The 57,524-nt window shown below is 59.8% G+C and carries 56 protein-coding genes and 2 tRNA genes (2 of these 58 cut by a window edge); 29 read left to right on the top strand and 29 right to left on the bottom strand.

Going from position 1 to position 57,524, the window contains the following annotated elements; all coding sequences use genetic code 11:
• On the bottom strand, positions 1-680 hold the 5' portion of the coding sequence (locus tag VGG89_14360; GenBank protein HEY1977731.1) for an NAD(P)H-hydrate dehydratase. The gene continues 877 nt to the left of window position 1, outside the view; 680 of the gene's 1,557 nt are visible here — the first part of the coding sequence; its start codon is at positions 678-680; its stop codon lies off the left edge, out of view.
• The gene (gene acpS, locus VGG89_14355) at positions 677-1,039 is read right to left on the bottom strand and encodes a holo-ACP synthase (GenBank protein ID HEY1977730.1); all 363 of its coding nucleotides are present in this window, start codon (positions 1,037-1,039) and stop codon (positions 677-679) included. The genes VGG89_14360 and acpS overlap by 4 nt, the downstream gene beginning before the upstream one ends.
• 40 nt (positions 1,040-1,079) lie before the next feature.
• Between acpS and VGG89_14350 the strand changes: the two genes are divergently transcribed.
• Genes VGG89_14350 through VGG89_14335 form a run of 4 tightly spaced genes read left to right on the top strand, consistent with a single transcriptional unit; the run spans position 1,080 to position 4,917 of the window.
• Positions 1,080-1,625 (top strand): archaemetzincin family Zn-dependent metalloprotease, encoded by a 546-nt coding sequence (locus VGG89_14350; protein ID HEY1977729.1) that lies wholly within the window; start codon positions 1,080-1,082, stop codon positions 1,623-1,625.
• 48 nt (positions 1,626-1,673) lie between these two features.
• Entirely contained in the window at positions 1,674-3,368 is a 1,695-nt protein-coding gene (locus VGG89_14345) for a methyl-accepting chemotaxis protein (protein HEY1977728.1), read from the top strand.
• Complete coding sequence (locus tag VGG89_14340; protein HEY1977727.1) at positions 3,365-4,693, top strand: cache domain-containing protein; 1,329 nt, start codon at positions 3,365-3,367, stop codon at positions 4,691-4,693. The genes VGG89_14345 and VGG89_14340 overlap by 4 nt, the downstream gene beginning before the upstream one ends.
• 8 nt (positions 4,694-4,701) lie before the next feature.
• Positions 4,702-4,917, top strand: coding sequence for a putative Se/S carrier-like protein (locus VGG89_14335; protein ID HEY1977726.1), 216 nt, complete (start codon positions 4,702-4,704; stop codon positions 4,915-4,917).
• 4 nt (positions 4,918-4,921) lie between these two features.
• Here VGG89_14335 and VGG89_14330 read toward each other — a convergent pair whose 3' ends face one another.
• Positions 4,922-5,695: a biotin--[acetyl-CoA-carboxylase] ligase gene (locus VGG89_14330; GenBank protein HEY1977725.1), complete on the bottom strand. Its 774-nt coding sequence runs from the start codon at positions 5,693-5,695 to the stop codon at positions 4,922-4,924.
• 39 nt (positions 5,696-5,734) lie between these two features.
• Here VGG89_14330 and ndk point away from each other — a divergent pair, with 39 nt between their 5' ends.
• From ndk to VGG89_14315, 3 genes are read left to right on the top strand one after another with little or no spacing between them, the layout of a single operon-like run.
• A complete protein-coding gene (ndk, locus tag VGG89_14325) occupies positions 5,735-6,190 on the top strand; it encodes a nucleoside-diphosphate kinase (protein ID HEY1977724.1) in 456 nt (151 codons plus the stop codon).
• 3 nt (positions 6,191-6,193) lie between these two features.
• Positions 6,194-7,501, top strand: coding sequence for a phosphopyruvate hydratase (gene eno, locus VGG89_14320; GenBank protein ID HEY1977723.1), 1,308 nt, complete (start codon positions 6,194-6,196; stop codon positions 7,499-7,501).
• Entirely contained in the window at positions 7,501-9,273 is a 1,773-nt protein-coding gene (locus VGG89_14315) for a hypothetical protein (GenBank protein HEY1977722.1), read from the top strand. Before eno ends, VGG89_14315 begins: the two co-directional genes overlap by 1 nt.
• Before the next feature lie 2 nt (positions 9,274-9,275).
• Here the strand turns inward: VGG89_14315 and VGG89_14310 are convergent, their stop codons facing one another.
• From VGG89_14310 to VGG89_14300, 3 genes are read right to left on the bottom strand one after another with little or no spacing between them, the layout of a single operon-like run.
• Positions 9,276-9,932: an HD domain-containing protein gene (locus VGG89_14310; protein HEY1977721.1), complete on the bottom strand. Its 657-nt coding sequence runs from the start codon at positions 9,930-9,932 to the stop codon at positions 9,276-9,278.
• Positions 9,932-11,116 carry a serine hydrolase domain-containing protein gene (locus tag VGG89_14305; GenBank protein HEY1977720.1) on the bottom strand — a complete coding sequence of 395 codons (1,185 nt, stop codon included), beginning with the start codon at positions 11,114-11,116 and terminating at the stop codon, positions 9,932-9,934. The genes VGG89_14310 and VGG89_14305 overlap by 1 nt, the downstream gene beginning before the upstream one ends.
• Before the next feature lie 24 nt (positions 11,117-11,140).
• Entirely contained in the window at positions 11,141-12,847 is a 1,707-nt protein-coding gene (locus tag VGG89_14300; protein HEY1977719.1) for a hypothetical protein, read from the bottom strand.
• A gap of 164 nt (positions 12,848-13,011) precedes the next feature.
• On the opposite strand from VGG89_14300, the gene VGG89_14295 reads away from it, so the two are divergent.
• The 5 genes from VGG89_14295 (at position 13,012) to VGG89_14275 (ending at position 18,560) form a co-directional block, all read left to right on the top strand.
• Positions 13,012-15,945, top strand: coding sequence for a hypothetical protein (locus tag VGG89_14295; GenBank protein HEY1977718.1), 2,934 nt, complete (start codon positions 13,012-13,014; stop codon positions 15,943-15,945).
• Between the two features lie 60 nt (positions 15,946-16,005).
• A tRNA-Ile gene (locus VGG89_14290) sits at positions 16,006-16,077 on the top strand.
• 69 nt (positions 16,078-16,146) lie between these two features.
• Positions 16,147-16,437, top strand: a complete 291-nt coding sequence (locus tag VGG89_14285) for a hypothetical protein (GenBank protein ID HEY1977717.1) — start codon at positions 16,147-16,149, stop codon at positions 16,435-16,437.
• 28 nt (positions 16,438-16,465) lie between these two features.
• Positions 16,466-18,280, top strand: a complete 1,815-nt coding sequence (gene recQ / locus VGG89_14280; GenBank protein HEY1977716.1) for a DNA helicase RecQ — start codon at positions 16,466-16,468, stop codon at positions 18,278-18,280.
• Between the two features lie 205 nt (positions 18,281-18,485).
• Positions 18,486-18,560 (top strand) — tRNA-Glu (locus VGG89_14275).
• Positions 18,561-18,820: 260 nt separating this feature from the next.
• Here the strand turns inward: VGG89_14275 and VGG89_14270 are convergent.
• From VGG89_14270 to VGG89_14240, 7 genes are all read right to left on the bottom strand, one after another.
• Entirely contained in the window at positions 18,821-20,566 is a 1,746-nt protein-coding gene (locus tag VGG89_14270; GenBank protein ID HEY1977715.1) for a retron Ec67 family RNA-directed DNA polymerase/endonuclease, read from the bottom strand.
• Positions 20,567-20,794: 228 nt separating this feature from the next.
• A complete protein-coding gene (locus VGG89_14265) occupies positions 20,795-21,499 on the bottom strand; it encodes a hypothetical protein (GenBank protein HEY1977714.1) in 705 nt (234 codons plus the stop codon).
• A 41-nt stretch (positions 21,500-21,540) separates the two neighbouring features.
• Positions 21,541-22,647 (bottom strand): hypothetical protein, encoded by a 1,107-nt coding sequence (locus tag VGG89_14260; GenBank protein HEY1977713.1) that lies wholly within the window; start codon positions 22,645-22,647, stop codon positions 21,541-21,543.
• 81 nt (positions 22,648-22,728) lie between these two features.
• Positions 22,729-24,657 carry an ABC transporter C-terminal domain-containing protein gene (locus VGG89_14255; GenBank protein HEY1977712.1) on the bottom strand — a complete coding sequence of 643 codons (1,929 nt, stop codon included), beginning with the start codon at positions 24,655-24,657 and terminating at the stop codon, positions 22,729-22,731.
• Complete coding sequence (locus VGG89_14250) at positions 24,654-25,310, bottom strand: hypothetical protein (protein ID HEY1977711.1); 657 nt, start codon at positions 25,308-25,310, stop codon at positions 24,654-24,656. The genes VGG89_14255 and VGG89_14250 overlap by 4 nt, the downstream gene beginning before the upstream one ends.
• On the bottom strand, positions 25,303-25,971 hold the full coding sequence (locus VGG89_14245) for a hypothetical protein (protein HEY1977710.1): 669 nt from the start codon (positions 25,969-25,971) through the stop codon (positions 25,303-25,305). The genes VGG89_14250 and VGG89_14245 overlap by 8 nt, the downstream gene beginning before the upstream one ends.
• A gap of 64 nt (positions 25,972-26,035) precedes the next feature.
• Positions 26,036-26,176, bottom strand: coding sequence for a hypothetical protein (locus tag VGG89_14240; GenBank protein HEY1977709.1), 141 nt, complete (start codon positions 26,174-26,176; stop codon positions 26,036-26,038).
• Positions 26,177-26,786: 610 nt separating this feature from the next.
• On the opposite strand from VGG89_14240, the gene VGG89_14235 reads away from it, so the two are divergent.
• The 3 genes from VGG89_14235 (at position 26,787) to VGG89_14225 (ending at position 31,010) form a co-directional block, all read left to right on the top strand.
• Entirely contained in the window at positions 26,787-27,602 is an 816-nt protein-coding gene (locus VGG89_14235) for an NHL repeat-containing protein (protein HEY1977708.1), read from the top strand.
• A gap of 482 nt (positions 27,603-28,084) precedes the next feature.
• Positions 28,085-29,572: a hypothetical protein gene (locus VGG89_14230; GenBank protein HEY1977707.1), complete on the top strand. Its 1,488-nt coding sequence runs from the start codon at positions 28,085-28,087 to the stop codon at positions 29,570-29,572.
• 508 nt (positions 29,573-30,080) lie between these two features.
• The gene (locus VGG89_14225) at positions 30,081-31,010 is read left to right on the top strand and encodes a choice-of-anchor tandem repeat GloVer-containing protein (GenBank protein ID HEY1977706.1); all 930 of its coding nucleotides are present in this window, start codon (positions 30,081-30,083) and stop codon (positions 31,008-31,010) included.
• 18 nt (positions 31,011-31,028) lie between these two features.
• Here VGG89_14225 and VGG89_14220 read toward each other — a convergent pair whose 3' ends face one another.
• Together VGG89_14220 and VGG89_14215 are read right to left on the bottom strand one after the other, a co-directional pair.
• Positions 31,029-32,411 carry a DUF4238 domain-containing protein gene (locus VGG89_14220; protein ID HEY1977705.1) on the bottom strand — a complete coding sequence of 461 codons (1,383 nt, stop codon included), beginning with the start codon at positions 32,409-32,411 and terminating at the stop codon, positions 31,029-31,031.
• 71 nt (positions 32,412-32,482) lie between these two features.
• Positions 32,483-32,626 (bottom strand): hypothetical protein, encoded by a 144-nt coding sequence (locus VGG89_14215; protein ID HEY1977704.1) that lies wholly within the window; start codon positions 32,624-32,626, stop codon positions 32,483-32,485.
• Positions 32,627-33,983: 1,357 nt separating this feature from the next.
• Here VGG89_14215 and VGG89_14210 point away from each other — a divergent pair.
• Positions 33,984-34,268: a hypothetical protein gene (locus VGG89_14210; protein HEY1977703.1), complete on the top strand. Its 285-nt coding sequence runs from the start codon at positions 33,984-33,986 to the stop codon at positions 34,266-34,268.
• Between the two features lie 216 nt (positions 34,269-34,484).
• Here VGG89_14210 and VGG89_14205 read toward each other — a convergent pair whose 3' ends face one another.
• On the bottom strand, positions 34,485-35,270 hold the full coding sequence (locus VGG89_14205) for a hypothetical protein (GenBank protein ID HEY1977702.1): 786 nt from the start codon (positions 35,268-35,270) through the stop codon (positions 34,485-34,487).
• Positions 35,271-35,417: 147 nt separating this feature from the next.
• Positions 35,418-36,485: a hypothetical protein gene (locus VGG89_14200; GenBank protein ID HEY1977701.1), complete on the bottom strand. Its 1,068-nt coding sequence runs from the start codon at positions 36,483-36,485 to the stop codon at positions 35,418-35,420.
• Between the two features lie 630 nt (positions 36,486-37,115).
• On the opposite strand from VGG89_14200, the gene VGG89_14195 reads away from it, so the two are divergent.
• The 4 genes from VGG89_14195 (at position 37,116) to VGG89_14180 (ending at position 39,062) form a co-directional block, all read left to right on the top strand.
• Positions 37,116-37,454, top strand: a complete 339-nt coding sequence (locus tag VGG89_14195) for a hypothetical protein (protein ID HEY1977700.1) — start codon at positions 37,116-37,118, stop codon at positions 37,452-37,454.
• Positions 37,441-37,809, top strand: coding sequence for a hypothetical protein (locus VGG89_14190; GenBank protein HEY1977699.1), 369 nt, complete (start codon positions 37,441-37,443; stop codon positions 37,807-37,809). Before VGG89_14195 ends, VGG89_14190 begins: the two co-directional genes overlap by 14 nt.
• A gap of 952 nt (positions 37,810-38,761) precedes the next feature.
• A complete protein-coding gene (locus VGG89_14185) occupies positions 38,762-38,896 on the top strand; it encodes a hypothetical protein (GenBank protein ID HEY1977698.1) in 135 nt (44 codons plus the stop codon).
• Positions 38,897-38,930: 34 nt separating this feature from the next.
• Positions 38,931-39,062, top strand: coding sequence for a hypothetical protein (locus VGG89_14180; protein ID HEY1977697.1), 132 nt, complete (start codon positions 38,931-38,933; stop codon positions 39,060-39,062).
• On the opposite strand, the gene VGG89_14175 is transcribed toward VGG89_14180, so the two are convergent.
• Positions 39,059-41,434 (bottom strand): NB-ARC domain-containing protein, encoded by a 2,376-nt coding sequence (locus VGG89_14175; protein HEY1977696.1) that lies wholly within the window; start codon positions 41,432-41,434, stop codon positions 39,059-39,061. The two genes, VGG89_14180 and VGG89_14175, sit on opposite strands and share 4 nt — an antisense overlap.
• Between VGG89_14175 and VGG89_14170 the strand changes: the two genes are divergently transcribed.
• Complete coding sequence (locus tag VGG89_14170) at positions 41,423-41,635, top strand: hypothetical protein (protein HEY1977695.1); 213 nt, start codon at positions 41,423-41,425, stop codon at positions 41,633-41,635. The genes VGG89_14175 and VGG89_14170 overlap by 12 nt on opposite strands.
• Before the next feature lie 275 nt (positions 41,636-41,910).
• Here the strand turns inward: VGG89_14170 and VGG89_14165 are convergent, their stop codons facing one another.
• A complete protein-coding gene (locus tag VGG89_14165) occupies positions 41,911-43,830 on the bottom strand; it encodes an MFS transporter (protein ID HEY1977694.1) in 1,920 nt (639 codons plus the stop codon).
• 142 nt (positions 43,831-43,972) lie between these two features.
• Between VGG89_14165 and VGG89_14160 the strand changes: the two genes are divergently transcribed.
• A complete protein-coding gene (locus VGG89_14160) occupies positions 43,973-44,839 on the top strand; it encodes an alpha/beta hydrolase (GenBank protein ID HEY1977693.1) in 867 nt (288 codons plus the stop codon).
• A gap of 91 nt (positions 44,840-44,930) precedes the next feature.
• Here the strand turns inward: VGG89_14160 and VGG89_14155 are convergent, their stop codons facing one another.
• From VGG89_14155 to VGG89_14135, 5 genes are read right to left on the bottom strand one after another with little or no spacing between them, the layout of a single operon-like run.
• Positions 44,931-45,488 (bottom strand): DUF308 domain-containing protein, encoded by a 558-nt coding sequence (locus tag VGG89_14155; protein ID HEY1977692.1) that lies wholly within the window; start codon positions 45,486-45,488, stop codon positions 44,931-44,933.
• A gap of 12 nt (positions 45,489-45,500) precedes the next feature.
• Positions 45,501-46,061, bottom strand: coding sequence for a hypothetical protein (locus VGG89_14150; GenBank protein HEY1977691.1), 561 nt, complete (start codon positions 46,059-46,061; stop codon positions 45,501-45,503).
• 3 nt (positions 46,062-46,064) lie between these two features.
• The gene (locus VGG89_14145) at positions 46,065-46,622 is read right to left on the bottom strand and encodes a hypothetical protein (protein ID HEY1977690.1); all 558 of its coding nucleotides are present in this window, start codon (positions 46,620-46,622) and stop codon (positions 46,065-46,067) included.
• 10 nt (positions 46,623-46,632) lie between these two features.
• Positions 46,633-47,010: a hypothetical protein gene (locus VGG89_14140; GenBank protein HEY1977689.1), complete on the bottom strand. Its 378-nt coding sequence runs from the start codon at positions 47,008-47,010 to the stop codon at positions 46,633-46,635.
• A gap of 57 nt (positions 47,011-47,067) precedes the next feature.
• On the bottom strand, positions 47,068-47,781 hold the full coding sequence (locus tag VGG89_14135) for an alpha/beta hydrolase (protein ID HEY1977688.1): 714 nt from the start codon (positions 47,779-47,781) through the stop codon (positions 47,068-47,070).
• 211 nt (positions 47,782-47,992) lie between these two features.
• On the opposite strand from VGG89_14135, the gene VGG89_14130 reads away from it, so the two are divergent.
• Entirely contained in the window at positions 47,993-48,781 is a 789-nt protein-coding gene (locus tag VGG89_14130) for a M48 family metallopeptidase (GenBank protein HEY1977687.1), read from the top strand.
• Positions 48,782-48,787: 6 nt separating this feature from the next.
• On the opposite strand, the gene VGG89_14125 is transcribed toward VGG89_14130, so the two are convergent.
• Positions 48,788-50,047 carry a divalent metal cation transporter gene (locus VGG89_14125; GenBank protein ID HEY1977686.1) on the bottom strand — a complete coding sequence of 420 codons (1,260 nt, stop codon included), beginning with the start codon at positions 50,045-50,047 and terminating at the stop codon, positions 48,788-48,790.
• A gap of 1 nt (position 50,048) precedes the next feature.
• Positions 50,049-50,540 (bottom strand): hypothetical protein, encoded by a 492-nt coding sequence (locus VGG89_14120; protein ID HEY1977685.1) that lies wholly within the window; start codon positions 50,538-50,540, stop codon positions 50,049-50,051.
• Positions 50,541-50,773: 233 nt separating this feature from the next.
• On the opposite strand from VGG89_14120, the gene VGG89_14115 reads away from it, so the two are divergent.
• The 4 genes from VGG89_14115 to VGG89_14100 all read left to right on the top strand — a co-directional run bounded on the left by VGG89_14115 (position 50,774) and on the right by VGG89_14100 (position 53,250).
• Positions 50,774-51,328, top strand: coding sequence for an HdeD family acid-resistance protein (locus tag VGG89_14115; protein HEY1977684.1), 555 nt, complete (start codon positions 50,774-50,776; stop codon positions 51,326-51,328).
• A gap of 16 nt (positions 51,329-51,344) precedes the next feature.
• Positions 51,345-51,656, top strand: a complete 312-nt coding sequence (locus VGG89_14110; GenBank protein ID HEY1977683.1) for a hypothetical protein — start codon at positions 51,345-51,347, stop codon at positions 51,654-51,656.
• Between the two features lie 77 nt (positions 51,657-51,733).
• Positions 51,734-52,285, top strand: a complete 552-nt coding sequence (locus tag VGG89_14105; GenBank protein ID HEY1977682.1) for a hypothetical protein — start codon at positions 51,734-51,736, stop codon at positions 52,283-52,285.
• On the top strand, positions 52,285-53,250 hold the full coding sequence (locus VGG89_14100; GenBank protein ID HEY1977681.1) for an AI-2E family transporter: 966 nt from the start codon (positions 52,285-52,287) through the stop codon (positions 53,248-53,250). The genes VGG89_14105 and VGG89_14100 overlap by 1 nt, the downstream gene beginning before the upstream one ends.
• A gap of 7 nt (positions 53,251-53,257) precedes the next feature.
• Here the strand turns inward: VGG89_14100 and VGG89_14095 are convergent, their stop codons facing one another.
• The 3 genes from VGG89_14095 to VGG89_14085 form a co-directional block, all read right to left on the bottom strand.
• Positions 53,258-53,527, bottom strand: coding sequence for a helix-turn-helix transcriptional regulator (locus VGG89_14095; GenBank protein ID HEY1977680.1), 270 nt, complete (start codon positions 53,525-53,527; stop codon positions 53,258-53,260).
• 152 nt (positions 53,528-53,679) lie between these two features.
• Positions 53,680-54,384, bottom strand: coding sequence for a helix-turn-helix domain-containing protein (locus VGG89_14090; GenBank protein HEY1977679.1), 705 nt, complete (start codon positions 54,382-54,384; stop codon positions 53,680-53,682).
• The gene (locus VGG89_14085; GenBank protein ID HEY1977678.1) at positions 54,384-56,777 is read right to left on the bottom strand and encodes a helix-turn-helix domain-containing protein; all 2,394 of its coding nucleotides are present in this window, start codon (positions 56,775-56,777) and stop codon (positions 54,384-54,386) included. The genes VGG89_14090 and VGG89_14085 overlap by 1 nt, the downstream gene beginning before the upstream one ends.
• A gap of 101 nt (positions 56,778-56,878) precedes the next feature.
• Between VGG89_14085 and VGG89_14080 the strand changes: the two genes are divergently transcribed.
• Both VGG89_14080 and VGG89_14075 read left to right on the top strand, forming a co-directional pair.
• On the top strand, positions 56,879-57,439 hold the full coding sequence (locus VGG89_14080) for a hypothetical protein (GenBank protein ID HEY1977677.1): 561 nt from the start codon (positions 56,879-56,881) through the stop codon (positions 57,437-57,439).
• 1 nt (position 57,440) lies between these two features.
• Positions 57,441-57,524: the 5' portion of a hypothetical protein gene (locus VGG89_14075; protein ID HEY1977676.1), read on the top strand. It continues 324 nt past the right edge of the window; only the first 84 of its 408 coding nucleotides appear in the window; its start codon is at positions 57,441-57,443; the stop codon falls past the right edge of the window.

Raw genomic sequence — 57,524 nt, 5'->3', positions numbered from 1 at the left:
AACGCGTCGTCGTCGAGTGCGGCGTACGTGTGCGGCGCACCCGAAAGGATTGCGTCCCCAATGCCGATGCGTGCGTACCAGAGTTCGCCCGCGCGTTCGCGCGCCGGATCCAGCAGCAATCCGGGCTTTGCCGCGCCCAGCGTTACCGTGACGGTCGCGCGTACCGCGTCGCCGGCGACCGCGCCCGTCAACGCGTCGACTCCCGACGGGATGTCGATCGACACTACCGGATGCGCGCGCGCATCGAGCGCGCGCACCGCGCCGGAGTACGTATCGGGAAGCGGCAGCCGCGCGCCGGTTCCGAAGAGACCGTCGACGGCGATGGCGCCTTCGAGCGCGGCGCGCGCATCGCGTTCCGATGACGGCAGCGGTCGCGTCGTAACGCCCGCAGCGCGCGCGCGTTCCTCCGCCGCTGCGCGCGCCGCCGACGTCCGCCCCCCGGCGACCGCGTACACCGCGCAGTCGAACTCGCTGCCCAACTCGGCTAGTGCCGCAAACGCATCTCCGCCGTTATTTCCGGGCCCGGCGAAGGCGACGATGCGGCCGCCCCGCGGCGCGATCGCGCGCAGGCGCTCCGCGATCCGCGCGCCGGCGTTGCGCATCAGTGCATCTTCGCCGACGGCGGCGATCGCTGCGCCGTCGGCCGCACGCATGGCGTCGGGCTCGAGAACGTAGATCATCGTTCGAGAATGACGACAGCGGCAGCGGTGGTCGCGGTGTGCGTGATGGTCAGATGAATGTTCGTGATGCCGCGGTCGGCGACCAGACGCTGCGCTTTACCGTAAAGCTCGATGATCGGCTTGCCGCTGCGTTCGTGCGCGACGCCGACCCAGCGCCACGGTATCGCGTGGCCGAACGCTTTGCGCGTTGCCTCCTTGGCGGCGTAGAAGCCGGCAAGACGCTCGGCCCAGTGGCGCTTGCGCATCGCGTAGCGCATCTCGTCGTCCGTGTAAATCTTGCGCGCGAACCACGCGAGCGTCGACTCGTCGAAGCGGTAGCGATCGACCTCGGCGAGATCGATGCCGATACCAACGATCATGGCGGAGTATCCCGCTGCAGGGTCGAAGCATCCTCCACGAATGGATTCCAGAATTCGCATCGTGCCGGTCAACACCATCGACGCGCTATTCTTGGACCGTTTTGCGCTCTGCCTCGAGGAACGTTTCCTGGCAAGCGTGCGCGTCGAGCGATCGCTCGTCGTACCGCGCAGCGCGCTCAACGCGACCCGGCAGCAGCTCTTTCTGGCGACCTTGACGGCGAAGGTGCTGCGCGCCTTCCCCGAAGACGACGGTATCCTTTTGGCGATCACCGATTACGATCTCTACAAGACGTCGCACCGCTTCATCTTCGGCGCGGGCGACGACGCGCAAGGGGTCGCGGCCGTCTCGCTCCATCGGTTGCGCGCCGAGTTCTACGGGGAAGAACCCGACGCGAACCTGCTCTTTCAGCGGACGCTCAAAGAGGCGGTGCACGAGCTCGGGCACGCCTTCGCTCTGAAGCACTGCTACAACGCGCGCTGCGCGATGTACAACTCGAACTCCATCTTCGAAACCGACAATAAGATGCCGCACTTCTGCGAGGTCTGCGACCGCCGCATTGCCAGGGCGAGGAACCAAAAGCAGTAGCCTGGGCCGGGGCGGACTTTCTTAAGGCTTTCCATAATATTGTAGCCCGTGATCTACGCCTACTTTTCCGGCTTGCGAGCTCGGCTCTCATTGCCGAGTCGTATCGTGCTGGCAGTGCTGGGTGGTGCACTCTGCGCGGCGGTAGCGTGGTATGGTTCGATCTGGTACGGCAACGCTGCGGCGGTTGAGGTGGTGCTGATCGCGCTGATCGCCCTCACCGCAGCGCTTGCGGGCTTCCCCCTCGGTTCGATCGTCGCCGCTGCCGCGGGGGTCGCGGAATACGAGGCGCGCGTCACGCATCAGCTCCCGGGCGCGGTCTGGGACAGCATCATCCTGATTTTCGTGGGGATCGGCGTCGCGCTGATCTTTCACGGCGACCCGCCGCCTTACGAAGAGTGGGGTGACATCGCGCCGGGCCAAGTGGCGTTCCTCGGCGGCTCGCGCGTCGCGCTGCCGCGCGGCGATAGCGTCGCCAACCTGCACACCAGCCTTGCGTCGATGGCGGCCGGGATCCGCGAAGTGGCGCAGGGTGATTTCACCAAGAACATCGCCGTCGCGGACGCCTCGCTCCAAGATCTCGCCGTCGCGCTCAACAAGCTCATCTTCGGGATTCGCAGCTTTCTGGGTCAGCTGCACGACCGTGCCGCGAAACTCGGATCCGCCGGCGGCGGGCTGCAAACCACGGCGTCGACGGCGCTCGCCGTAATCGAAGGCGCCGCGGTCGCCCAAGGTCAGCTCGACGAGGGCGTTCAGGAACAATCCAAGATCGTCGACGAGGCCGTCGCAAAGGTAACGTCGTTGACCGAAGCGATCGCGTCGATTGCCGCCGCCGCCGAACAGCAAACGCGCAGCCTCGACGAAACGGCACTCGCCGTTTCGAATATGGCGAGCTCGATCGAGCAGGTCGCGGCGCAAGTGGACTCGCTGTCGACAATTTCGACCGAGACGTCGCGCACGGCCGAGCGCGGCGGCAGCGCGATCGGAACGATCGTCGACGGCATGCACACGATTCGCTCCACGATCAACGAACTCGCGAGCGACATCTCGCAGCTCGGCAGCAACTCCGATCAAATCGGCGATATCGTCAAAGTGATCGACCGCATCGCCGAACAGACGAACCTGCTCGCGCTCAACGCCGCGATCGAGGCGGCGCGCGCCGGCGAACACGGCCGCGGTTTCGCCGTCGTCGCGAGCGAGATCCGGAAACTTGCCGACAGCAGCGTGCAAGCCACTAAGGAAATCGCGGGGCACATCGCGTCGACCCAAGCGGTCATCGGCGAGGTCGTCACCGCGATGGAGCGGCTGACCGATCGCGTCGAGGAAGGCGCGAACAGCACCACCTCGGCGTCGGGCGCCTTGCAAGACATCGTGTCGGCGGTTCTGACCGCCAACCAGCAGATCGGCGAGATCAGCTCGGTGGCCCGAGCGATGAGCGCTAATTCATATCAAGTCATCCGATCGATCGAAGAGATCACCAAATCGGTCGGGGACAACATGTCCGCGACCCAGCGGATGACCCGCCAATCCGACGAGGTCAACAAGGCCTTCTCCGATATCGCCTCGATATCGCAGCAGAACGCGTCGTCGGTCGAGGTCCTCACCTACGTCAATAAGGAAGTGACCGATGCGGCCCAGAGGATGCTGACCTCGGTCGAGCAGATGAACGATCTGGCCAAACAGATCGATACTAGGTTTAGGGAGTTCAAAGTCAACGACAGCGGCACGGAGGAAGTCACGGCATGAAGATGAGTCTACGCGCACGGCTCCTGGGGACGATCATCGGCGCGATCGTGTTATTCTTCGTCATTAGCGTCGTTGCGGCACGACTCGTGCTCCAACGCGATCTCGTCGATTTGGGGAAGACGCAAGTCACCAACGGCGGCGGCGCGTTCGGCGGCTATTGGGACTCGCGGAAGGATCAGATCCGGCTGCTGGTGGCGCAGGACGCGCTTTCCGACGCGCTTCGCCACGCCGTCCAGTCCGGAAACATGGCCGCGCTGCAAGACCAGTTGTCGAACGTCGCGCGGACTTCGGGCCTGTCGTTCCTGACCGTCGTCGACGCCAACGGAAACGTGGTCGCGCGTGCCAACGGCCCCGAGCGCGGATCGCTCAAGAGCAACGCGCTCATTCAACGCGCGCTGACGGGCGAGACCGTCAGTACGGCCACGCTGCTCGACTCGTCGTTCCTGCAGGGCGAGGGGCTCGCGCCCCAAGCGCAGTCCGACATCAAGGACGCCTCGGGTAAGGTCGTCGAGCACGTCGACAAAGGCATCGCCATAGTTTCGGCGGCGCCGATCAGCGACCAGAACGAGCGGACCATCGGTGCCATCTACGGCGGCATCCTGATGAACCATTATTACGACCTCGTCGACCAAGCGACGCGCGCCCTGGGCGGCGCTGCGGCGCTGCTCGACGGCGACGCGATCGTGGCGAGCACCATTCAGCAGCCCGACGGAACGCGTGCCGTCGACGCCGTCGTGCCCGAAGCCGCGAACGTCGCCAAGACGGGGCAGGCGTACACCGGCGCCGACTCGCAAGGCGGCACGCTCTATTTGGTGCACATCGATCCGGTCGCCGACGACCAGAACAACGTCATCGGCGCGCGCTGGTATGGCATCCCCATGTCGCGCATCGACGACATCATCAACCACACGGTGCTGACCCTGGTGCTGTGGGGTTTCATCGCGATGATCATTGCGCTGGCGATCGCGATTCCGATCGTACAGGCGGTTTCCAAGAACCTCGCGCAGCGCAGCCATCAAGTGCGCGACGCGGCTAAGGAGCTCGGCGTTATCGTCGTGGGCGCCGAGGTGTCGGGCGATCAAGTCACCGCCACGAAAGCGGCGGTCGAGAAGAGCGGAAGCGTCATCGCGCAAATCAGCGGCGGCGATTTGAGCAAAGTCGGCGAGCTGAAATCGCTCAACGACGAGCTGCAGAGCGACATGATCGTCATCGACACGCTCTCGCAAGAGATGGCAAACCGCATGAAACAAGCGGTGGATCGCGTCGCGGAACTCAACGAAGTTGCCGGAGGCCTAAACCAACTCGTAACGGGTGAGTCGGCGTAGGTGCGGTGATGGCAGACGTGATTTTGTTCTTCGGCACGAACGCCGATACGATGATCGCCACCAAGACGCTCAAGGACGCGGGCGTGACGGCGAAGATGATTCCAAAGCCGGCCAACGTCGCGGCGTCCTCGAACCTGTGCTTGAGCATCGATGCCGGCGTCGAGTCTCAAGCGAAAACCGCACTCACTACCGCGGGCGTCGCGCTGGGCGGCATCGTCAAATAGCGTCTTAGCGCAGCGCTCGTACGTCGGCGAGCGAGACGGTTTCGCGCGTTCCGTCGTCGCGTGTGACGACGAGCCCCCCGCCCGTCGCAAGGCTCACCGCCGTCGCCTTAAACGCATCGGTCGTTCCGTCGGCAAGCAGCGTGTAACGCGCGCCGGGTAATCCGGCCGCGCGTTCCCATAGTCGGGCCACGCGCTGCGGGTTGCCGAGCAGGTCGAGCGATGCGCCGAACGCGAGAAGAATACCGCGTAAGAGCTGCGGGCGCTCGATCGCCGCGACGTCGTCGCAATAACTCGGAGGTGGAACGACCAACGGCGCGCGGTCGGGGCGGCGAACGTTGATCCCGACGCCGCACGCGACCCATGCGCTGTCGCCGGCAACGCGCGACGCGCAAAGCACGCCCGCGACTTTCCCCCCGGCGACGAGCAGATCGTTGGGCCAGACGACCGACGCGTCGATGCCGCACTCGCCGAGCGCCGACTTTACCGCGAGAACCGTCCAAAACGGAACGATCCACAGGTCCTGCGCGGCGAGCGGCTGCGGCAAGATCGTGGTGAAGAGCAGCGACGTGCCGGGCTGCGCCACCCAGCTGCGACCTTTACGGCCGGAGCCGTGCATCTGGTAGTCGGCGACGATCGTCAGACCGGCGGCGCCGGCCTCACCTAAGAGGGCGGCGGCGTCGGCGTTCGTGCTGCCGGTTTCCGCCACGTAACGGATCGGCGCGAACGCGCTGCCCGAAAGCTCCCGTGCCACGCCGGCGTACGGCCCCGAATCTTGCATGGAGGCAAAGGCGTTTGGCGGGTGGTATTGCGCGGTCCTATGGCTATCGAACGTACCTTGATTCTGTGTAAGCCCGACGCCGTTTCACGCGGTCTCGTCGGCGAAATCGTCACGCGCTTCGAGCGGCGCGGTTACATCGTCTCGGCAATGAAGTTGATGCAGCTCGACGGCGACCGCGCGCGCCGGCATTACGAAGAGCATAAAGACAAGCCGTTCTTCGGCGATCTCGTGGGATTCATCACGAGCGGACCGCTGGTGGCGCTGGCGGTGGAAGGCAAAGACGTGGTCGACGGCTGCCGCCAGCTCATTGGGGCGACCAATCCGCTGAGCGCGGCACCCGGATCCATTCGCGGCGATCTCGCGCAGACGATCGGGCGTAATTTGATTCACGGCAGCGACAGTACCGCGAGCGCCGAACGCGAGCTGGCGATTTTCTTCAACGACAACGACTTCGTTTCTCGCCGGCACGATCTCGAGCGCTGGATCAAGGACTAACGCATGTCGTTGGAATCGCTGCGCGCCGGCGGGCGCCCCTTAATCGAGGGCATTCACGGACGCGAGGTGCTCGACTCGCGCGGGAATCCGACGGTTGCCGTGAGCTGTGCGACTAGTTTCGGAGCGGTTGAAGAAGCGATCGTTCCGTCGGGTGCGTCGACCGGCGCCAACGAAGCGGTCGAACTGCGCGACGGAGACAAGGCGCGTTACGGCGGCAAGGGCGTGCAGAAAGCCGTCACCAACGTCAACGACGTCCTGGGCCCGGCACTCGAAGGATTGGACGCCACCGCGCAGCGCGAGATCGACGAGAAGCTCGTCGATCTCGACGGGACGCCGAACAAGGCGAACTTGGGAGCCAACGCGCTGTTGGGCACGTCGCTCGCCGTGGCGCGCGCGGCTGCCGCCAGCCTGTCGCTTCCGCTATTTCGGTATTTGGGCGGTCCGTCGGCCTCGACGCTGCCGGTTCCGATGATGAACGTGATCAACGGCGGAAAGCACGCCGAAGGTGCGCTGCAGTTTCAGGAGTGCATGATCGTTCCGGTCGGCGCGGCAAACGAAGCCGAAGCCGTGCGTTACGGCGCCGAAGTCTTTCACGCGCTCGGAAAACTGCTGCACGATCGCCACCTTCCGACCCTGGTCGGCGACGAAGGCGGTTATGCGCCGCCGCTGCACACGCCGCAAGAAGCGCTCGACTTGATCGTCGCGGCGATCGATCTCGCCGGCTACAAGGCCGGCGCCGACGTCGCGATCGCGCTCGATCCGGCCTCGAGCGAGTTCCACTCCGACGGCAAGTATTACGCGCTGTCCAAAGACAGAGGATTGAGCGCCAAGGACATGGTCGCGCTTTATACGGAGCTGTGCGACCGATATCCGATTCTGTCGATCGAGGACGGCATGGCCGAAGACGATTGGAAGGGATGGCTCGCGCTCACCGAGGCGCTGGGCGATCGCGTGCAGCTCGTCGGCGACGATTTCTTCGTGACCAACGTGAAGTTTCTCGAGCGCGGCATTGCGCAAGGCGTCGCCAACTCGATACTCATCAAGGTCAATCAGATCGGAACGCTCACCGAAACGCTCGACTGCATCGATATGGCGCACAAAGCGGGATACACGACGGTGATCTCGCACCGGTCCGGTGAAACCGAAGATACCACCATCGCCGACATTGCGGTCGCGACCGCCGCCGGCCAAATCAAAACCGGATCGCTGTCGCGCAGCGACCGGATTGCGAAGTACAATCGATTGATGGCCATCGAGGACGAACTGGGAGCCGCCGCACGTTATCCGGGGGCTAAAGCCTTCCGGCGGTAATGAAACGCCTCAATGCGGCCGGCGTCATCGTGCTTGTGCTGCTCAACGTGCTGGCGCTGTTGGCCTTGGCGCAGGTCGAGTGGAACGATCTGACCTTCGGAACGTACGGGTTAACGTGGGGCGCCGAAGGAGTCGTTCACGACGTCGATCCTAACGGGCCGGCCGCTAAGGCGGGTATCGTCGCGGGCAATCGGGTAGCGTGGACCGCGGTTACGCCCGAAGACCGGCTGTCGTTCCTCTTCCCAAACGCCGGCGACACCGTGACGGTAACGCTGGAAGGGACGCCGCCGCGTACGGTTCGACTTACCGCGGCCGCCGAGCATGAGCGCGGTATTTTACGATCGCTCCACCTCATCGTCCATCCGTTGCTGGTCTTCTTTGCCCTTTGCTTGGCGACCGCAGTTCTGCTCCTGCGTCCCGGGCGCGCGACGTGGACCTTTTACGCATTCGTCTGGCTATCGACGATCCTCGCGTTCCAAGACTATTTCTACGTCAAAGGATCGGTCGCGATACAGCTCGCCGTTCAAACGCTTTACGATCTGAGTTTTGCCGCCGCGCTCTTGACGCTGGCGATATTTGCTACGCGCGTGATCAATCCGGACCGCCGTCTGCAGCGCCGATGGGAAGCCTTGCTGGTCGCGCTTGCGATCGTGGACTTTGCCATCTGGAACTATTTCATGATCGGCTACACGCTAGCGCTGCCGACGTGGCCGTTCGGCGTTGCGGTCGCCGGGCAGCTCGCCGACATCGCGCTTGCAGCGGCCGTGCTCTACTTGCTTTCTACCATCGTTGGGCGCGCACGCGAAGAGATGCGAGTGCGCGCTCGCTGGATCGTCGCCGGTCTGGGCCTTCAGCCCATAGTCGTCATTCTGAACTCGCTGCAAAACCTCGTTCAAGAGTTGGTTTTTCACTGGACCGGCGCCCTTCTTTATACTCCACTGTTTAAAGTGCTCGAGCCGTGGGCGGCCTTCATCGGGGCGGTGGCGGTTTCGTACGCGTTCGTAAACGAACGCATCATCGACATCGGCTTTGCGATCGGGCGCGCGACGGGATACGCCATTACGTCGGCGCTGCTCGTCTTGTTCATGGCGATTAGCGAATGGGCGGTAGGAGAGCTCTTTGCCGACTCGCACTTAGCGGCTTACGCCACGCTGGCGGCGGCGCTTCTGGGGGCATTCTCGTTCAGCGCGATACATCACCGTATCGACGCAATACTCGATTGGCTGTTCTTCAGGCGCGAGTTCTTAGCCGAACGGCGCCTCAAACGCGACGCGCGTGCGTTGGCCTTCGTCACCAGCGAACGCTCGGTGATCGAGATGATTTTGGACGAGCCTCTGGAGGCACTGGAGCTGTCGTCGGCGGCACTGTTCAAGCTCGACGAGGATCGTAACGTTTACGCCTGCGCGGCGATGCGGGCGTGGCCGCAAGACGCGATGATTACGATATCGACCGACGATCCGCTCGTCGCCCAACTGCGATCCGAGCGGGAGCCGTTGGCGCTTCACGAAGTAGGCTGGTCGCATGAGGGAATGCCGGTCGGCGCCCAGGCCCCGGTGCTGGCCGTCCCGGCGCTCGCGCGCAGCGATCTCTACGCGTTCGCGTTGTACGGTGCGCGTCGCGACGGTGCGGTATTGAACTCTGACGAACGTGCGCTGTTGGGCTCGCTGGTGTCGAGCGCCGCGGCGACGTTCGACCACCTCGACGCGCAGCGCGCGCGCGAAGAGATCCAGGATCTGCGGCGTCGCCTTTCGGAACTTACCGGAACGGCGTAAGGTTAGGTTCCGTACCGTTCGGCGCCGAGCGCGTCGAGAAACCGCTGCAGCTCGTCGGCGCGCTGCGCGCCCATCTTACGAGCCGTTGCCGTTATCAGGCGCGGCGGAATGTCGTGAACGAACTTGCGCAGCGACTTGATCGCGCCGTCGAAGCTTTCAGCGTTTTCGCCGGTGAGTGCGATCATGCGCGCGGCGCCCATGTCGCCGAGGAAGTCGAGCGAATCGGCATCGTGCAGCAGAATCGCTTCCGGCTGCGTTCCGGGATCGCTGTAGTACATGTGTCCCCGTTCGGCCGCCTGCACCGCTGCGATCTTCTCCATCGGAAAGCCCGCGCTTTTTAGGACGTCGGGGCTTTGGAGCGCGGCGCAGTCACCGTGCTCGAGTTTGGCCGACTGCGCGCAGGGCATAAACGCTGCCATATCGTGCAGCATCGCCGCGGCGAAGAGCACGTCGGTATCGACGTGCATGCGCTCGCTCTTGGCAATCTGCATCGCGATTTGATAGTTGCGCTCCGAATGCTGCCATCCCCAAGCGGGATGATGGAATTTCGTGCGCGCCAGATCGTAGATCGTGACTTTCCACGGAGCGTCGAGCGGGATTCCCGAAGCCGTTTGCGTTGGCGTGGCCGTCGCTAGCGCGAGTACGAGTGCATGAATCATTACGGCATGGTCCCCGGCGCGATCTGCTTGGCTAGTCCGATCAGCACGTTGTTTGCGGGCAGTCCGACTTTGAAGTTTCCGTGCTCGTCGAAGGCGCCGGCGCCATCGGTGGCCTCGACCGCGATCGTGAGTTTCTGTGAGGGAAGGTATGCGACCGCGCCCGACGCGCCGGCAAATCCGAGCGTTTGCGCGAGCCACCCTCCGACGAGCATGATGCCCAAGCCGTAGCTGAACGCCGTCGTACCGGGACGGCAGGCGTCGCAGCCACTTTGCGCGTGACCGAAGCCGATGAGATGCGGCTTGATCTGCGCGGCGCTCGACGCGGGCGACAGCAGTTTGCCGTTTCCAACGGCCTCGAGACTTAAGCTTTCGTCGGTGATGTCGGTCACCTCGACGGCGCCTTCGACCGTCGTCCACGACGGATTCCAAAACGTCGACTCCTCGATGAACGGTACGCCGGCTTTTACACCCAGCGCGGAGCGGCGTTCGGAATCGAACGAGTGCAGAATCGGATGCGGAATGTACGCCGTGGTGAAGGCTTGCGTTTGACGCAATCCCATCGGCCCGAGAACGTAATGCTGCAACGCCTGTGCCAGCGGCATTCCCGTGATCTTCTCGAGTACGCCGCCCATGATTACCCAGTTCGTGTGGCAGTAGCCCCAGTTCGAACCCGGCGCAAACATCGGCTTACCGCTGATGCCGATGTGGACGAGCTCTTGCGGAGTCCACTGGCGAAATGGGTACAGCATCGTCCCGTTGAGCGTCGCCGGCTGATAGACGTAGTCGGCATAGCCTGACGTCATGTTTGCGAGGTTTCTGAGCGTGACTTTATTCGCGTTGGGAAGGTTCGGAAAGTACTTCGACAGCTTCGTGTCGAGCGTGGTCTTCTTTTGGTCGACCATTTCGAGCAAGAGCACGGCCATATACGTGAACGCCATAGCGCCGTTGCGAAAGTGCATGTCGGTGGTCGCCGGAACGCCCGTCATCGATTCGCCGTAGCCGTGCTGGAACACCGTTCGCCCGTTGGACCGGACTTGAACGATCATGCCCTCGAGCGAGTACGTGGACATCGCGGCACGCGCGGCGCGGTCGATCGCCGCGACTGATGGTTCGCTTGCGGCTGCCGGCGCGCTCATTGGCGACACGGCGACGGCTAAAAGGAGGGCGACGCACAGGTACTTCATGCGCCGACGTTCGCGATACCGGTGCTAGTGTACTACCACCGTTCCGATTTTGTCGCCGGATTTTTCGGTAAACCACATGTTGCCGTCCGGGCCCTTGGCGATCCCGATCGGCTCGCTGCTGGCCGTCGGGACGGGGATTTCGGTAAACGTTCCGTCACTCGTGACCCGCCCGATGTTGTTTCCGTTGGCTTCGGTGAACCACATCGCGCTATCTGCGCCCAGCGCAATGAACTCCGGATGGCTAGCGCTCGTTGGAATCGTGAACGTATTGAGCGCCGACCCGGCCGGCGACAGTTCGGTGATGGTGTTATCGAAAAGGTTCGTAACCCACATGTTGGTTCCGTCGAACGCGACGGCGGCGGGATGACTCCCGACGTCGAACGTCCCTAACGCTGCGCCTGTGGGAGACAGCTCGCTGACCGAGCCGGGGCTGGCACTATAGTTCGCGACCCACATATTGGTCCCGTCGAACGCGATCGCACCGGGTCCGCTTCCGACGGTATAGGTCCCAAGCGTTGCTCCGGTCGGCGACAACTTCGTGACGCTTAAACCGCTGCTGTTGGGGACCCACATATTGGTCCCGTCGAAGGCTATCCCGTTCGGATAACTTCCTACGCCGTACGTCCCCAACGTCGTTCCCGTCGAAGACAGCTTGGTGACCGTGCCGGAACTTATGCTGTCGACGACCCACATGTTGGTTCCATCAAAAGCAAGGCTACCGGGATTGGTTCCGGCCGAATAGTTCCCCACCACCGCTCCGGCAGTCGTCATTTTAGTGACCGAGTTTCCTACCGTAAACCACAGATTGGTGCCGTCTGAGGCGATAGCGCTCGGACTGCTGCCGCTACTGCTGCTGCTCGATGCCGAGTACTCAGAGATCGAATAGCAGGTCGTCGAACCAAACGTGACGTTGACCTTCGCAGACTGTGACGACGCCCCGATTCCCGCTTTCGGTGTAACACCCGCAGTCAGTTGGACGACCGCGTTCTTGGTCGGATATGCCGGCGGCGTCAGCGTAAACTGGTTGGGGGCCGACGGCCCCGGAGTCGCCGTAACCGGAAGATTGCCGGCATCGTTTGACGCGAGCGCCGGCGTGGGCGCGCCGGGCCCAAGAATGTAGTTGTCATCGGCGTCGACGCCGTACACCTCGACGTTCTGTGCCGGTTGCGAGCATCGCGCGAGCGCGAATCCCGACGCGTCGTTGCCGGTGAGCGTCGAACTTGCGGGCACCAGCGCGACGCCGGTGGGAATGCCGTCGAGGGTCACGCTGAGCTGATTTGTTTTGCCGCGAGTGATGGCGAAGGGTACGCTTTGGTGAGCCGATAGCTTTTTGCCGGTTGGGGGATTATTCGGAGCGTTTCCGCCCGCAAGCAGTCCGTCGTACGTCGCAACGATTATCGTATAATCTCCGGCTGCAAGTCTGAGCGGAAGCGTGCACACCGTCGAACCGGAATAGGCGAGGCAATCCGGGTTTGTCGCCGCCGTTAGATCTGCGTTGAAGTTCTCGGGGCTGCCGCCCGTCGACGCGGTTACGGCCATGGCAATCGACTTGGTAGAAAGCGAAACGTAATGTCCGTGCAACAGCACGCGGCGACCGCGTTTGCGTTTGGGAATCACGATGCGAACCGTTGCCTTGAGCTTGTGTTTCGCCCCGTCTCCTCCGATTTGCGGCGGCGGAATGGGGCCGCCGGCAGGCGCCGTCGAGCTGCACGCGGCGATGGCTAGCGCCAATGGGAGTATAAGAAGAGCGCGAAGAGAGCTTAGCAACGCTTTCACCTCGTTCCGGTCAGGAGCACCTTTTTCGGCACTCGTCTCACCCATCCCCCAAGAGGTGAATCGCAACGCCGTATGAATGGTCGGACTACAGTCCGATAAGATTTCAAAAGAGGCGCAGAATGATGAACCAAACGCAGCGCGTTCTCGGCTGGATCGCAAACGTCGCACTCTACATCGCGTTGCTCGACGTGGCAATCGAGACCGCCCTAACCGGCAGTACCATTCGCTGGATCGTTGCGGGCATCGTCGTTGCTTATGCTCTGCTCACGGCCGTCTTGTGGAAGCGCTTCGGCGTCGTACCGAAAATCCTGGCCTCGCTCGTCGTTCTCGAAATCGTCACGGCCTATTCGGGTTGGAAACTGGGCTCGCTCGCGGATGGCGGGATCGTTCTCGCGCGACAGCCGGCCGGTGTCGTGGGCGAAGCAATCCTCCCCATAATTTTCGGCGTCGCAGCTGCAGCCGTGCTCTTCACGAATAGGACTCCGCTCTGGTTGCGGCTGGGAGCCGCTTTGCTCGGCGTGTATTTGATCGCTCCCTTCGCGTTAGCCATTTCCGGGGGCGCGGGCGTCGATGCGGCGCTTGCCGGAACGACCGCGCCTATCGCTCATCCGTATTGGTTGCGCGGTGCCTACCTCATGGTCGAGGTGGTACTGCCCGTATTGCTACTCTCGGCACTTATAACCGCGGCGACTGTTGCCGTTCGTCGCCGGCCTGGATTTTTGAGCATCTTGCTCATTGCCGTTGCCACGCTGCTGGCAATTCAAATCGGTGCGTATGAAGCGGGTGCGCGGAGTCTTCCCACGATCGTCGCCTTCGAGCGTCCGGCGGTAACGGCGTGCAGCGGTGGGTCCAGCGCAATCGACGCCGTTGCGCCGGGTGCATCGTCGCTTGGCCAAATGGGCGCCGCTTCTGGTTTAGGTGGTGGGATAGGAGGCGGGTTAAGCGGCAACGCGCAGGGGTCAGCAGCGACGCCCGCACCTGCGCCTTGCGTCACCACCGTTGCCGCGGCACCGAGCCCAAGCGGCGCGGCAGTGGACGTGAAGGCCGGCATGAACGAGTTCTTCGACGACTTGCAGGCAAACGACGCGAGTGCGGCGCGCGATACGTATGACCCTCAAGCCGTCGTCGACCGGGTCGGACGCGATCCTGAAAAACTTTTTGAATGGGTTCGCGACAACACAACGCTGGTTCCGTATCAGGGGTCGCTGCGCGGACCGGTTGGCGTGCTGATGGACCGCGTCGGCAGCAGTCTCGATAGAGCGCTCTTGTTAGCCGACCTCGATCGACGCGCAGGCCAACAAGTCCGATTGGCGCGCGCACGGCTGAGCGAAGCGCAGGCCCGCAGCGTGCTCTCGACCATGCAGCAAGCTCAGCCCGCACCGGCTTCAACTCCACCGGAATCCCAATTCCTCGACGATTTGCGAGGTCAGTTAAAATCCGGCGATATTCCGGGTGCGCAAGTCGACGCAGTCGTCGACGATTGGCACCGTCAACGTAAGCAGCAGCAAGATGCGCTCGACGCGCAGGTCGCCATGCTGGCATCACTGGTTCCCGCCGGTCCGGCGAATCCAGCCGTTGAAAACGGGCAACTTGCAGCGATCGAAGATCGCTGGTTCGTGCAGGTAAATGAAAACGGGGCGTGGTCGAGCTTCGATCCTTCCGATAAAGCCGCTCAAGCCGGATCGAGCGGCCTGACGGCGCTTTCGGTAACGCCACCGCAGCAGCTGGATTCAGCGTTGTTCCACGAGCTGGGCATTCGTGTCGTCACCGAAAGCCAACAGGGCAATGGTTTTAGCGAAAACACCGTTCTCGATTACTCCATGCGGCCAAGCGACGCGATCGGTCAGCCGATCGCACTGACCTTCGCTCCAACCGATACGAGCCAAGCACAAGCGGTGGCGATGAAGCAATGGCAGCCGGCTCTTCGCATCGGCGACCGGATCGTATCGCAGGGTACGTTTACCGACGCCGGTCTCACTGCTGTGTGGTTGGAATTCGAGCTGCGCTCTCCCGGCCTGCAATCGCGTGTGATTCGCCGGCAAATCATGGATATTCGCGGTCCGGCGGCTCGAAATGCCGCAACTCCTGGCGCTACGATTTCAGATTCCACGAGGTTTGAGCGCGCGCTGGCTCTTCTCACGCAAGTACGCATACTGCCCCTGGTAAGCGATATCTCGCCGGAGTTCGTGCTGCATCAGACGAGCGAGGCGCTCGTACCGAATCGCGGCGCGTTTCGCAACGCGCTCGGTTCGGTGCCGTGGTCGTTGTATGCCTTTGCGCTCGACCGTCAGCGGTTGAGTCCCGTGCGCTCCGATCGCTATCTGGATCGCCCGAACGTGGTTCTTTCTTTGCGCGGTCCAGTAATGAGCCAAAATCGTTTGGTGGAGCGAGAGAATCTCGACATTGTAAACAATGAGATCGCGGTTGCGCCCGCCGCACCCAATCCCAACCGCGTGCGACTCGAACAAGGAGTAGCCGACACTCTGGCGGAGCAGGCCGCGTTGCCGTCCCCCGCAGCGGGCGAGAACACCGCCGATCTCTTAGCGGCGTACGGAGCGCAAGGGAAAACACCAGTCGTTATTTCAAAGAAGGGCGATCCGAACTTGCAGTCGCTGCACGTCGACGCAGACGTGCTCGCTCGCATCCAAGATGATTTAGCAATGGGATATGCCGTCGTCGCACCAAGCGACCCAATCGACATCGACGGCAGACAGCACTTTGGTTGGTGGCGCGTGGATCCGGTTTCGGGCGATTCAGTCGGCGTGATGGAGAGTGGTTACCATCAAGGCGACACCGAATATGAAACGAACATGGAAAACACGCTCGCGCCGCGCGGCAATCCCAAAGGTTGTAGCGAGTTCTTCTTCGTCGGTCAAGAGGGCGATTTTCTTCGCGGTTTGATGACGGAGCTAAACGACGCGACTCAAATGGAATTGGAAGCCGCGTACTATCGAGGACATCTCATCACCGGAGGACCTGGTTGCCCCGAATGCAAGCGCTTAGTACAAATGAAGCTGCGCCTTCAAGAATTGCTGGAAACCTGCTATAAGTAACGACAGCGCGCGACGTTCGCGGGAAGGATGGCCACCCAGGGTGAAACCGGGTGGGCGCTGGGGCCTGTAGCTCAGCGGTAGAGCGGCCGGCTCATAACTGGTTGCGCGTAGGTTCGAATCCTACCAGGCCCATGAACTGCCGCTCTTTTTAGGTAATTCGCGTGATAACAATGTCGCGCCGCAGACATTACGTTTGGGGTGATGATCGTAGCGCTCGAAGGCAGTTACCGCCGCGCTTCGCGACGAGAGCTTCAGCGGCAACTCGAGCCGGCGGAGACCGCATGGCAGTCGGTGATCGATGTCACGTATCTCTCCGACGCCGATTCGAGCTTGATTGCAGAGCTTGTGACCTTGAGCCAGTGGCGCCGTCGACAGGGTCTACCCTCGCTAACCTTGGTGGCCAGTCGTCCAACCGACGCCGTTTGGAAACTCTTCGATATTTGCGGGATCACGATGACCTGCAGGTTCGGCAATCTCGAAGCGCCCCCGTAGCGCGCGCCAGGGAACTATACTAGCGGCAATGACGGCGAGCCTCGACGACGCGCTGAAGCGTCACTTTGGCTATCTTTCGTTCCGCCCGCTCCAGCGAGAGATCGTGCAGGCCGCGATGGCCGGGAGCGACGTCTTGGCGTTGCTTCCTACCGGCGGTGGAAAATCGCTGTGCTATCAGCTGCCAGCATTGATGGAGGACGGACTCACATTGGTGGTCTCGCCGCTCATTGCGCTGATGAAAGATCAGGTCGACGCCCTCGAGGCAAACGGGATCGCGGCAACCTTTCTCAACAGCTCGATCGACACCGCGACGGCGGCTCGTCGTATCGACGGGCTCGATCGCGGCGAGTACCGGCTTCTGTACGTCGCGCCCGAGCGCGTCGTGCTCTCCGGGTTTCTCTCCGGGTTGCAGCGTTGGAACTTGCGACGGATCGCCGTCGACGAAGCTCATTGCGTCAGCGAATGGGGACACGATTTTCGTCCGGAATATCGACAGATCGCCTCGCTGCGAGCGGCCCACCCTTCTGCTCCGCTGCTGGCCCTAACGGCGACTGCGACGTCGCGCGTCCGCGTCGACATCGAGCGCTTCCTCGGGTTGAAGGCGCCGCAGCGTTTTGTAGGCAGCTTCAATCGGCCGAATCTGCGTTACGCAGTTTTCGAAAAGCGGGATGGCCCCGCGCAGCTCGCAGCCTGGGTTCGCGAGCGGTCGCGTGAAAGCGGAATCGTCTACGTGCAGAGTCGCGACTCGGCCGAGCGTCTCGCAAAGATGCTGTCGGCGGCAGGCACGTCCGCGCTGCCGTATCACGCCGGCTTGACGTCAGGGGAGCGGTCGCGCAACCAAGAGCTGTTCATTCGCGATGAGGTACGCGTGATCTGCGCCACGATTGCGTTTGGAATGGGCATCGACAAGCCGAACGTACGATACGTCGTGCACTACGACGTTCCCAAAAACCTCGAGGGCTATTATCAGGAGACCGGTCGCGCCGGCCGCGACGGTCTGCCCAGCGATTGCGCGCTGTACTTCAATGGAGGGGACGCCGCGAAGCAGCGATTCTTCATTCGACAAATTACCGATCCATCCGAGCGAAGCCGAGCCGACACGCTCCTGCGCCAAATCTTGGATTACGCAGCGACGCCGCACTGCCGGCGCGCGCTCCTGCTGCGCTATTTCGGCGAGCCGGCGGTGTCGCCGGAGTGCGGCAACTGCGACAACTGTTTGCATCCGCCCGAACGCGTCGACGGCACCATCCCGGCGGCGAAGCTGCTGTCGTGCATCTATCGCGTACGCGCACACAGCGGTTTCTCCACCGGCGCTCACCATATCGTCGACGTCCTGCGCGGAAAGCGGACCGAGAAGGTGCTGTCGTGGGGACATGAACGGCTTTCGACCTTTGGCGTCGGCGCCGAGTATACCAAGGACGAATGGCTTGCGCTGCTCTCGGAGCTCGAGCGGAGCGGCTGCGTCGAAGAGGCCGAGCATCGGACGTTGGTGTTGACGCAGGAGGGCTTACAAGCTTTGCGCGAACGGCGCGCATTCGACTTCGTAAAAGCGCGCAAGGCGCGCTCGCGTCGCGGGCGTAAGGTTGTGGTGCCGAGCACGGTTTCCACGGACGGCAGCGATCTCTTCGAAGCACTACGAAGGTTGCGCAAGCACATCGCTGACGAGCAAGGTGTTCCGCCATACGTCGTCTTTTCGGATACGACGCTGCGCGAGATGGTGCAGATGCGCCCAACCACGCTCGAAGAGTTCCGCGCGGTCGGCGGGGTCGGCGACGTCAAGCTCGATCGCTACGGAGCGACGTTCCTGGAGGCTATCCGCGCGACAGCGACCGAGTTACTGTAGACGTCCGATTTGATTGCCGTCGAGGTCGTGAACCAGATGGTCCCCGCGTGAGACGACGAAGGGGGACCGGCAACCGACCGTCATGGTATTGCCCTCCGAGGGAAGCCGCAACCCTCCAGGCCGCCCCTCCCTTTTCCAAGCAGCCGAGCCATTAAAAGCGTTGACAAGGACCCGCCGCGCCGGTTAGCCTACCTCCTGTCACTGAGGCGCCATCGTCTATCGGTTAGGACATCGCCCTTTCAAGGCGGAAAGACGGGTTCGATTCCCGTTGGCGCTACCAAGAAACGCTCATTCTAACGGGCGTTTTTCGTTTCGTTGTACCAGAGTGGGCACGGATTGGGCACGGAACAGGCTCGCAAGGGGTTATTAGCGTACTCGCCGGCGATACGCCGCGGCAAGCGGAAAAGAGGGCAATAACGAGGCCCGGAGCTCCGATGAATGCGATCGTCGAAAAGACCCAACGGTGATGGCCCACTTTGAGCACCTGGTGGCTCTGGCGCAAAACCCGATTTTTTAAATTTTGGCTCAATACCATGCGCGTTAGAGTGCGCTTGGCTCAAAACCCTTCGTGACGAGCAGTCTGCGGTGTTCGCGGATTACCGATAAAATGTTGTTCAGCAGTGGGCGAAAGCCCGAGAAGTCAATCGTCTCGTAATGGGGTGCAACTACTTCGCGAGCGAATATCATCTTCCCGTAGAATCCGTCCGTGTCGTACTGATTGGTCGAGTCAAAGGACTTGCCGCGAATGATGACGTTCTTCGTTTCGGGCTTGAAGAGGTCCTCAATCTTCGAGTTTTCGCCGGGAATCGGGACAGCGTACACATTCTTGATGACGTGGACAGATGGAAAGTCGCACGACAGATCGGGCGCAGCAGTGAAGTTCTTGATGGCCTTGCGAAGTTCTGTCGCTCCTCTGTCGTGATCGAAAAGCACGATAACCGGGCGTTGAAGCCCAGGCCCGAAGTTCTTTGTTTCGCTACGATAGGCGTACAGAAACTTCTTGAGAACGTCGCTCCCACCCTCATTGAGATTCAAAAGGCGACCCGTGCTGGAATCCCTATATTCGAAAATCTTGATGGCACGGCGCATTTTGCCATCCACAGTTTCCAGTAAATCGGGGTACTCGGCAGCTAATCGTTTGATGGCATACGTGAGATAGATGCTATCCGTACCGCCCTCGCACAGAATAACGGGCCGATCCGGCGCATAGAACATGCTGTAGAACAGGAATGTTCGATAGGTTCTTTCGTCAGACGACGAGTGCTTGCCGAAGGGCTGCGGTCCACCCGCCTTGCTGTCGTTGGTGATGAAATCGGAGAAGCCGAGCATCCCGTGCAATTGCTTGACAGTTCCTTCACGCTTTTCCATGACACTCGTGCCGTCTTTGTGGACGATTCCGAATACGTCGAACGTTCCGTTTCTAACGAGTTTGTGCACCATCGCTCTGAGCCCGTGACGGTATCGGTGCTGCGCGCGTATGGCGCGGTTGACAACGAGCCCGGTGACCTCTTGGCGCGACGCGCAGTACATCATATTGGTTTTTTGCTCATTGATGCGGAATGCGGCCCGCTCGATGATGCCGCGAAGTTCATCGCCTGGCACCCAGGCATGCGTTGCGGCACCGTTGTCATCTGGCTTTGGGACGGCGAGTTGCGATGGGAACTGACGCTTGTTCGTGGAGAACGTGAGGTCGTCGGCGTAGCGAGAATATCTGACGCCCAGCGTTCTGGTGAGTGCTACGATTCGCATGTCGAGCACGTGCGCGATGAGGTTGGCCAGAACGGGCGAACATGGACTTCCTTGCGGAAGCCGGCCATCATGGCATGCTATCTGCGCGATGAGCGTTGCGATGTACGGGTTCAGTTCGAAATCCCGGTTCTTTATCAGGAATCCGCGCACGCGACCGAAGTTGAAGGTCGGAAAGAAATCCTGGAGGTCCAGGTTCAACACCCAGCGCCGGCCGCGATGCATGCGCGCATTGGATACGATCGATCTCTGGCGCGTGAATCCATGCGAAAGATAATCGATGCGCTTCTTGGAGACGGCTAGCTCTTCTGCGCAGTCTTGGAGCAGGTCGGCAAGATTGCGCTGCAGGCGTTTAAGTTTTTCCGTGGGAGCGCTTATGGAGCGTTGACCGCCGCTCCGCTTGGGTATCAGGAATGTCTGATATTTCGACTCCGGCGGAATCTTGTAGAGGATGTAGGAAAGCGTCTGCGCGTTATGCCCGAGCAGCGTGGCGAGCCCCCGAAGCGTCTTCGTTGCCTTCAGTTCGCTAAGATTGGACATTCAAAAAATAAAGAGACTCACTGGTACTCTTACGCTGCAAGCGCTGAAGCGATAGCACGTTGGTGCAATGGGGCAACTGAGAGGCAGCATAGGTCCTACCCTTTGCCTCACGTGTCACGAAGCATGACACAATAATCTACCAGTGAGTCTTCATAGCGGACTGTAACATGGAGTACCCTACAAGGCAAGATCTGCGAGGTTCGTAGTCAATCCCGGGGTTTCGGCGGTTTACCCGGACTGGCTTTTGCGTCGCCTGGATTTGGTGGCTGGTGCTCGTGGTTTGCTCATTTTCGAGGGTAGGGTTCTGTTGCCTGGCACGCGCATGACGAGCGCCCATCGACCACTCTCGTTCGGGATGGTTCGCTCGTGGACTTCGAAGCAGTATTCGAAGCCTGGAACACCAGCATCGCGCTCGGTGAGATCGAGAATGGAAAGAACACCGATCTTCACGTCGGCCTGCTGATATGCCGTGGTCTGCCCAAGGAACCCCGGAACCGCGATGGACCACTCGTCGAACGTTCGTTTGACTTCGATGACGAAATTGAAGTTGTGTTCGCGAATGACGATATCGGTTCTGCCAGCGGAAACGGCGCGTCGTTGAATGTCGCTGCGGAAAATCATGGACAGCGCGAGGTAGAGATCGTTTTCCAGTTTGCCCTCGACCGGTGCTGTGCCATCTCCGAACGCGGCAAGGTACGGTTGGATCTCGGAATCGGTGTGCATTCGCGAATACAGAAAGCGAATGAGCGCTACCAGTAGATAATCGAATCGAACCGCAACCTCTTCCTTGTAGGCCGGTGCGGAAGGCAACTCGCCTCGGAGCCTTTCGAAAACGGCGTCTTCCACAAGCGACATAGCCAGAGGCATTGCAATGGAGAAGCCAGTTGCCGTCTTGATCTTTAGGAGGCCGGCAGTGCTGATGCCGGCTGTCATATCTTCAGGGAGCGAGTCTTGCCGGTCAGGCTCGTCCCGATTTATTTTCCCTCGGTTCGGAGCCTTCTGCCGATGTTCTCTCGGAGGGTGCGTGCGTCATCCGCCTCTATGATGTCAGGATGAGCGTCAAGCCACTGCGTGAGAAGCGCGAGGAAGCCTCGTTCTTGAACGAACGCGGCATCAATGGCGGGATGCACGACTCGCTCGACGCCGGGCATGCCGGGTTGCACGGAGCGTACCGACGTATAAGTTCTGAGCATGAGCGCGAGCGACATTGCGATATCGTCCCAAGAGGGCTCGGTGAGCCGTTCGCTGACGGAAACGATAGCGTCAACGAGTGGAATCCATTGGAGTACGGCCTCGGGTGGTGGAAGCAGCCATTCGCTTCCGGGAGTAGGCTTGTCCCAGAGGTAGCGTATCGTCGCTTCTTCGCGGAGCTTGATTGCGATGTCGCGCGATGCTCGTTGATGATTCGATATCGCCATCAACGCCTCGGTGAGCTGAAGGTAGACGATGGCATCTCGACGTTCCGCATCCGCCGAGACCGAGCGTCGCAGCCATTTGGCTGCTTCGGTCAAGCCAAGAGCGATATCGGCAAGGTTCTCGTGTTCCATCGCGAGCGCAAGGCCAATGACGCCGCGTTCGTACGATGCCTGTGGGTGAGCGGCGTGTCTTTCGAGCATGGCGATTAGCGTTGCACTTCTGAAGTGCTCCCAGCCGACGGATGCCAGCCTGAGAATCATCGCTAGCGCATATTCGTCCGTAAAATCCTCTGTCGCTCTAATGGCCGCCTCCGCAGAAGATTGCCACTGGTCGTCAGCAATGGAGAATCGCAGGATCGCGGAAGCGGATGCCGCTCGCAGTAGTTCGTGCGTGTGTTCGTCGCGAACGCGCTTTTCGAGTGTTACTACGATTCTAGCGAGGTCCGGCGGAGGCGCAGCGGCGATGGCTTCGAGGGCGTGTTGGAAGGCGTCGCGGTCGCTATTGTCTCGCAACCCGGCCATTATCGAGTCATAGGCTTCACTCGGCTGGTCGAGATCCTGCCAACTATCGAGCAGCATCTCGGCTACGTCTCCGAAGACGGGCGAATTCGGCCAGAAGTGATCTGCATAAATGGCCGTCTCCCCGCCGAAAAGCGCGAGATCCATAGGGCTTCCTAAGGATATCGCCTCTTTCGCGATCTCTACGATGGGGCTCATGTCGTAGGTACGGCTCGACGGTTGCTCATGCTACCAGATATACTTGCCTTCGGCAGCGGCGATGACCCGTTCAGGCCGCGGGGCGACGCTCTTGGCTAGCTCGACCCCCCGCATCGCCACGAAAACCTGGATGTTCATTAGGTCTTCTACAACAGCAGCAATCTCTCGAATGGCTTCAGCGACGTTCTCGGCCTTCAGGTCAGCTGCGCCCGGCGAATCAATGAGCAGGAAGCCTGGGTGCCGTCCGGTCTTGTTCTTGCCGGTGGTGTGCATGAGGGAGAGGATGGTCGCAATCCGCAGACGCAGTTGCTCGCCGTCGGTCAGTTTGCTGAAGTGGCTGGTCTCGCCGCCTTTGCTGACCTTGCAGTGTGCTGCTCGGTCGAGGTGCACGCTATCGAACGCCTTGGCCCCTAGTGCTTGGACGATGCGCGTAATTTCCTGGGAGGCGACTTCGAGCACCGTGTCCGCGGCTTGTTTGGTGCGCGCTTCGGCTTCTGCCTCGGCGGCTGAAACGACCGCTAGTTCCTGATCGTTTTGGTTTTGTTCTCCCAGAACCGAGGTGACGATTTCGAGCATCCCCAGCTGGCGTTCTTTCTGCTTTTCCAGTATCTGAACGTCTGCAGATGTTCCGAGACGGCCGAGTCGAGCGACGTCTCTCGCGATCTCTTCTCGCTCCGAAGTAAGGTTGATGATGATTGCTCTTTTATCGCTGCTGGCTTTTCGAGCGGACTCGAGGTCGCGTTTGGCCGTGGCAAGGGCGTCTTCCGCCTCGGCAATTTCCGCGGCGCTTACGTCTTCTCCGGATTCGAGCACCATTGTCGTGCAAACGGAACAATGGTGCTCGGCCGCCTCTCGCTTGCGCCGTTCCTCGGTGATTTTCGTTGAGCACCGAGGGCAGACAACAGGATTGAGTTGCTTGAAGAATGCGCTAGATGTGGATTCTTCCTTCGCGTCGAGGAGAAGGCGCTCTTTGCGAACGACCGAGTCCTCACGATCCGCGACAAGTGCTTCGCGTTCGGCCAGGTCCATGCGAGTCATCGTCAACTGCTCGAGGATGCTGTCCAACTGACGTTGCTTCGCCGTCAATTCCGCCACGGTCGCCTGGCGAGCACCCTCGTCCGAAATCTGAGCGTCGATCATCGCGATCTCGCTCTCGAGGCTCGCTACCGTTCGGCCACCTACCGAGGCAAGTCGACGTTTTTGTTGCGCCGCTTCATTCTCTAGAATTCTCTTTGCGGCACGCGCCTGAAAGTGAGTGGTTGCCCATGGTATGCCGAGAAATACCTGAAGTAGTCGCTGCGTCAAGTTGGTCTCCGGTACGTCTTCACCGATGATGGAGTTGCTCTTCGGGTCCGAGAGAAACGCACCAGTGTACGAAGTCCACCCGTCCTGATAGAGCTTGATGTCGCCTTCAGGATTGATTTTCATCGTCGCTGGTATGGGATCGAACCCCAAAGTCTTCAGCATGACGTCCTGCATGATGCGTTTGAATGACGGGCTGTTTCCAAACTCCAGAGGCGTGGGCTCACCTTCGATTGTTACGGACCCAGCCGGCGTACCGTTCGCAATGTCGAATTTGACAGCGATGCTTCGTGTATCTGCGACGAGATCAACCTCGACATGGTCGAGCCAGGCTCGCACGTCGGTGGCAAGGGATTTCGGTTCGCCTCGAATCGCCCATAGCATGATTTGAAGAATGCTGGACTTACCAACCAAGTTGTCCTCGGAAGCGATGAGCCAGAGGCCGTCATCGAGATCGCTACGCTCGAAGTCGAATGGAATCTTCTCGTCGTGAAGAGTCTTCGTGCCGCGGAACGCAATCCGCGTGACCTTGAGACGTCGCGCCACCGATGGCACAGCATCGGAAACGATCCGATTCCTTTCCAGGATTTCGTCAACGGCGTCAGCGCCTTGTCCCGACCGTTCGGCGACTGCCTCGATGAACGATCCGCTGCTCATAATTCTGCTTTCGCCTTAGCGAGTTCGCCGCGCACTTCGTTCGTGATCGGAGCAATGATCTCGCCCCATCTGGCATTGTGATAGCTGGCGACCTTATGCTGCTCTTTCTTTAGGACGGCTCCGCTGCGCTGGTTGGCTACGCGTCCGACGAGAGCCGCGCGTTCCGCATACCACTTGAGTATTGGGTCCTGCGCGAGTTCGGCGGCTTTCTCTTCGCCAGCCTTGAGCAGATAGTAGTCGCGTTGCTTTATGGTCGGTGGATTCCCACTGATTTTCCGAGTGAGGTCGGCGAGGCCGAGCATCTTCAGGCTAGCCACGGTGTCAACGATGCTTTCGAAAGCACCAAAGTAGAAGCGCAGCATTCCGAGTCGCCGAAGTTCAGGCTCGTTGCCGGCCATCACGGTTTCCGCCGCGTCGAGCAACGACTCATCCTTGCGGCTTCGGTACTGGTTAATGAGTTCGTGTGCAAGATAGTCGGGGTTGCGGACCCAGAAGTCGAGCGCTTGTAACTTCTTCTGCGAGTTGATCACCTTCACTGCGTCCGGAACACCCAGCGGCGGTTTGTGCAGAAGGTCGCCGCATTCGTTCAATATGTGAAGAATGCGAACAGCGTCGCGCTTTCGGCTTATGTGCGCATCTGAGGCGCTACTCATCGCCGTCTTCCTCCTGAGGCATGATGCCACCACCCGCGGTTTCCAGGGAGGTTTCGGCGATGATTCTCTGCGGTGACAAGCCTTTCATTCTCCCAGCGTTGGCTAGCACTGCCATAGGCTGCGTCTCCGCGTGGCTTAGAATCGCTTCGAATGTTCCCAGCGTTGCCGGCCCCTTCGGCGTGAGTCGAAGGAGCATGACGAGTGCAAGAGCGATGATCAGGCCGAAAGCGCTGTTCGTTGGATTTTCGACGAGACGAGCGAGATCATTGAAGAGATGGGCGAGAGGGGTCGGCGACGTAACATGCTGATCGCGCATCTGCAGCATGATGGCACCCAGCGTTCGAGATTGAATGCGAGCCTCGAGGAAGTCCTGATCGGATGCGAGCGCGACGAATGCGGAGAGCAAAGACGCCGTCTTCGGAATCATGACGGCAACGGCAGCGACGCTCGTTCCAAGCGCCTCGATTATCGCGTGGGTTTCTTGACTCGGCTGCATTCGCGACTCGTAGCCAGCAGCGAAATAGCGTCGCTGGTCATCATCAGCAAATCCGCCGGCGCGGAGCGAGTCCCCCAGGCTTAACGCCTGACGATATCCATACTCCGTATGCGGATTGATGTTCCATTCCAACCTAGCTGACTTGCTGCGAACGAAGGTTGCCATGCCGCTCGTTTCTGTCGTACGTCGATGGATTCCGGTCGGCGGTGGTCCGCAGGGAACAGCGTCTTCATCGTCCGTCGCCACCGGCGTATTCGGTGCGGCGAGTGGACGCGAGCAAAACGTGCGGCGCGCCCTCGCCGCGCGTCTCGTGCGCGCCGTAATACCATTCGTCCCCATAGGCGTCCGAACCGTCGAAATCGCGGCGCACACGCACAGCGCTTCGAGGAGCTGCCACACCTTCACGTCGAGCGCTCCCTCCTCGAAACGAGCGTCGCCCTCTCGAAGATTTACGAGGGCTCCCGGCGGGAGTGCGACATTCAGATTGCGTTCAAGCCGTCCGATAACGGCCGCCAGGAGAACCCAGTTCGCGATCTGCTGCTGGCGATCTAATTATGAAGTGGCCAGTATCCGAAAGGGGTCGGTGACAGAACGACGCTTGGGTCGCTCGCGTTCCTTGGACGAACCTGAATCCGCGAAGCGGAACGATTTCAGTGGCGAACGGACGGGTGCGGCCGTTTTCAGATACCCGTTGCGCGTTGCGCTAAAATCCCTGAAACGGCTGCCGAACATTGGGATTAGCGCTGCCGGACACCTTAGCACGAAGGTGAGGTTGCGGGTGAAGCCCGATTGATTGAAGGCTTCCCAGAAATAGCGCTAGCTTCGTGCGGAGGTCTTTCGTGAGCTTGTTAGTTGTTCGACGAGTGGTCGCACTTGGGCTCCTGGCACTTCTATCGGCATGCGCCTCCGGGCAACTTCCGCCCCTCTCCCAAGCTCAGATTCCTAACATGCTGCAGCCGGCGTCGCGGTCGAGCGCGTCCATGATCCAGATTGGTTCTGGATTCAAGGATCCCGAGAGCATTGCAGTCGACTCTGCTGGGAACGTCTACGTTGCTGACAGCCGCAAGCAGACGGTCGAGAAGATAGCTCCTCCGTTCACGGGTGCAACTCATGGAACCATCTCGACGGTGGCTCGAGGTCTTAAGCGACCGTCCGGCGTTGCCGTCGACGCGATGGGTAACGTTTACGTCTCGGATACTGGCAGCAATCAAGTTTGGCGAATCAAGAAGAACGGCGCCTCAAGTGTGTTTGGCCATGGATTTTCTTCTCCCATGGGCCTCGCCGTCGACAATAAGGGCGACGTCTATGTCGCAGACTACGGCAACAATAGAATAGCTGAGATCATTGCTGGCTCGAAGCCCCGTACAATTATTATCGTGACAACAGCCGAGGCTGACGCCGCGGTTTCCGTGGATGCGATTGGGCATGTGTACGGCACAAGTGCTATACCCGAGCGCACCAGCAACGGGTTCGTCCAACCCAACGTGTTCGAGGTAGTCCCTGCAATGTCACCCTGCCCTTCTGGGCTGATCTGTTTGCCGGCCGTGGCTCGGTTCTCGGGATTTTCTTACCCCCGCGGAGTGGCGTCAGATCCGCGTTGCACGACGAACTGTAACTTCTACGTCGCAGATACGGGCAATAGTGCGGTGGTGGAGGTGTCCCCTGGCGGTCAAGTGCTGAGACAAATCGGATCTGGCTTCAAACGTCCTTATGGCGTCATCGTTAACAAACGCGGCGATCTCTACGTGTCTGATATCTCCAATGGGATTATTTGGATGATTCCGGTTAGTTTCTAGTACACGAGAGAGCGTCCGTTCACTCAAAGGGCGCGCGACCGCATTAGGCGCTTCCCTCTTAGTATGAACTTCGGTAGTCGACTTCGTAGGAAAAAAGTCACTTGACCCTGCCGTTTGCGTCCGCTATCATTCAGCTTGTGCCGGCCGCTCGCTTCATTCGGCCGGGGGAGGCAACATTGCGCTACAACGGCGCTCGCTTTTTTATGTTTAGTAAACGATCGCCGCTGCGTGCATTGTCGATATGCTTAGCAGCTGCTTCAATTATAGGAGCCGGCGCATGTAGCAGCAGTCCGTCTTCGCTTCCTACAGCACAGATGTTGCCGGCGACGCAGACGCAGCAACAACAGCCACAACTTGCGCAGAGACAGATGCCGCTTAAGACCAGTCACGCCAGGCGAAAGCATATAAAACTCGAGCGCATAGATCACCGCAAGATCGTTCCAACTCGTTCGCACCAGCGTCGAAAAGGGTTTGCTCCGAACGTGACGTCGGTCATTTCGTCTGCATTCAGCGTTCCTACCGGCAGCGGTCTCCAGGGCCTCGCTTTTGACGGAAACTCCAACCTCTGGTTTGCGGAGCAGAGTGGCGCACCGGACGGATCGGGAATCATGAGCGAGTTCTTTCCCGGAACCGACACGTTCCAGCAATTTTCCCTTCACTCCAAGATTTTCAATGGATCCACGTACTATCCGAGTCCAATCGGAGTGGCCCTCGGCCCAGACGCCGCGCTCTGGTCGCCGGCCGGTGGCAATTTGCTGTTGCAAATGTCAAATGCGGGCGGCACTTATAATCTGTATCAGTTAACCGGCCTTTCGGGGTCAGGCGGAATAGCTACCGCGAACGGCTTCGTGTGGCTCACCGGTTCCTATAGCGGGTCTCCCGCAATAGTTGAAGTCAACGTCAGTACGCTGAGCGCCACCGCTATTACGGTACCGGATTTGTGCACAGACATTACCCTTGGCCCTGACGGCGATTTGTGGTGCGTCGCGCCGGGCGCGAATCAGGTGGTACGTATGACGACGTCAGGATCGTACGCTACTTACGCGCTGCCGACGACGGATGGTTCGGCCGTTAGCATCACCTCGAGCGGCGGATACGTCTGGGTCACATCTGGCACGCACCTTTTGCAACTGTCCATGTCTGGCACAGTCGCCAACCTTTCAATGGACTCCGGATATTGTTGTGGTACCGCCATCGCCGGCGGAAGCGCTGGGCTTTGGATAACGAACGCGCAGCTCGCATTTGCGACCAATGGTGGAACCTCCGAGGAACTTACCTACGGGCGCAGCCCGAATACGCCGTCATGGGGTATGACCACCGCATCTGACGGTACCGCCTGGTTTTTGGACGTCGCCGCCAAGGCCTTAGTGCATGCGTCGATCCCGACGCCGCCAACACCGTCGCCGACGCCAAGCCCCACGCCTGTACCGACTCCGACGCCCACACCGAGGCCAACGCCGACGCCGACTCCCGTACCGACTCCGACGCCAACTCCGACGCCTGGTACGTTCGACGTTTGGCCGACTCCGGGACCGGGTTCGGAGATCACCTATCCCAAAGCGGGGTACACTCTTACCAGCTTCAATTGCACAAATGCCGATCAGCCCGACATCCCCGGCATGACGTCGGCTGACGTCGATCCTGACATCTCTTTCGGCGATCAGACCAAGTTGTCGGTCAACGATTACGGATGCGAGAGGTGGAATGGGTCGCACGTCGTTCAGGAGCACAATCCCAGCATTCACTTGTATGAGGCAGGGTACACGGGACCGTTCACCGTGTCGATCGGTAACGCGTGCGGCAATTCCCTCGAGCTCTACGGCTGGCTCGACGGCAATATGAACGGACCGAGCGCCTACGTGATTCTCGGCGGAACGACCAAGGGGCCATTTCCTGCTAACTGCACTGTGACGTTCCACGGCTACGGCATTACCGCGATACAAGTAACCGTGAAGCAGGGTACTATGTAGAGCCGGGAAGCATCCGTTCCCGCGTGTAATGCGGGAGCGGATGCTCTCGCGCTCCTTGAATCGAACTGACCCAACGTCGAATCGCGTTGGTGCTTCAGCCGAGCTCTGTGTGCCGAAAATCGTAAACCGACGAGTCCCGCTCTTTGCTCTCTTGGTCGCCCTCGTCGCCTGTGGCGGGCCAGCCACCGTGCCTCCTATCGGTACGCGCAACGATAGCGCGAGTGCTAATCAATATGCGGGAAGCCCTTCACCGAGGTTTGCGACACTATTTCGATTCCGAGGCCACGATGGCGAAGAGCCGACTTCTCTCGTCGCCGACGCCGATGGTAACATCTTTGGGATTACGCAGCGTGGGGGCGACGGCGCCTGCGCGGCGACGGACCTTCGCGGGTGCGGCACGGTATTTAAGCTCACACGTTCCGGAACAGCATATGGCGAAGAGGTTATTCATCGATTTCGCCAAGCTAGTGACGGCGTCGAGCCGGCGGGGCTTTCGCTGCATAGAGGCGTGCTGTACGGGACCACGTCCTTTACGTGGCCAAACGGCTGCGGAACGGTCTTCGCGATCGTTCCGGCCGGCGCACAGTACGTAACGAAAACGCTGTACGCGTTTCACGGAGGCGACGGATGTGCGCCGCGGTCCGCCCCGATCGTCGAGCCGGATGGTGCAATCTACGGTGCAACCGTCGAAGGAGGACCCGGCGGCTTTGGAACGGTCTTCAAGCTCACGCCGACGTCGACAGGGTACACGGCGGCCGTCCTCTACGCGTTTGCTGGAGGACGCGATGGCTATTGGCCTTCGGGGACCCTAGCCGTTGATTCGTTGGGCAATGTCTTTGGTACGACGATGGCGGGCGGCAACCACGGATGTAAAGGCACGGGCTGCGGGATCGCATACGAGTTGCATCGCACGAACTCTGGTTATGAAGAGCGCGTCCTCCATCGCTTTACGGCCGCCGAAGGTTCGGACTGGGACGGTTTGACGCTGGGCAGAAGCGGCGCCTTGTACGGCGTCACGGTAGTATCATCTTGCGGCTTACTGTTCGAGATCACCGCCGGTCATCGGCAATCCTATCGCGTTCTTCATAATTTTACGTCTTCGGAGGGCTGCTCCCCCGACGGCGTCATCGTGAACGCAAACGGGGACGTTTTCGGAACGACCGAATTTGGAGGACCGATAAGCAGTCGGCGCTGTCCCGGCGGGTGCGGAACGGTATTTGAGTTTGCGGCAGGTTCGCTAACCGGCAAGCCTTTGATACTTCATAGCTTTCGAGGCAGGGATGGCGAGCAACCCGTGCGCGGGGTCATCGCGAGCAATGGAATACTCTATGGAACCACCGCCGAAGGTGGCAGCCATTGCCCGAAAGCCTATGGTGGAGGGGGTTGTGGAACGGTCTTCGAGATACGCGACGTGCGAGTGCGCTGGCGCGACCTATGACTTGTCGCTATCAAGCGCTTATGCGGATACTAAAGGAAAACCTCGATTAACGTACAGCCACACCTCGCGCGCGTGATCTTCGATGTTCGGATAAATCTGGCTAAGCGAAACCTGAGTAATTTCGGCGAAGGTTCGAAGTAGTGTATCAAGATCGTAGACCGCGTTTTGCCCGGTCCGTCGCTGTTGTGTTACCGATCGCACAGCCTCGTGGCGTAAACGCTTGAGCATCTCCTCTCCAACGTCTTTCGATTGCCCCCATCTATCGAGCTGAAAGAAGATGTAGCTGAGCCCCCTACCAAGCTGGTATGCTTCGCGATAACTGGATACCTGAAGCGACCAATCGCGAACAGTCCATATGAGCGCCTCACACGGCCCGACCGTATGCAGGACCGGCTCCTTTGTCGCCTGGGTCCATAACACGCCATCCATGCCGGCACAAAACGCTTCCTTGCGTGTCCTGTAGCCTGAGGGATCAGGATCCTCATGGCGCCATTCGGCGGGGACGTCAGGGCCAACACCAGTTCGAACGCTTCCGGCGAAGGCGCCCCTCAACGCTTCCTTGAGATATTCAGGGTTCACATCGCATCCAAGATATTTGAAGATTTGCTCGCGGTATCGTTTGTCGCGAGCAATGGCTCTATGCGCACCTGCCAGTGTCCGCAGGTTCACAACCGAAGTGAAGATGGCAGGAGGCATCCCACATAACCTCTCAACCGCGGCTGGGTCATGTGAGGCGACCCAGCAACGACTCGGTGACACGGGAAAGACATGGACTGCGCCCGGTGCGTCAATCGCCGGCGTGCTCGAGAGCGGGTAGTCCGAGGTAAAAAACTCCGCATCGTACGCCGAGATGTCGTACACATATGACGGTATCCCGTTAAAGAATTTGCGCCAAGAGTCGTCAAACTTAGCGATCATCAACATTCGCATGACTGCGCGATCGCGGGCCGATCCGGCGGACATCCGTCCAACGACTTCAGCGTTCGGAACCCCGAGGCGACGCAGTTCACCAATAACGTCCGCCTGCATGCGCTCGTCTTTCTTCAGGAAGTCATCGCGCATCCGTTGGCTGCGAGGAGCCAACGTATGAATAAAGCGGTAAAAGGGTTCAGCGGTCGCATCCGGCATCTCGCGCCAGTCACGATCAGCCAGCCAGCGGAGCGCCTCGGAAGCGTCATTGTCGATATCCTGGAAGACCTTCGTCTCACCGTGTAAGACGAGGCTCCCGTCTTCCCCGTAAATGGTGTAAAGGTGGTCCTCCGACAGTACGCGTTTCGTCGAACACGGCGATGTGTGTTCGATTTTGCCCTGGCGCCACAAAGCAATGAGCCGATTGGTCGGGAGTGTCGTCCATCGGCGCAAATACGATTGGGGAACCCAATGATCGTTGGACTTGGTCAAGTGATACCTCTAGCGATGCTGGCAGCGTCTAAAATGACAAGAGCGAGTCCCGACGACTGCCAACTCGGCGACTACCCGATCGCCAGAGCAGCCTTGGCTACGGCGTATGCTGCCTGGATGCCGTTACCATAAGTCGGATGTTGGTAGAAAGTTTCCACGAGTACTGCCGCGATGGCGACGCTAGCAACGACGCCGAGAACATGTTGAGCTTTCATCGTTTAGATCTCCTGAGGTAGTCGGTCAGGGAAGAGGCTCCGGTGCGATCGAGCAATGTGTCGAGCTTCATATCACCCCTAACTTCGTCGGCGAAGTCGTCGCCATAGGTTTTCCGCAAGGTATCAACTCGCGTTGTTCCATTTTTAGCTCTCGTACGGCCGCTGTCGTCTCGCGCGCGGCCATCGAGTCCATCACCCTTTTGCATTGCTCACTCCAAGCTGGCCGAAGTCGAAGTTGGGAATTTGACTACGCACATCAGCGTAGTTGCGTACAGCATAACCGGTCGAAACCTAGCCGTCAAGCCGGCCGCAGGATCGTCCCCGGGGAACTACGGTCTAACTCTTGCGGCTTTTTGAAAGGCCGCGATCGCCGCTCGTAGCCTCATAGGATCCAGCTGAATGTCCCTCAGCTCAGCGGGCAGTTGGCCCGCAAGAAAACTTAAGAAGGCCGTATCTGCCTGGAGGGCACGCGCAATTTCTTCCATCATGTGGTCGCTGGAGGGGCTACGCCGGTCGTGTTCGATGTCGCTAAGATACTGAGGCGAAATGGTACCCGCGCCGTCCTCTCTCTGTATGCGCGCGGCAAGCTCCCGCTGATTGAGTCCTTGCTCCCGGCGCAACGCGATGACAGCCTGACCAAAGGTCGGCTTCTTATTCCTAGCACTGCCCACTACGCACTTTAGCGTAGCATAGTCAATGACCGGGTTCAAGTGAGCCGTTCCCAAGAAAGTTTCACGAGACGCGTCAAGGGGCAATGAGCGTCGACTCGACGGGTGGAACTCGACCGGCTCAACTGGTCTACGTCGGACTTCACCCGCCATTATTTCTGTGCGGTTAGCATATTCCAGTTGCGGACCACTCTTCCGGGCGCCTTTAGGAGTTGCAGCTACGCCGTTTCCGACGCCGCGGTTCCCGGTCAGGCTTCTTCGGAATCACTCCACACCGCTTGTAGACCCGCGCCACGACGCTACCATGGGCACGAAATGGGCACAAACTACATGTGTCCAAATGGGTCTGGTTGCCCCTATGTGTCGCTGCGATTCGAGAGTGCGTAAGGAGGATCGGCTGCAACAAGTCTAAAGATCACTACCTAGCATGGAGCGGGACGGGTTCGATTCCCGTTGGCGCTACCACATCTGGCCCATTAATTTGGGCTTTTTTCGTCTCTTGTGCGCGATTGGGGCCTATCCCATACCCTCACAGCGTGCGACCATTTCACCAGCAGAGTGGCATCCTCGGTTCGCTTTTCACCTTAGCCGAAGCTGCCTACGCAAGAATGGAGGCGGGAGTCCCGCATCTGAGTGCACGTTTTCGCGAAGTTGAAGCCACAGAACCGCCCGGTGATCTAGGGAACGTCATGGCGACGCTTGAGGACATTGAATCCGCACGCGGCGCTGCTGATATCTATGCCAGCGCGGTCGCGCTCGCCTACGACGACATCGTCAAGTCGCTTCGTCGCGCTTACAAAGACAAAGACGTGGGTGGAAAGAACGAGACCGGTCCCTTCATCAACGGCTATTCAGTGCCGCGCATTTTAGCTGCTGTGAGCAACACTTTCGGCACTACGAAGAATGGTCGAACCCGCCCAATGATGAAATGCGTGCCCGCCAAAACGCCGACGCGCGGGCGTCCGTGGCGCTGATGGGGTGGCCGTTTCCCGAGGAGAGCGGCGCCGCGTCGTTCGGCCATATCATCGCGTGGTGGGCGATTCACAAATTGGGCGGCCGCACGTTCCCGTTGGCGCTACCAACTTCCGCCCATTTAGTTTGGCTTTTTTCCATGCGTGGGCTTAGAGCTGCTAACGAACACCGCGACCCGTTCCGATAAGGGAACTGTGCGGCCGTTGCTGAGAATTCCCTTATACGGCGCATGTTTGGGCGCCGAACTGCAGCGTCATAATCCTCGACTTTGGCGGTCCCTCTTTAGGCGTTTCAGTGACCGTTAAGGGGATCGATGCCGAGGGATTTGGGATCGCGTGCAGAGTTAGGGTAAATGCGTTTCGGCCCGCCTTCTTGTCGCGTGCAATGGCCAGCTTGGAATCCTCGGACGTCAGGGAGGGCTTTGGAGCGTTTACTCCTACAAGAATTCGTCGATTCGAATCCATGCCCACGACGGCAACTTGACCTGACGTCATACACCTCGAGGCAAACAGCGTACCCGTGCCTTCAATCGCAAGACTGTCTCCGAGTGTTATAGCGGCATGCAAATCGGAAGCCAGCGTAAGGTTCGTGTTGTACGCACCATCACGAAATGTAATAACCGGCACATTTTGATTCGAGGACAGGAGCTTTCCACTCGGTTTTCCGTTCTTGAGAGCCCCGCTGAATGTCATAAACCTTGCGTCGTATTTGCCGAATGGCGCCTTGACATCGACCGTAGCGGTGGGGCCGACAAGATTGGCATACGTGACACGCCTGGTCGTCCCACCCCACGGAACCACATCTATTGCAATCGACTTCATGATCGTCACGTTGGATGGAATGGATATCTCGAATCGGATTCGCGATCGCTCGGACGGGCGCACCGCCAACGCGGTACCTCCCTGAGGTATCGAGGCCGAAAACTGCTCGTGTGGAATAGGGCCACCGCAAGCAGACAGGAAGAGCATCATACCGATCGCGCGAAAACGAATCCCGAATTTCATTGTAGACGTCCAATCTTGTTGCCGTTTTGCTCGTGAACCATAGCGCGGCATCCGATTCGGTTGCCGGTGTTCTCGGTAAACCATAGCGCCTTATCCGCCCCCGTTGTGATGTCGTAAGGCGAACTGCCTGCGACGACGACGAAAAGCCTATGGACCGAACGCAAGCGCACTGGGCCGTTGTCCAAGAACGATAGTTCCAATCAGGGAAGTTCCCCCGGGCGAGTAAACGGTCACCCTAGGTGTAGAGGCACTGCCATATCCCCAGTTCCCCACGTAGAGGCGGCCCGTGCTATCAACAGCGATGCAGAACGGATTCGCTACGCCGTTTATGATACTGCTGACGAGCTTATGGGTGCTTAGCGAATAGACCGCAATGCTGCCCTGCGCAGAACTGCTCACATTGCTGTTGACGACGTACAGTAAGCCCGAGTTCTCATCAATCGCCATGGAGCCCGGGTAGTGCAGACCTTTAATAACCCCACTGGGTGTGATGCTGTTTGGTGGATAGATTCGGATGACGTTCTTGCCGTATTCGCCGCCCGACACGCCCAGAAACAGATGGCCCGCACTGTCGAACGCCAAGCTGCTGGGTGCCTGAACGCCCGACGTAAACTTCGTAATGGTTTGTCTCGGCGTCTTAGCGCCGGGCGGGTAGATTGCGACATCCCAAATCGGGGACCAGTTGGCGACATACAGTTTGCCATCTGGGCTGACTGCGAGCCGCCAAGCCACCGAAATACCCTGGGTGATTCTGCGCTTAAAGGCGGACCCGCCCGGGCCGTAGATCGTAATGCCGCCGCCATGGGTGCTACCTGAGCACGCATTACACGTGGATATATAGACGTTTCCAATTTTGTCGAGCGTAATGGCGCCGGGTCCTACGATACCTTTGACAAGGCTGCGAAGCACGGACCCACTTTTCGGCGCGTATACGGTTACGGCATTAGTGTTTGCTAGGTATACGTAACCTCTAGAATCGATTGCCATGCCGCCGCTCGCGGCGGAAACACCATCCTTGATCGTTCTGAACGGCTTCGTAATACCCGGTTTGAAAACACCTATTCCGCTGCCATAATCGACGTACAGGTTGGCAAAAGTGGCCGCGGGTTGGTGACGGACAGCGGATGACCACGCCGTCGTCGGCAGCGACTGATCTGCGCTACACGCGGATACGAAAAACGCGATCATAACGATCGCGAAAGTGCGAATATTCACAGCTGCTCCAGGGGCCGAGAAAGGACCGATCCCTTATACTACGCCTGCCTGTTCGGCCCCTCTTACGAACGCGCGGAAGCAGACTTTTGACCTACCTATAACACGAGTTACCTCGTGGCAGGTCGTACGTCTTTCGCTTTCCGCCTCCGCCGCAAAGGTGGCGACTACGAAAAACAAGTTTACGGCGGCGGCGACCGCGTCGCTAGGATAAAGGTCACGCTTTAGCGGCCGCTACAGGGCCTGAACGGGCGCCGTATAATCCGCTGCCCAAAGTTGTTGATCTGCACGATCCAACGATTCTTGCGGACGACTCCATTTAGGCGGCTTTGACAGCGCGGTTGAAACGGAGCAATGGTGCTGCGACAGGCTGCTTGCCGTGCTGCGCGAGACGTTACAGGAAGACGAGATCGCACGGCTGTCCGCAAAAGGTGCGACGTGGTCCGAAGATCGCGCGGTCGAGGAAGCATCGCTCGTAGCTACGCGACCTCTTCAGGCGTCCAGGGCTCGCCCCCTTGCCTGGTATTAACACTAGTGTTATTATTAGCATAGATGCCACGTACGGGCGGGAGTCTTTCGATTTACGACGGGAGAACGCGAAGTTTTGAGTGGTATTGGGACGGCAGCGGCGAGATGCCGGCGCTTGACGCGTATGAGGCGCTCGACGAGGACGATCAGGACGCGGTCATGGCGTCGATCGAGTATTGGGGAGATCTGGAGCAGGGCAAGCGTACTTCGGAGACCAGGGTAAACCGAGAAAATGATGACCCGCCGATCTACGCAATCAAGGCGGGTGCTCACCGATTTAGCGCTTTTCATGCAGGCGACGACACTTGGATCATTTGCGACTACTACAAGAAGCAGAAACGAAAGCTCGACAAGATTGGTAAGGCATCCATAAAGAGGACGGTCAGAGCGAAAACGGACTATGAGCACAGAGTGAAGGAAGGTATGTACTATGAACGCGCGTGAGGCTCGAGAAGCACGATGTGCAAAGGGAATCCCTAGTCTGTCTGAGCGCCTGCGTAAGGATCCGAAGAGGGCTGCTCGCATTGACCGGTACTTAGAAGAGATTCGCCTGGAGCAGCAGTTTATCGATGCGATGGACGAACAAAAGATAACAGCAGCGGAGTTGGCAAAGCGCGTGAAAAGTAAGCCGGCATCGATTTCCCGCGACCTGCACGGTGGCCTCAGTGAAGCCAAACTTGGTCGCGTTCGCAAGCTGGCTGATGCCGTGGGTTACGACGTCGTCACGCTTTTGATGCCGCGTGACCCTGCCCGGCGCAAGAAGGTCGTCGCTAAGGCAGCGAAGGAACTCGTTGGTTAGCCTTCCCACGTCTACCCAGATGTCTACCAAGTACTTGCATCAGATTGCATCAATCTGCATGTGATAAAACGATAAAGCGGTCGAAGTCCGCCGATTTCCCGTATAGGTTGCATCAATCTGCAATCTCAATAACGGGTTCGATTCCCGTTGGCGCTACCATATTCGGCCCATTAATTTGGGCTTTTCTCGTGTCCGCGCTGATGTCTAGACGCGCGGCTCGCATCTCGCCGCGCCCAATGACGTTCCGTTCGGGATGACGTTTACTCGCCGAGGATTAAACTTCGATCTTCGACCAAAATCCAGACGACGCGATCCCACGCGATGAATAAGTGCTAAGGGGACCTCGCGAGCGTCGAGTCGGCCTTGGGGATTTGGTGACGATAAACGATTTTCCGCAAGCGAGCTTTCTTACCGCCGTCGACGAGCTGCAGCTCGTCGACGAGCGTACGAATGAGAAAGAGTCCGAAGCCTCGGCCACGACCGTTCGTGCGTAACGCTGGATTGTCGGAAAACGTCGGGCCTGCACCGCTATCGCTGACCTCTGTGATGAGGCTAGGATGCTCGTACCAACAGGCGACGCGAATCGTTTCGCCGCTACCGTGTTCGACGGCATTGGCCAGCAGTTCACCGACTGCTAGCTCGTAGTCAATCAGCTGTTCCGCGTCAAGCCACTGTTGCGCACGGCAGCGCAGTACATGCCGAATCCAGCTCGCATTGCGAGCAGACCGTCGGTAGATCGACTCAGACGCCGTCCGCACTTTTCTTGCGCGCTTCTCTTCGCAATTCTTTCGATTATCACTCTAACGGCGCCAGCAGCGACGAACAGACCGGCCGCTCTCAAGAATGGCGAATAGGCGACCAGTTTCTTCCTTGAAAGCCATAATTATCGCGCCAAGGTTCCTTTCCTAGGGGTGCCAATATAGAACCCTCTTGCTTCTTGGAGGAACCAACAGTGCCGTATGTGATGCCGCAACCCAGCGAAAAACAGTCGCCCGTAGCGCGAGAGGACACTCTTTCTAAAGAGCTCCAGCAGCTCTTGGAAGCGCTGGTGCTCTTCGACGTCGAGACTCTTTCCAAAATCGCCTAGAGTTACATACCTGCAAGACGATAGGGAGAACACCATGCCTTACGTGATGCCGCAGCCGCCAAAACGGACCAGTACGAGCTTCGAAGAGACGCTTTCCAAAGAGCTCCAACAATTCTTGGAAGCGCTCGTGATCTTAGGCGCGGATAATCTGATAAAAATCGCCTAGGCGCAAAAAAGACGGCAAGGAGCGTCGAGACTCTCGATCAGCTCCTTTATCGCCGTCGTATCCAGCGTCGTCCCGTGTCGGACTAGCGACGCCAACGTTGCTTCGTCTACGCTCTGCGTAAGGCGTCGGCTACGCGTCTGGAGTACGGCTGCTTCGTCGGGCTGAAGCGGCGTGCCACTGTTATGCCGCTGTCGTTGCGCGTAGCCATAGATCTGCGCGGCCGTTTCATGCGCGCCAACGTCGACGGCGAGTTTGAAAGCCGCTTCATAGAAGTACGCGACGTATAGCCGGTTGCCCGTGCCGATACCTTGATGCGCCGCAACGAGTACCTCTAACGCCTTGTGCCGTTTTCCCCATTCGAGATAGACTTCTGCAATATTGATATGCGCGAGGACGGCATCGGCGTCATTGCCCAACCGCCTCAGCAGCGCCAGGCTGCGCTCCCCGTAATCCAATGCTTGAGGGAACTCGCCGGCCCGCATGGACGTGACGGTAAGGTTGCCGAGTACCTCAACGCAACCGTAGAAATCGCCGATGGCGGTGAACATTTCCAGGCTGCGGCTCAGGAGCCGTTTTGCTTGGGCGTAATTGAGTTTTTGTTGCCCCGCGACGGTCCCTAATGCGCAAAGCGCCACCGCGACGCCTCGCCGATCATCGGCCGCACGAAACTGCTCGAGTGCGCGATGGAGGTGCAGCTCCGCCTCGGTGCCCGCGCCCGTAGCCACCTTGCTGTTTGCCAGCAACAATAACGCGTTGCCAAGCGCGATCGGATCGCCAGCACGTTCCTGTGCCTCAACCAAGGACTTTGCGAGAGCCGGCGCTGCTGGATCGTTGCGCCCAAGCGCGATCTGCGCAGCGCGCTGTAACAGTTCCCTGCGCAGCCGCGACGGGACGTCCGATCCACGCAGCGCGAGTCGAATCCAGTCCCACGCGTCGCTCGTGCGGCCCGTAGCCAACCAGAACGGCCACAACCGCGAAACCAACCAACGGCCGCGCTCGACCTCAAGTTCATCCTCGAGCGCCAGGCGTAAGGCCGCGCGAATGTTTCTCCACTCGCGCGCAATGCCTTCGAGACTCACCTGCGGTTTTATATTCGGCTCGGTCAAAGCGAGCGCGACGTTGAGGAAATACGAACAGTGCCGTTTTCGAATCGCGGGAAGCTCGCTGCATTCAAAGAGCCGCGATAACAAAAAGTCGCGAACGACCTCGAGTAGATAGTAGCGCGAGCTGTACGGATCGCTAAAGTAAGAGACTAACGACTTATCGGTGAGCGACCCTAAGAGTCCCAACGATTTGCCCCGGAGCGCGTTATCGAATGCTACCTTTTCCGCCGCTTCGAACGAAAAGCTGCCGTCAAATGCGGCGAGGCTCATCAATGCGCGTTGCTCGTCGGGCGGCAGCAAGCGAAAACTCCACTCAATCGTGGAACTGAGAGGCGTTGCGGCAACTTCAATCCATGGTATGGATTGAAGCTCTTCAAGCGTCTTTGATGTCGCACGCGCAGCAGCCAGCTCGATGGCCAGAGGAATCCCACCTAAGCGATCGCAGATCGTTGTGACCAGCTGCGATGTCGTTTCACTCATTTCTAGGGCAGAACCAAACGAGCGAGCTCGCTCCAGGAACAGACGAACCGCTTCGTCCAAGGCTGCAATACGCAAAATGCGTTCACCCTGGACGCGTAGGGGCTGCCGGCTCGTCACGATGACGCGAACGTCGTTGGTCACTTGGAGTAACCGGTGGACGAACTGTGCGACCCCAGAAAGTAAATGTTCGGCGTTATCGATGACGATTAGCACATGCTTCTTGGCCATGTCTGCGAGCAGCACGTCTTCGATCACGTCGCTGGAGACGGCCGGCAGGTGGAGAGCGTCGGCCACCGCTTGAGGAATGACGGCGGCGTTGTCAACGTCTTTGAGCCCGACGAACCATACGCCATCGGCGAACTCGGTCGAAAATTCATTGGCGAGCTGAAGTGCCAATCGGGTTTTGCCTATGCCGCCAAACCCGACGATGCTGACGAGACGATGAGCGCGGACCATCCTACGTAGCCGGCGCAGATCGTCCTGGCGCCCGACGAAAGATGACGTCACGATGGGCAGATTGTTGGGAACCGCCGGCACGACATCAGATTCCGGTAAGCCTTTCGCGACGATCTGAAAGATGCGTTCCGAGTCGCCCGAGTCACGTAAGCGATGCATTCCAAGATCCCGCACCTGCACTCCATCGAGGTAATGCGACAGTTTGGAAAGCGTCACGGACAGGAGCAGGATTTGGCTGCTCTCCGCAGTCTTTGCCAACCTCGAAACACGGCTTACCGTCGGTCCCACATAGTTGCCGTCTCGTAATACCGCTGGACCGCTATGCAGCGCCATCCGCACGCGCACTTGCGACCCAGACGTGAGATCGTTCCCACACGCGGAACGCTGGCCGTCAATGGCGGACCGGAGCGCGTCTTGCGGCCTTTTGAAGACGAAGAAAAACGTATTACCCTGCGTCCGAAACAGTCGCCCGTGGAAGCGCTCGGCAATCGGCTGCAGCATCGTGCACGCCAGTTCGCGGGGATTCGTATGTAATGACAGGTCGCGGTTAGCGACGTCAATATCGGCACAGAGAAACGTAAGATAGCCGGTAGGTACCAGCTGGTCCGAAGACATCGGTCACGGGCTTCGCTAGACTACGTAGAGCGCCTTCGCCCGATACCTTGCTCGCCAGCTCGGCTGCAGTTCTAGCGAGCGCGAGAAGCTGTACGCGTTGCGGCAAAGCAGGCGAACCTTCCCTAACTAGTGATAAAACGAGAAAAACGCCGAATTCGGCCGAGTTTCCGTTTAGGTTGCATCAATCTGCCTGTCTACCTAGTTTGTTTGAAAATTGTGCGAGCGGCAGTGCGAAGCTGATCGGAAAAGTCCTCGCGGAAGATGCGCTCCGCTAGTGAGAGCAGCACGCTCTGCATTTGCGCCCGTTGTTCGGGCGGCCAGTCGGCCAGATAGGCTTCTAGTCCGCGATTGCGCGCCGATACGAGCTTTTCGTACACGGTGCTGCCGATCGGCGTCACGCGCACGGGATCGGAGGCGGCAACGTATCCCAGGTCGCGCAACTCTCCGATGACGATCGTAAACGGCTGGGCCGGCGCATTGAGTTTCTCGGCGAGTTGCGAGGGGGACTGCTCGCCGTTCTGTCCGATTCGCAGCAGCAGCCACGTCTGCGCGGCCGTCAAGCCCGCATCAGCCATTTCCGACAGCCTGCTGTAACTGCGCGCCCGGTTTTCGCGCGTCGCCAAAACGGAGAGCGCGCGCTCGATCTCCTCGGCGCTGGTGCGCTCCATCGGCATCGCAAACGTTTCTTCAAAGTCGGTCGCTTTGACGACCGTGCGCAGGGGCTGCTCAGGCATCATCAACGCGATGAGAAACGCCACGATGCCGCAACAGCCGGCGGTGTAGAAGACGGGATGGAGTGCGGCGGCGTAGGCGGCAGCATGCGACGACATGTGTTGTACGGCGATTTGATTGGCGAAGATCGCGCCGAATACGGCGACGCCAAACGAGCTGCCGATGGAGCGGAAAAACGTGACACCCGACGTCGCCGCCCCGAGATCGCGGTAATCGACGGTGTTCTGCACCGCGATGACGAGCACTTGCATCACCATCCCCAAGCCGAAACCGAGCACGAACATGTACGCTTCGAGCGTCCACGTGCCGGTATGCTGCCCTACGCGCGAAAGCAAAAACAACCCGAGTGAGAAAATCGCCGTGCCGGCGATCGGAAAGAGCTTATATTTTCCGGTACGCGAGATGATTTGCCCGCTCGTCATTGAGGTGAACAGCAGGCCGGCCATCATGGCGACCATTCGGAGGCCGGAATCGGACGGGCTTACCCCTTGCACGGTCTGCATGAAGAGTGGCAGGTACGTGATCGAACCGAACATCGCAAAGCCGACGATGAAGCCGATTGCGGAGCTCGTGCTAAACGCGCGCAAACGGAAGAGGCGTGGTGGAAGCAGCGGTTCGGGAGCGCGTGTTTGCGAGTACGCAAATGCCGCAAAGAGCGCGATACCGGCAGCCGCCAAACTCGCGGTTTGATAGGAAAGCCACGGATAGCGCGTTCCACCTAGCGACGTCAGCAGAATTAGGCACGTCGTGCCGGCGGCGATAAACGCCGTTCCTAGTATGTCGATCCGCACGCGGGCAGCCCGCGCGATGGTGGGTAGCGCTGCAGCGGTCACGAACAACGTCACTGCACCGACGGGAATGTTGACGTAAAAGACCCAGCGCCATGAAAGATGATCGACAAAGTAGCCGCCGAGCAGCGGTCCCGCAACGCTAGTGATACCGAACACCGCACCAAACACGCCTTGGTATCGTCCGCGTTCGCGCGGCGAAACGACGTCGGCGATAATCGCTTGCGCGGTGACCATGAGTCCTCCGCCGCCGAGTCCCTGCAGGGCGCGAAACAGGATCAACTCCAAGATGTTGTGCGACAGACCGCAGAGCGCTGACCCGATGAGAAAGATGACGATGCAACTCTGAAAGATGGCCTTACGCCCGAGCAAGTCGCCAAGTTTGCCCCAGAGCGGCGTCGAGACCGTCGACGCGAGCAAATAGCCCGTAACGACCCACGAGAGCTGATCTAACCCTCCGAGATCTCGCGCAATCGTGGGCAGCGCCGTCGAAACAATCGTCTGATCGAGTGCGGCAAGAAGCATGCCAAGCAGCAGCGCTCCAAAGATTACCCCCACGCGCGGCTTGCGAGCGCTTGTTATAACGGCAGCCATGCCGCCGTTATATACCCCGCAAGCGCCGCAAATTGCGTTCCCCAAGCAAACGCCCGCAGCTTCACGCTCCACCAAAAAGCGAAGCAACCAAACGAAATACTAGCGTGCAGGACAGAATAACGAACGCCCGTAGTAGATGCCCATGAGTGCGTTAACCAGGTGCTTCCGCTTTTTACCGCTCACCGCTCTGATTCTGATTGGTGCGTGCAGCCGAACCTCGGCCCCGCTGCTGCCCGCTTCCAACGTCGCCGGTGCGATCGCGAACTCGGCGAAGTTCGTCAACTTCACGAAGCTCGTAAGTATCGGTCATCATCGCGCGCTCTTCATGCATTGTGCCGGACCCGTACGCGGCACTCGCATCGTCTTCGTAAACGGTGCCGGTGATACGCTCGAAGTGTGGTCGCAAGTCCAGCAGGCGCTTTCGAAGGTCGCTCTGACCTGTAGTTACGATCCGGCCGGTATCGGCGACAGCGGCCCGATGCTGGGCAAGACAACGAACTTGGCCAAAGAGGCTTCCGACCTTCACGCGCTGCTTGCGGCCGCCAAAATACCGTCGCCCGAATATATCGTCGGGCATTCCATCGGCGGATCGATGGCCGTGTACTACGCGAGTAAGTACGGCAACGAGGTCTCCGGCGAAGTTGTTCTCGATGCCACCTGGCTTCCGGTGTTCGCGATTCCCATCCTCGACCAAGAGCTTCACGCTGCGAAGTATGACCCTAGCGCCGTGAAGCAGGAGATGCAGAGCGTCACGAACCTGGGATCTCTTTCGCTACGGGTGCTCTCACACGATCCAAAGGTGGGACCGTCACAGAATCGCGCGATCGATCGCCAGCTCCACAAAGCCTATCCGAGCTTCGAACATCTCTGGAGCGAGGGGCAAATTGAGATTGCCCAACTTTCCACGGCTGGAACGCATCGCGTCGTGCCTAACGCCTGGCATTACATCATGCTCGCCGCGCCCCGACTAACGATAACGACGATTGAACAGCTCGCCGGCCTCAAATAGCCGCTGGTGTGCGTCAATCGGGGCCGTTCCGTTTTGCGTCTCGAGCGCTCACTCGTTCCGTCGATGACGCAAGAAACGCCGCTCTCGTCGGTCACCCAGCGACTGCTTTCACGGTGGACATCAACGAACGCAACCGCATGCTGAATGCTACCTGCGCGACGCCATAGAACGCCGAGTAGAACCCGATGGCATAGATTTCCGCCAACGCGCCTTGCGACGGGCTGCGGACGACCCACACGCCGAAAGCAACGGAGACGATGCCGCTAATGATGTACAGCCACTCGCCGGCACCGAGAAGGTCGCGGAATTGAATCCCGCCGGCGATCTCTAACACGCCGGTCACGATCGCCCAGCCAGCAAAGAGATACACGAAAACTTCGGTGCTGCCCTGCGGCATAAACCAGATCACGAAGGCGACGGCGATGCCGACCAGACCTTCGAGCAGTGCCGCCCACCAGCGGTCGCCGGCTACGCCACTCATCGCCGCCGCAAAAGCGAAGCACCCCGCCAAGAAGATGTAGAACCCTAGGACGAAAACCACAGCTTGCAACGTCGCAGCCGGTGCGGCGAACGCCAATACGGCCACTGCGATTGCCGCCAAACCTCTCAGGAGAAAGAGCCACCAGCTATTGGTGAGCGCCTGAATCATGAGCGTGCTCCTCTACGATTTGCGTTCGGCCGCCGCTACGGGGTCGTAGCGGTACGGTTTGAGCGCTTGAAACATGTTGTCGATGCCGTCGCTATCGACTTCGCTGCGTGCGCGCCGATAGAGTTTGCCGCCAAGTGAATGCATCGTCTGCGTCAACGGATGCGGATCCGATTCGGCAACGTCGGCGATGAGCGCGTAGTGTTCGGACGGCAAAACGAGTCCCGCCTCGTTGAGCGCCTGCTTTTGCGTGCGCTGGCCGCCAATATCGATGATACTTCCGGCGACGGCGCCCCCTGCGCCGCCTATCGCCGCCCCGCCGGCGGCTCCGACGGCAGCGCCTGCCGGTCCAGCTAAGGCGCCGAGCAGCGCTCCCACCACGATCGCCAAACCCGTTGCGAACGGAACCGATGAATCGTCGACGTCCACGACGATCTCGTCGTCGGACTTACGGTACACGACTCCGGCGCCATGCACGGTGAGCAGCGAGTCGTGGCGCAGGCGCCAGAGTTCGTGCAGAGCGCGACGCGCGGTTTTGCTCTGGTTGAAGACGACCGCGATGTAGTTGCGCACCACCGTTTACGCGTACGCCGGCGCGTAGTCGTAGGGATACAAGTAATCGCTGTAGTCGTAGTCCCATTGGTCGTTGCGGATCGCGCTCTTGGAACGACGATATACGACACCGCCGTAGCGCTGCGCGAGCGTGTCCAAGGGAGTGGTCCAGTCTTCCGAAACCTCGGCGATGACGGCCGCTTTTCCGCGCGGCAGAGCAAAGCTCGTTTCGTAAGCAGCTTGGTCGTGTTCATCGGCCTTTACCGCGTCTGCGGTCAATCCGGCAACACCGCCCGCGGCGGCGCCGATGCCTGCCGCGGTTCCCGCTGCAATGCTCGCACCCGCCGCGGCGCCAATAGGACCTGCCAGTGCGCCGAGCAACGCGCCAATGCCGATACCGACGGCCGTGCGCAAGCCGGGATCGGTGTCCTTTGTCGCGACGTCCATGTAGCCGTTCGCGTCGCGGTGAACGACCGCCGCGCCGTGAACCGTCACGTCGCCGCTGTTATCGAGCGCCCACAGCGCGTGAAGTGCATCGTATGCTTTCTCGTCGTTATCGACGACGATCGCAATGTAGTTGTCCATAATTCTCCCTTTAAGAACGGACGAGTTTCTTGTTGGCGCGAGCGGCAGCAAGGGCCCGGCTCAATAGACGAGCCGCGATCGTTGCCTTGGCGAGGAGCTTTATGTTGCTCTCGCGCACGTCGGATTTGCCGGCGTTGGCGAGGTCCTTCGCTTCGTGTGCGGCACCATCGAGGACTGTTGCGGCATCGCGCAGATGCTGGCGCGCGTCGGCCTCTTGGCTTTCCGTCAGATCTTTCACTGACTGCGATAAGGCTTGCGCTTGCTTTGCAACCTCTTCGAGGTGCATGCGAATCGCGGTATGATCTTTCGAAGTAGTCACTTGTATTTTGCTGTGGAGCGCTTGCGCGTCTCCTCGCGCTTTGGAAAGCGCTTGCGTTGCAGTACTCATGTCGTTAGCCTATCCTTTCCTGGCGGCATGGTGGGAGTGACTTTAAGTTCCCGGCTCTCACGCTCTCGTTGAAGATGCGTTCGGTGCATACTGCTCCACATAAGAGAGCGCCATCGTCGCGACGTCGAGCCAGCCGCTATCGATCGTTAGAGAGTGGCCGCGTCCGCGCATCTCGGTATAATCCGTAATCTGCCCGTCGCGATTCTCCGCGTCGTACGCCTCGCGCGCTACGTCAGGTGGAACCGTGAGATCGTTGCCGCCGGAAATGATCGTCAGTGGTCCGCGTAAAGGGTTCTTCACGAGTCGGTCTTCGGTTTTGTAATCAATGTATTCCGGTGACACCTCGAACGCGGCTGCATTCGTGGGCGAAACCACGTAGGCGACGTAGAGCTCCTTAGCTTCATCCTCGCTTACCATGTTGGCAAACGATGCTCGAAAGCGCTCGAACGACGGCGGTCTTGCGGTGATGAGATACGGCATCGGTTCGTTCGGAGGAGCCGGGGCAACCGCCACGGTGACTTCCGCGAGCCCACGCCCGGCCAGCACTTCGGCAATGAGCCCGCCGAGTGAATGACCGACGATGACCGGTGTACCCTTGCGCGACGCAATCGTCGCAGCGAAATGATCCACCACGTCGCTTAACGCGCTGGGAGCATCAGGCCAGCCAGGTCGCACGGCGGGATATCCCGCCGTCGCAAAAATCTCGGCCCACCGATCCCAACTCGACGGCTTCAGCCACAGGCCAGGGATAAAAACGACTTCTCGTTCCATGATGCCTTACGGTAGAGCGACGAAGCTGAGAGAGGGAGTGACCTGTGGTCACTCCCTCGGGAGCACCTGACGAATACCGACGATAGCACTGCTCCCGGCGGTCGTGCACTGCGTCCTCGCGATCGAGGAATTGGTTGCCGCTGAGGCGGACAGCGCGGGAAGGGAGTCTCACTCACTCCATCGCGGCCGTCGATGTTGCTAGCGTCGGTACATGATAGATGGAAGATTTCGAGGCTTCATTACCCTCGTTGCCCTGACGCTCCTGATCCCAGCGACGGCACGCGCGCAAGCTGACGACGAGCAGCAGACGGGGGCACAGCTATTCAAACAACTCAGGGCGCAAGGCGAAATCGTCAGTTCGTCTCCGTTGTACGACTCGCTTCGCCCGATCGCGGAAAACCTCACGCGCGTCGTGCAGCCCAAGTATCAATATCCGATTCATTTTTACGTCGTGCACGAACCGCAGCCGAACGCGTTTGCCGCGCCTGGCGGCAATGTGTACGTAACCGACTCGCTCTTTTATTTCGTGAAGAATCAACAGGAGCTAGAGGGAACGCTCTGCCACGAGACGTCGCATCTGCTCCACCACGACTCCGAAAAACTCATGCAAGACAACACGAAGATCCGCGATCGGGCGATCGCGGCCACGATCTTACTCGGGCCGAAGGTATTGCTTGCAGTCGGTCTCATCGGGCAGCTCGACTCGAACCACTATTCGCGTCAAGCCGAGGAGGCCGCCGACCTCACCGGCTCGGACACGTGCGCCGCCGCCGGCTATAATCCGTGGGGACTCGTCTGGTTATTCCAAGATTTTTCCAACGCGAAAATGCCGCAGCCGCCGGAGATTCTTTCCGATCACCCGGACTTTGCCAACCGCATCTCTGCACTGCAGCAGCACTTCCAGCAGAATCCCGCGCGTTTCGCGAACTTCGACAGCAACAAAACGTCGGCAACGCCGTTCGACGTACCGAAAAAGGAAGACGAGTCGTTCCTACGCTGACGCTGCTTAGCTTTGGCCCCAGAACACGAACATGCCGACGGCGGCTAGACCCATCGCTGCAACGGTACCCCAGCCCCAGGCGCGCGCCGGAAGGCTGCTGGTCCACTCGCCCATCACGCGTTTATCGCTCGCCAGCACGACGATTGCCGCGAGCAGCGGTACGGCGACGACGCCGTTAATTACAGCGCACCAAAACAGCGCGGCGATCGGATCGACACGTAGCAAGCCCATGGTCATCGCCATCAACATGCCTACCACGATCAGCGCGTAGAACTGCGGCGCATCTTTCGCCTTTTCGGCCAGCCCTTCACGAAAGCCGAACGCCTCGGTGATGAGGTACGCCGACGACGCGGTGAATGCCGGAACCGCTAACAGGCCGGTGCCGATCATTCCCGCGGCAAAGAGCCACGAGGCTAGCGGGCCGGCAATCGGTTCGAGCGCTCGAGCCGCATCTTGTGCTGACGAAATCTGGTGCATGCCGTGTGCCCCAAGCGTAGCAGCCGTCGTGACGATGATAAAGAACGCGACGAGGTTAGAGAAGATCATGCCGAAGTTGACGTCGAGATGCATATCCGCGATTTCCTCGCGAGTCGCTCCGCGCCGCGATTCCTCGGTCGTGCGGCCGCGCTGTGCTTGTTCTTCGACCTCGAGTGCCGCTTGCCAGAAAAACATATACGGCGTAATCGTGGTTCCCAGGACGCCGACGAGCGTGGTCAGCCAAGCTGCGGTTAAGTGCACCTCCGGAGTGACGAGATGTCGCAGCACCGAGCCCCACGGCGGATGCACGACAAACGCGGTAACGATGTAGCCGAACAATGCCAGGGTAAGCCACTTGACGATCGACGAGAACTGGCGATACGAAAGAAAGACCTGAATAGCAATCAAGGCAACGCCGGAGATCGCGATCCAGATAATGACCGGAAGGTGGAACAGCATCTGGGCAGATGCTCCCATGCCCTCGAGATCGGCTCCCGCGTTGGCAGTGTTCGCCAAGATGATGGCGACGGCGAGAGGCCGTAGCAGCCAGCGCGCAAAGCGGCGCTTCATCGCCGTCGCGAGGCCGACGCCGGTCACCAATGCAATGCGCGCGCACATGCCTTGAACGACGGCCATCATCGGCGTGGTGACGAGAATCACCCACAACATCGAATAGCCGGTTGAAGCGCCGGCGACGCTGTACGTCGATATTCCGGACGGATCGTCGTCGGAAGCGCCGGAAATCAGCCCCGGTCCAAGTACCGATACGAGCTTACGTATCGGCGACACGCTAGTGCGCGAACACCGAATCGGCGACGGGCGTGTCGATCGAATACTGGCCGTAGGTTGCGGTCGCGTCGAGATTATATTGCGGCATTGCGATCGAGATCGTCTCGGTTTGCGGTACGATGTAGCCCTGGATCTGCTGGTTTTGGATAGCCAGCTGGATCGACGATCCGTCTTTATAGAACCAATGCGCGGAGACCGGCTGATAGTCGGCCTCCGTCACCCCGAAGACGACGTGGTCGACCGACGGGTCGCTTTTGGGCTGCGCCTGCAAGAGATACGTTTGCGTTCCGCCGGTGCTGCTCGGTGTTACCGAAGTAACGCCGTACTTCGCCGGCCACGTCTGCGGCACCATATCGAGTGTATACGACCCTTTAAAAAATCCGCCTAACGGCCCCGGCATGTGGGTGATCGCAATGGCGGCTTTCCCCGGCGCTTTATAATAAGCGACGCCGTCGACCCCAGACTTGAGGCCGATCGGCTTGTGCATGTGCACGTCGAAATGAACGGGCGCAGAATACGAAGAGAGACCCTTCGACGTGGCGGCCCGGGCGAGTATTTCGTCGCCGGACAGAGCCCCAACCGAAGCTGGAGCCGCAGCAATTCCAGCTACAACGCCGAGGCAAAGAACGCCCTTCACCATTTCGACCATTGTATCTAAACCGCAGAGGGCGAGGGAGTGAGTTCCACTCCCTTCATACAGCGCGTATCAGGCGATACCCTCGACGCATGAAAACAGCAGTTGCCGACGTCGTCGGTTCGATCCAGGAGGCCCACAAGGAGTGGGGCTGGTACCTGGCGTTGGGCATCGCGCTCATCGCTTTGGGTGCCTACTCGATTTACGCGATGTCGGTTGCGACGATCGCGTCGGTTCTAGCAATCGGCATCATCGTGCTGCTCGCTGGCGTGGTCCAAATAGCCGCAGCGTTCTTCTCGCGCGGCGCCGGCCACGTCATGCTTCTGCTCCTCGTCGGTGCGCTCGACATCATCGTGGGTCTAATGCTCGCCGAGCACCCCGATTTCGGCGCTCTGATTCTCACGCTTTTCCTCGCCGTGCTGCTGGTGTTCGGCGGAGTTTTCCGCTTCGTCGCGGCCTTGTGGCTGCAATTCCCGCATTACGGCTGGGTGGCGTTCTCCGGATTGCTGACGCTGGTATTCGGCGTCCTGTTGTGGATGCAGTGGCCGATTTCGGCTCTTTGGTTCATCGGCTTCGCAGTCGGCGTCAACTTTATCTTCGCCGGCATCGCGTGGTCGTCGCTTGCCTTCAAACTCAAGAACGTTTAAATCGAAAGGATCGATCGTGCAGACTGACACCGTCAAGGACCATCTCAAATCGTTCAACGACCAACTCCAGGCGGCCGCCTTGAAAGACGGCGACCAAGCGAAGGCGCAGATCCGCAGCGCCCTGCAGCACGCCGACGAGGCAAAGACGAAGCTTCAGGCCTATTTGAAATCCGATAACGCGCAAACCAAAGCCGACGCGCAGGCCGCGATGGAAAAACTTCAGCAGGCGACGCAGTCCGCGAAAGCGGCGATGAACGCCAACGGTGCGCAGGTTCAGGCGCATCTCAAAGCGAGCATCGACGCTGCAAAGGCCGCACTGGCACACTGAAAAGCTTAACTATCGTCACGCTCGCCGTCTGCGCGTTCGCCGCTCTACGCGAAGTTGCGTCCGCGCAGACCGCGTCCTTGGCTCTACTTCGCCGTGCGACCAACCCGAACCCAACGCTTCAGTCGTACACCGCCTCGGCACAGCTCTCGGCTACCCTGCACGTCATGGTCCCTTATAGCAAGACGTTCAGCGGCACGGTCTACTATCTCAAGCCGAAGCGCAAAATTGAGTTCCGAAACGTTACTGGTCCGCTGAGTCGTTTTAAGGATCTCGCGGCGTCGACGCCAACTTACGATGCGGCGGTCGACGAATACACGATTACTCCCATCGCAGACGATGGCACAGTGTCGACATACTCGGCGGTTCCTAAGAAATCGGGCAGTCGCGTCAGGGCCGTCACGCTGAGCGTCAACGATTCGTCCGCACTCGTCAGTCACGCAAAATGGTCGTATACCAACGGCGGGACGCTGGACCTCGATCAGACGTACACGAAAGTCGGTGAATTCCGTCTGACGTCGGTGCTTGACATCCGAGCACGCTTTCCAGGCTATAGCGTCGATGGAACTGTGACGTTCAGCGATTACAGGCCGAATGCAAGCGTCGACCCATCCATGTTTGCAACGCCGTGATGAGCGGCGCCATATCGGCGTTCGTCTTACTCTTCATGGGGGTTCTGATCGCAGCCGCGTTGCGTCCGGTCGTCGACCGCCTTGGCTCCCGGATGCCGTTTGGCGCGGCCGTCGGCGTTACGTTCGGCGCCGTCTTTCTCATCGTGGCGATTATCGATTACATGATGATTGCACCGCTAGGCGGGCAGTTTCAGCGCCTTCTGCTGGACGTGCCGGGCTACGTGAAATCTTTGCAGGCGGAGCTCGCAGCCGCCCAACGCTTCGTCAAAAGCGATCAGCTTTCGCGGCAGTTCGCTGGAGCGCTCGCGGGTAGCGCGGCCGGGGCATTGAGCAGTGCCGGCGCCCATATCGTAGCCGGCTCCACGCTCGTCGCGAGCGTCGTCGGTGATACCGTGATCGTTGTACTGCTGGCGATTGGATGGACGCTTTCATCGGACCAACTCGCGTCTTTCGCGCTGGGTCTTCTGCCGGCCCCGAGGCGACACGACTGGAAGCACGCGTTCGACACGATTGGAACACGCCTGGGAGCGTACGCGCAGGGGGTCGTCATCAACGGAACTGTAGTCGGTGTTACGATCGGCGTAGCGCTGGCACTACTCGGCGTACCGTATGGGCTCCTACTCGCCTTCGTCGCCGGGCTGCTCCAAGCGCTTCCCATGCTTGGAGCGGTGATATCAGGCCCAATTGTTGTGCTAGTGGTGCTTGCGACGGCCGGTTGGACGAAAATGCTGATCGTTCTGGCCGTTTTCATCGGAATGCAAGTCATCGATCAGAGCGTGATCTCCCCCATTATCTTTGGACAGCGCGTGCAGTTGAGCTTCCTGTTGGTCATCTTTTCCACAGTCTTGGGAGGGGCATTGTTGGGGATCCCTGGGGCGTTCTTGGCAGTGCCGGCCGCCGCGGCGCTCGAAGTGGTCGTCGTGCAAATCATTGCGCCGGCGATCCGAAGGTCCAACGGGGTTTAAAAATACCCTACGCCACCGTCCGATGCCGCACCGCCATATAGGCTTCGTACATCTCGGGGAGAGCTAGATAGAACAGGTTGATCTGGTCGAGGGGTTCGAGCCGCAACGCTTGGGAAAGCTTCGACAGAAATCCGATCGAAACGCGAATGTGCCGGCCACTTTCAAACCAACGGTACCAATCGCTCGAGACGCCGACGAGTTCGGCGACCTCTTCGCGTCGCAAGCCACTAACGCGGCGGCGCACGGTTGAGGGCAGGCCGACGTCGTGGGGTTTCAACCGAGAGCGCGCTTCGACGAGAAATAGCTTCAGCTTTGCGCGCCGCTCCTCATCTAGCGAGAGCGGACTGGCGCACGCCTGTGGTGCCATCAGGCCTTAATTGTCGCCCAGAAGCCGTTGCCCAGACCACGGCGAGTACCCGTACAGTTGCTCTAGGTTAGCTCCAGCGGCGTCACTCGGTGCACGTGTTCGCCTGCGATCGAGAGGGGTTCGCGGCTCGTGGCGAGGATCGTTACGTTGGGGCAGGCGCGCAGGATGCCCTCGACCGTCAAAGCGATATCGTCGACGAGATGCTCGCAGTTGTCGAGGATCACCAGAATCGTCTTCCTTCGCAAAAAGGCGATCAGTCTGCGGAGATCGGGACTCGAATGGAGTCCGATCCCATCTGAGATCGCCGACGTAATCTGCAGTGCATCGCGTATGGGCGCAAAATCGACAAAACATGTGCCGCACGACCTCGTATTCGCGAGTTCCTTACCGACGCGAAGTGCGAGGCGCGTCTTTCCGATGCCGCCGATACCGACGAGCGTGAGAAGCCGGTGAGCTGTAAGAATCTGAATGATTTTTACGACGTCGTGCTCGCGGTCGACGAAACTCGAGATTTCTTCCGGGAGATTATTCACGGGTACCGCGGGGATGGCGCTGCGGCGCGACGCTGCTCGCTCAAGTTCGGCACGATCGTCCGTTGATAAATCGAGCGCTCGCGACAGTTGCGCGATCGTGTCGAGATAAGGCTTCTGGCGTGCCCCGCGTTCAAGCGCGCTAATGGTTTCGACACTGAGTCCGGCGCGCTCGGCCAGCGTCTCCTGGGGTATTCCGGCCGCGAGCCGGTGCTGGCGCAGCAACTCGCCGAACATCAGATCTCTAGCGCCTCAGCGTGAGCCCGGTCTTCGGTCCAACTCGCGCCCTCGGCCATGAGCGCAACGAGCATTGTCTCACCAAGAGCTTCCCGCAGGGCTGCGATCAGCTTGTCGCGCTCGCGTTGCTCGGTATGTTCTCGAATCGCCCCGCCTCGACCATACGCTTCGTCGACGAAGCCGAGTAGCTGCGCCGAACGCCGGACATCGCGTCGATCCGCTTCCACGTGGTTGCGAAAGCCCGCAACGGCAGCAAGATGTTGCAATGCCCACGACGCACTCCGGCGTAGGCCAATCCTATCCCCGAGTAGCAGAGCTTCGCGCGCGTCGTCACGCGCCTGATCGTAGCGACCCAATGCGACGGCGTAGGCCGATTGATTTGCCAAGATGAAGGCCAGAAGCCACCAGTTACGTTCCTTGCGGTAGAAATTCGAAGCGTCTTGGCTCAACGATAGCGCCGTTTCCGTTTGGTCGGCGGCAAATTCGATCTCAGCCATGTGGACCGCGGTTGCAGCGCCCAGCCGTTCGCACTCGGCATCGCGGTGGATGTGGAGTGCTTCACGAACGAGGCTCCGCGCCTCGTCGAGATCACCGGTTAGCAAACGTACGGCCGCAAGGCCGGCGTTCGCAGCAGCGATGGTACCTTTAGCGCCGGCGGAACGTGCCTTCGCGAGCGCTTGTCGAAACGCCGACTCGCTTTCGACGATGCGGCCGCATCGGCTGAGTCCCAATCCGACGAGATATTGGGCGCTGGCTATTCCACGGATATCGTCCGGCGGCTGTCCGTGCAGAGCTTGCTCGGCGGCGGCAAGCGCTGCCCGCATATCCGATGCAAACTCCGTTGCATGCCGAGCGGCTGCGAGCTCGAGCCTCGCGCGTACCTTGTGCGGCGTGGTTGCGTCGCACGTGTTCAAAGCGGACTGAATCATCGACCGCTGCCCTTCGCCCGACATGACGCCGTACCACATCACCGTGATGGATCCGACCAGACGCTGCGCGATCTCGACGTTCCCGTTCTTGCTCAAACTCCATTCCACCGCCGCGCGGAAATTTTCGCGTTCCGGCTGAACCACCGCATTGAAAAGGCGATCGGATGGTACTTCCAGGGACGTGTCAAAAGGCGCAGCTAGCGCAAGCAACGCGAGAGCGTGCGCGCGTGCGCTATCCCCGTCTTCCTCTCGTGCGCGCAGTTTCTCCCGGGCATACTGTCTTACCGGTTCGAGCAGCCGATAACGTGGGGCAGCCCCGTCAGTTTCGCCCTGTACGAGGGATTTGGTGACGAGCGACGCCAACGCGCCCGATACCGCACGTTTCGACATCTTTGAATTCGCACAAATGGCGACGGCGAGCTCTTCCGAAAAGCCGCCTACAAACACCGAAAGTCTGCGAAACACGAGGCTCTCGCGCTCGTCAAGGAGGCCGTAACTCCAGTCAAAGAGCGTCTCCATCGTCCGTTGCCGAGAGACTACAGTGCGGCGCCGTCCAATAGCAGCGTTCAGATGCTCACCGAGCTCCAAGGCCACGGTTTCCAGTGAAACCACGCCAGTGCGCGCGGCAGCAATTTCGATCGCTAAGGCGATGCCGTCGAGTCGCCGACAGATGTCTGCGACGGTTTTCCGCCCTGGATCGTCAAGTGCAAATCGGCTATCGGCGCCTTGAGCGCGATCGACGAACAGCTTAACTGCATCGTTCAACTCGAGCGTCGGCACCCGGTATAAGCGCTCGGCCTCCGTTGATAGCGGCTCTCGGCTGGTCGCGAGAATCGCTATATTCGGACACTCGCGCAGTATGGCGTTGACGGCTAACGCAATGTCGCCAACGAGGTGCTCGCAGTTGTCGACGACGAGAAGAATCGTCATAGTACGCAGAGCGTCTATCAGCGATTTTAGCCTCAGGCTTTGAGGCAGTCCGACGCCGGCTGCAATTACCGATGGAATCCGCGAAGCCTCGCTTATGGGTGCGAAATCGACAAACCAGGCACCGTCGGATCTCGCCGCTACCAGATCTCCTGCAACGCGAAGTGCTAGGCGCGTCTTGCCGACGCCCCCAGGACCAACCAGCGTGACGATACGATGGGACGTGAGAAGTTCACGCACCTTGGTAACGTCGTGCTCGCGGCCGATGAAGCTCGAGATCTCCGCCGGAAGATTGTTCGCAGGGAGCCGAGCCGCGTCATCGCCACGCGATGCCGCCCTCTCGAGTTCGGCACGATCGTCGACCGACAACCCGAGGGCTTCCGCCAGCGATGAGATCGTGTCGAGGTAGGGCCTTTGGCGCGTGCCGCGTTCGAGCGCGCCGACGGTTTCGACGCTGAGGTGGGCGCGCTCGGCAAGGGTTTCTTGGGCGATCCCGGCAGCTTTCCGATGCCGGCGTAGCAGTTCGCCGAACGTCATCTGACCCTATTCTGCGAATGAGGCAGGGACTCCGACTTCCTCCCTATCGTCGGGGCGGTCTGTTAGCTTTTAGACAGCGGAGTACCCAGGGGGCGTAAACAGTGGACAGTTACGTAGCTATCGTCGTTGACAATGACACCCAAGCATTCGATGCGCTTCACGCGATTTGGCGCCTGGATGACAGTGGAGATATTACGGTGCATGGCGCGGCCGTCGTTCACCGTGACAAGTTCGGCTACACGCAGGTGCGCACTAAAGATACCGACCCCGGTTTGCGCACGGTTCTTGGCGTTGGAATCGGTGCGCTGCTGGGCGCGCTCGCCGGCCCGATCGGGGCCGCCGCCGGAGCAACCATAGCGGCGGGCGCTGCCGCCGGTATCGGAGCGGCCGCAGGTGGCGTCGCTGGACTGACCGCCGACGTGGTAAAGGCGGACGAACACGATCAGGCTGCTTACGAAACGAACTTCGTTATCAAGCCGGGAAAGTCGGCGGTTATCGCCGAGGTTTCCGAGGATTGGACCACACCGATCGATACAATCGCCAAGCAATTTGGTGCAACGATCTTTCGTCGCAGTAAGACCGACATTCACAACGACGCTTGGGATTACAGCTATCCCGGTTACCTTTACCCCTATGATTATGATCCCGAATACGCGCCATAGCATGATCGAGAACTACATTGCTGCGATCTTTCCGACGCTCGAGGAAGCTGCCGCTGCTAATGCGATACTGCTCGACCTTTCTCGC

It is taken from the genome of Candidatus Baltobacteraceae bacterium, assembly GCA_036488875.1.
Lineage (GTDB): Bacteria > Vulcanimicrobiota > Vulcanimicrobiia > Vulcanimicrobiales > Vulcanimicrobiaceae > JAFAHZ01.
The sequence above is the reverse complement of the archived record's forward strand: the minus strand, read 5'-3'. Positions and strand labels throughout refer to the sequence as shown.

Bases quoted from the DNA above. Each gene is read 5' to 3' on its own strand.
- acpS (HEY1977730.1), bottom strand. From the start codon at position 1,039: ATGATCGTTGGTATCGGCATCGATCTCGCCGAGGTCGATCGCTACCGC.
- VGG89_14350 (HEY1977729.1), top strand. From the start codon at position 1,080: ATGGATTCCAGAATTCGCATCGTGCCGGTCAACACCATCGACGCGCTA.
- VGG89_14340 (HEY1977727.1), top strand. From the start codon at position 3,365: ATGAAGATGAGTCTACGCGCACGGCTCCTGGGGACGATCATCGGCGCG.
- VGG89_14335 (HEY1977726.1), top strand. From the start codon at position 4,702: ATGGCAGACGTGATTTTGTTCTTCGGCACGAACGCCGATACGATGATC.
- VGG89_14330 (HEY1977725.1), bottom strand. From the start codon at position 5,695: ATGCAAGATTCGGGGCCGTACGCCGGCGTGGCACGGGAGCTTTCGGGC.
- ndk (HEY1977724.1), top strand. From the start codon at position 5,735: ATGGCTATCGAACGTACCTTGATTCTGTGTAAGCCCGACGCCGTTTCA.
- eno (HEY1977723.1), top strand. From the start codon at position 6,194: ATGTCGTTGGAATCGCTGCGCGCCGGCGGGCGCCCCTTAATCGAGGGC.
- VGG89_14315 (HEY1977722.1), top strand. From the start codon at position 7,501: ATGAAACGCCTCAATGCGGCCGGCGTCATCGTGCTTGTGCTGCTCAAC.
- VGG89_14310 (HEY1977721.1), bottom strand. From the start codon at position 9,932: ATGATTCATGCACTCGTACTCGCGCTAGCGACGGCCACGCCAACGCAA.
- VGG89_14305 (HEY1977720.1), bottom strand. From the start codon at position 11,116: ATGAAGTACCTGTGCGTCGCCCTCCTTTTAGCCGTCGCCGTGTCGCCA.
- VGG89_14295 (HEY1977718.1), top strand. From the start codon at position 13,012: ATGATGAACCAAACGCAGCGCGTTCTCGGCTGGATCGCAAACGTCGCA.
- VGG89_14285 (HEY1977717.1), top strand. From the start codon at position 16,147: ATGATCGTAGCGCTCGAAGGCAGTTACCGCCGCGCTTCGCGACGAGAG.
- recQ (HEY1977716.1), top strand. From the start codon at position 16,466: ATGACGGCGAGCCTCGACGACGCGCTGAAGCGTCACTTTGGCTATCTT.
- VGG89_14270 (HEY1977715.1), bottom strand. From the start codon at position 20,566: ATGTCCAATCTTAGCGAACTGAAGGCAACGAAGACGCTTCGGGGGCTC.
- VGG89_14265 (HEY1977714.1), bottom strand. From the start codon at position 21,499: ATGACAGCCGGCATCAGCACTGCCGGCCTCCTAAAGATCAAGACGGCA.
- VGG89_14260 (HEY1977713.1), bottom strand. From the start codon at position 22,647: ATGGATCTCGCGCTTTTCGGCGGGGAGACGGCCATTTATGCAGATCAC.
- VGG89_14255 (HEY1977712.1), bottom strand. From the start codon at position 24,657: ATGAGCAGCGGATCGTTCATCGAGGCAGTCGCCGAACGGTCGGGACAA.
- VGG89_14250 (HEY1977711.1), bottom strand. From the start codon at position 25,310: ATGAGTAGCGCCTCAGATGCGCACATAAGCCGAAAGCGCGACGCTGTT.
- VGG89_14245 (HEY1977710.1), bottom strand. From the start codon at position 25,971: ATGGCAACCTTCGTTCGCAGCAAGTCAGCTAGGTTGGAATGGAACATC.
- VGG89_14235 (HEY1977708.1), top strand. From the start codon at position 26,787: ATGATCCAGATTGGTTCTGGATTCAAGGATCCCGAGAGCATTGCAGTC.
- VGG89_14215 (HEY1977704.1), bottom strand. From the start codon at position 32,626: ATGAAAGCTCAACATGTTCTCGGCGTCGTTGCTAGCGTCGCCATCGCG.
- VGG89_14210 (HEY1977703.1), top strand. From the start codon at position 33,984: ATGGCGACGCTTGAGGACATTGAATCCGCACGCGGCGCTGCTGATATC.
- VGG89_14205 (HEY1977702.1), bottom strand. From the start codon at position 35,270: ATGAAATTCGGGATTCGTTTTCGCGCGATCGGTATGATGCTCTTCCTG.
- VGG89_14195 (HEY1977700.1), top strand. From the start codon at position 37,116: ATGCCGGCGCTTGACGCGTATGAGGCGCTCGACGAGGACGATCAGGAC.
- VGG89_14190 (HEY1977699.1), top strand. From the start codon at position 37,441: ATGAACGCGCGTGAGGCTCGAGAAGCACGATGTGCAAAGGGAATCCCT.
- VGG89_14180 (HEY1977697.1), top strand. From the start codon at position 38,931: ATGCCTTACGTGATGCCGCAGCCGCCAAAACGGACCAGTACGAGCTTC.
- VGG89_14170 (HEY1977695.1), top strand. From the start codon at position 41,423: ATGCAGCGCCATCCGCACGCGCACTTGCGACCCAGACGTGAGATCGTT.
- VGG89_14175 (HEY1977696.1), bottom strand. From the start codon at position 41,434: ATGGCGCTGCATAGCGGTCCAGCGGTATTACGAGACGGCAACTATGTG.
- VGG89_14165 (HEY1977694.1), bottom strand. From the start codon at position 43,830: ATGGCTGCCGTTATAACAAGCGCTCGCAAGCCGCGCGTGGGGGTAATC.
- VGG89_14160 (HEY1977693.1), top strand. From the start codon at position 43,973: ATGAGTGCGTTAACCAGGTGCTTCCGCTTTTTACCGCTCACCGCTCTG.
- VGG89_14155 (HEY1977692.1), bottom strand. From the start codon at position 45,488: ATGATTCAGGCGCTCACCAATAGCTGGTGGCTCTTTCTCCTGAGAGGT.
- VGG89_14145 (HEY1977690.1), bottom strand. From the start codon at position 46,622: ATGGACAACTACATTGCGATCGTCGTCGATAACGACGAGAAAGCATAC.
- VGG89_14140 (HEY1977689.1), bottom strand. From the start codon at position 47,010: ATGAGTACTGCAACGCAAGCGCTTTCCAAAGCGCGAGGAGACGCGCAA.
- VGG89_14135 (HEY1977688.1), bottom strand. From the start codon at position 47,781: ATGGAACGAGAAGTCGTTTTTATCCCTGGCCTGTGGCTGAAGCCGTCG.
- VGG89_14130 (HEY1977687.1), top strand. From the start codon at position 47,993: ATGATAGATGGAAGATTTCGAGGCTTCATTACCCTCGTTGCCCTGACG.
- VGG89_14115 (HEY1977684.1), top strand. From the start codon at position 50,774: ATGAAAACAGCAGTTGCCGACGTCGTCGGTTCGATCCAGGAGGCCCAC.
- VGG89_14100 (HEY1977681.1), top strand. From the start codon at position 52,285: ATGAGCGGCGCCATATCGGCGTTCGTCTTACTCTTCATGGGGGTTCTG.
- VGG89_14090 (HEY1977679.1), bottom strand. From the start codon at position 54,384: ATGTTCGGCGAGTTGCTGCGCCAGCACCGGCTCGCGGCCGGAATACCC.
- VGG89_14085 (HEY1977678.1), bottom strand. From the start codon at position 56,777: ATGACGTTCGGCGAACTGCTACGCCGGCATCGGAAAGCTGCCGGGATC.